The organism is Gardnerella vaginalis 1500E (assembly GCF_000263595.1).
In the GTDB taxonomy this organism is placed as follows: domain Bacteria; phylum Actinomycetota; class Actinomycetes; order Actinomycetales; family Bifidobacteriaceae; genus Bifidobacterium; species Bifidobacterium vaginale_E.
Window position 1 is genome coordinate 1 of sequence record NZ_ADES01000006.1, and the last position, 40,982, is coordinate 40,982.

Annotated in this window: 23 protein-coding genes, 1 tRNA gene, 2 pseudogenes and 1 riboswitch; of the genes and pseudogenes, 5 read left to right on the forward strand and 21 right to left on the reverse strand. The window is 43.8% G+C overall.

Features of this window, described 5'->3' with window-relative positions; translation table 11 throughout:
• The 10 genes and pseudogenes from CGSMWGV1500E_RS06480 to CGSMWGV1500E_RS04150 form a co-directional block, all read right to left on the reverse strand.
• A pseudogene (locus CGSMWGV1500E_RS06480) lies at positions 1-816 on the reverse strand (zinc ribbon domain-containing protein); the annotation flags it as partial.
• A 182-nt stretch (positions 817-998) separates the two neighbouring features.
• Positions 999-1,652, reverse strand: coding sequence for a peptide deformylase (locus CGSMWGV1500E_RS04190; RefSeq protein ID WP_004127356.1), 654 nt, complete (start codon positions 1,650-1,652; stop codon positions 999-1,001).
• Positions 1,653-1,829: 177 nt separating this feature from the next.
• Positions 1,830-3,272 (reverse strand): phosphoglucosamine mutase, encoded by a 1,443-nt coding sequence (gene glmM / locus CGSMWGV1500E_RS04185; RefSeq protein WP_004127359.1) that lies wholly within the window; start codon positions 3,270-3,272, stop codon positions 1,830-1,832.
• 288 nt (positions 3,273-3,560) lie between these two features.
• Positions 3,561-6,176 carry an aminopeptidase N gene (pepN, locus tag CGSMWGV1500E_RS04180; protein WP_004127362.1) on the reverse strand — a complete coding sequence of 872 codons (2,616 nt, stop codon included), beginning with the start codon at positions 6,174-6,176 and terminating at the stop codon, positions 3,561-3,563.
• A gap of 105 nt (positions 6,177-6,281) precedes the next feature.
• The gene (locus CGSMWGV1500E_RS04175) at positions 6,282-8,078 is read right to left on the reverse strand and encodes a ribonuclease J (protein ID WP_032843424.1); all 1,797 of its coding nucleotides are present in this window, start codon (positions 8,076-8,078) and stop codon (positions 6,282-6,284) included.
• 194 nt (positions 8,079-8,272) lie between these two features.
• Positions 8,273-9,718 (reverse strand): MFS transporter, encoded by a 1,446-nt coding sequence (locus tag CGSMWGV1500E_RS04170; protein WP_004127367.1) that lies wholly within the window; start codon positions 9,716-9,718, stop codon positions 8,273-8,275.
• 108 nt (positions 9,719-9,826) lie between these two features.
• Entirely contained in the window at positions 9,827-10,525 is a 699-nt protein-coding gene (locus tag CGSMWGV1500E_RS04165) for a GNAT family N-acetyltransferase (RefSeq protein WP_004127370.1), read from the reverse strand.
• A 187-nt stretch (positions 10,526-10,712) separates the two neighbouring features.
• On the reverse strand, positions 10,713-14,996 hold the full coding sequence (locus CGSMWGV1500E_RS04160; RefSeq protein ID WP_004127372.1) for an ATP-dependent DNA helicase: 4,284 nt from the start codon (positions 14,994-14,996) through the stop codon (positions 10,713-10,715).
• Positions 14,993-19,639 carry a PD-(D/E)XK nuclease family protein gene (locus tag CGSMWGV1500E_RS04155; protein WP_004127375.1) on the reverse strand — a complete coding sequence of 1,549 codons (4,647 nt, stop codon included), beginning with the start codon at positions 19,637-19,639 and terminating at the stop codon, positions 14,993-14,995. The genes CGSMWGV1500E_RS04160 and CGSMWGV1500E_RS04155 overlap by 4 nt, the downstream gene beginning before the upstream one ends.
• 45 nt (positions 19,640-19,684) lie before the next feature.
• On the reverse strand, positions 19,685-20,512 hold the full coding sequence (locus CGSMWGV1500E_RS04150; RefSeq protein WP_004127378.1) for a hypothetical protein: 828 nt from the start codon (positions 20,510-20,512) through the stop codon (positions 19,685-19,687).
• Between the two features lie 412 nt (positions 20,513-20,924).
• A riboswitch (TPP riboswitch) is annotated at positions 20,925-21,034 on the forward strand.
• Positions 21,035-21,167: 133 nt separating this feature from the next.
• On the opposite strand from CGSMWGV1500E_RS04150, the gene thiM reads away from it, so the two are divergent.
• Positions 21,168-22,634, forward strand: a complete 1,467-nt coding sequence (gene thiM, locus CGSMWGV1500E_RS04145) for a hydroxyethylthiazole kinase (protein WP_419185103.1) — start codon at positions 21,168-21,170, stop codon at positions 22,632-22,634.
• Between the two features lie 47 nt (positions 22,635-22,681).
• Here the strand turns inward: thiM and CGSMWGV1500E_RS04140 are convergent, their stop codons facing one another.
• The 7 genes from CGSMWGV1500E_RS04140 to CGSMWGV1500E_RS04115 form a co-directional block, all read right to left on the reverse strand.
• Positions 22,682-24,046: a PFL family protein gene (locus CGSMWGV1500E_RS04140; RefSeq protein WP_004127381.1), complete on the reverse strand. Its 1,365-nt coding sequence runs from the start codon at positions 24,044-24,046 to the stop codon at positions 22,682-22,684.
• 60 nt (positions 24,047-24,106) lie between these two features.
• On the reverse strand, positions 24,107-24,433 hold the full coding sequence (locus CGSMWGV1500E_RS0106035; RefSeq protein WP_004127382.1) for an ACT domain-containing protein: 327 nt from the start codon (positions 24,431-24,433) through the stop codon (positions 24,107-24,109).
• Between the two features lie 105 nt (positions 24,434-24,538).
• Positions 24,539-25,552, reverse strand: a complete 1,014-nt coding sequence (locus tag CGSMWGV1500E_RS04135) for a ribose-phosphate diphosphokinase (protein ID WP_004127383.1) — start codon at positions 25,550-25,552, stop codon at positions 24,539-24,541.
• Positions 25,553-25,698: 146 nt separating this feature from the next.
• Entirely contained in the window at positions 25,699-26,709 is a 1,011-nt protein-coding gene (locus tag CGSMWGV1500E_RS04130; RefSeq protein ID WP_004127384.1) for a ribokinase, read from the reverse strand.
• A gap of 42 nt (positions 26,710-26,751) precedes the next feature.
• On the reverse strand, positions 26,752-27,750 hold the full coding sequence (locus CGSMWGV1500E_RS04125) for a DMT family transporter (RefSeq protein ID WP_004127386.1): 999 nt from the start codon (positions 27,748-27,750) through the stop codon (positions 26,752-26,754).
• Positions 27,751-27,911: 161 nt separating this feature from the next.
• Positions 27,912-27,996, reverse strand: a tRNA-Ser gene (locus CGSMWGV1500E_RS04120).
• A gap of 109 nt (positions 27,997-28,105) precedes the next feature.
• Positions 28,106-29,353: a UDP-galactopyranose/dTDP-fucopyranose mutase family protein gene (locus CGSMWGV1500E_RS04115; RefSeq protein WP_004127387.1), complete on the reverse strand. Its 1,248-nt coding sequence runs from the start codon at positions 29,351-29,353 to the stop codon at positions 28,106-28,108.
• Between the two features lie 91 nt (positions 29,354-29,444).
• Here CGSMWGV1500E_RS04115 and CGSMWGV1500E_RS04110 point away from each other — a divergent pair, with 91 nt between their 5' ends.
• Entirely contained in the window at positions 29,445-31,580 is a 2,136-nt protein-coding gene (locus CGSMWGV1500E_RS04110; RefSeq protein WP_050543257.1) for a glycosyltransferase, read from the forward strand.
• Positions 31,581-31,646: 66 nt separating this feature from the next.
• Here the strand turns inward: CGSMWGV1500E_RS04110 and CGSMWGV1500E_RS04105 are convergent, their stop codons facing one another.
• Entirely contained in the window at positions 31,647-32,915 is a 1,269-nt protein-coding gene (locus CGSMWGV1500E_RS04105) for an ABC transporter ATP-binding protein (protein ID WP_004127390.1), read from the reverse strand.
• Positions 32,916-32,976: 61 nt separating this feature from the next.
• Positions 32,977-33,801, reverse strand: a complete 825-nt coding sequence (locus CGSMWGV1500E_RS04100) for an ABC transporter permease (protein ID WP_004127393.1) — start codon at positions 33,799-33,801, stop codon at positions 32,977-32,979.
• 164 nt (positions 33,802-33,965) lie between these two features.
• Between CGSMWGV1500E_RS04100 and CGSMWGV1500E_RS04095 the strand changes: the two genes are divergently transcribed.
• Positions 33,966-36,389: a glycosyltransferase family 2 protein gene (locus CGSMWGV1500E_RS04095; RefSeq protein WP_004127396.1), complete on the forward strand. Its 2,424-nt coding sequence runs from the start codon at positions 33,966-33,968 to the stop codon at positions 36,387-36,389.
• A 142-nt stretch (positions 36,390-36,531) separates the two neighbouring features.
• On the opposite strand, the gene CGSMWGV1500E_RS04090 is transcribed toward CGSMWGV1500E_RS04095, so the two are convergent.
• Positions 36,532-37,665 carry a LicD family protein gene (locus tag CGSMWGV1500E_RS04090; protein ID WP_004127397.1) on the reverse strand — a complete coding sequence of 378 codons (1,134 nt, stop codon included), beginning with the start codon at positions 37,663-37,665 and terminating at the stop codon, positions 36,532-36,534.
• 215 nt (positions 37,666-37,880) lie between these two features.
• Here CGSMWGV1500E_RS04090 and CGSMWGV1500E_RS04085 point away from each other — a divergent pair, with 215 nt between their 5' ends.
• On the forward strand, positions 37,881-39,671 hold the full coding sequence (locus CGSMWGV1500E_RS04085) for a phosphotransferase (protein ID WP_004127398.1): 1,791 nt from the start codon (positions 37,881-37,883) through the stop codon (positions 39,669-39,671).
• A gap of 19 nt (positions 39,672-39,690) precedes the next feature.
• Positions 39,691-40,689, forward strand: a complete 999-nt coding sequence (locus CGSMWGV1500E_RS04080; protein WP_004127399.1) for an EamA family transporter — start codon at positions 39,691-39,693, stop codon at positions 40,687-40,689.
• Here CGSMWGV1500E_RS04080 and CGSMWGV1500E_RS0106040 read toward each other — a convergent pair.
• Positions 40,624-40,982: pseudogene (locus tag CGSMWGV1500E_RS0106040) on the reverse strand (hypothetical protein); the annotation flags it as partial. The gene CGSMWGV1500E_RS04080 and the pseudogene CGSMWGV1500E_RS0106040 overlap by 66 nt on opposite strands.

Genomic DNA, 40,982 nt, shown 5'->3' on the forward strand with positions numbered 1-40,982 from the left:
GCCAGGCATTGGTTGGCCAGGCATTGGCTGGCCAGGCATAGGTTGACCAGGACGGCCCTGCATTGGCTGACCTTGCATAGGCTGACCTTGCATCTGGACTGGTCGACCCTGCATAGGATTGCCTGGCATAGGATTTCCAGGTGCAGGCTGACCGTGCATAGGCTGGCCATGCATAGTCTGACCATGCATAGGCTGATTAATTTGTTGTTCGTTCGTTGGCTTAACATCCGCCTTAGCAGGCTCGCTTTGCTTAGCAGAATCTTCCGGCTTAGCAGAAACTTCTGGCTTCACATCTTCAACAGGCTTAGTTTCTACTGACTTAACTTCCTCAACCGGCTTATCAAGCTTATTTTCCGAAGCTTCAACCAAATTTTGCAAGTTAGAAGCAGACTCACTATTAGGTTGATTAAACTTCTGTGTTTGATCAACACTCATTGGATTAGGCTGAGTCGAAGCATGCATCGGACGCTGCACCGGAAACTGAGTAGTGTACTGAGCCTGAGCCTGCGCTTGCATATTTCCCATTGGAGCCTGATTAGGATGCTGATTAGGAGCCTGCATTGGCACATTCATATTCGCTTGCATCGGCATATTATTTGGCATATTCATAGGTGCGCGCATTGGCTGATTAGTTGGACGCATACCTTGAGGCATCTGTGCACCTTGTGGCATCTGCATGCCTGCACCTTGTGGCATCTGCATGCCTGCACCTTGCTGAGCTGGCGCACCTTGCGATGCCTCTAATTTATTACCGCATCCTTTGCAGAATTTTGCAGCATCAATATTTTGAGTACCGCATTTATTACATACTTTCACTCTTCAATCCTTCTTTAATAACGTAACAATCACGCGCGCATACCTTAAAAAGTAAAAACGCATACAAATATTCTATTACACTATTGCAATGAACAAACTTAATATCGCAAATAATTTTCTAAAATATAAAAAACGATATTCTAGCTACGACTATTACAAAAGAATAAAAGAATAAAAAATATTCAGATTGCAAAACCGAGCGTACGAGCGGCAGCTACTGGAACTGCTTCATCTGCCCAATAATCTTCAAGGTTCTCGTCGGTAGAAAGCGAACGCATTTCCGCACGATCAATATAAAGTTCGCCGCGAAGATGATCAGTTTCATGCTGGAAAATACGCGCAGGCCAACCGTGCAAACGCTCGGAATGTTGTTTGCCGTCCTCATCCTGCCAAGTTGCCTGAACGTCAAGCCAACGCTGACGAACAGCCTGATAGCCGGAAACACTTAAGCAGCCTTCGTAAAAACTGCGAGTTTGAGTACCAATAGGCTCATAATGCGGGTTAATAATAGCTCTAAACGGAAGCTCTGCAATGTCTCGAGGATCGTCTTCATCGTCACGAACATGATCTTCAATAACGGCAATCGCAAGACCTAAACCAATCTGCGGAGCAGCCAAACCAACACCCGGAGCTTCCAACATTGTGCTGTGCATAAGAGAGATAAGCTTAGTAAGAGTTGCACGTGTAAGCTGGCCGTCATACGCAACAGTACGCTGACGAAGAACCGGCTCACCAGCTTGCACAATCGGCAAAATACCGTCCTCTGTAGCGGAATCAAGCAAGCGCTCAACAGCGCGACTGAGCTTAGTATCGACACTTGCGTGATGCGTAAACATAGGACTCCTTTTCACCGTTTTAAGTAACGCGCACAGTAACGCGAAAATCTACAAAATTTACATGCCGCGAGCAGAATTTGAAAGCAGCACTAAAGATATAAGTGTATCAAAATTATTTGCGCACTGCTAGAGCCGAGTGGAATGTGAGCAAATAGCAAACGCAAAAAATAAGCAAACTTATAACTTCAGATTATCAACCACAACTTGAGCAAGACGAGCACAAACCTCATCTGCCTGAGTCTGAGTTGCAGCCTCGCACATAACGCGCACAAGCGGCTCGGTGCCACTAGGACGAAGAAGAACGCGACCTGTATCTCCAAGAAGTTTCGATTCTTTCTCCACCGCTGCAAGAACAGCAGCGTTAGTTTTGGAAGCCATTTTGTCTACATTTGGAACGTTTACAAGAGCTTGCGGAAGCTGAGGGAAGTCTGCAGCCATTTGCGAAAGTTTCTTGCCTGAACGCACAACTTCACGGCACAAAGTCAAAGCAGTAAGAGTACCATCGCCGGTAGTTGCAAATTCGCGATTAATAACATGACCAGACTGCTCACCGCCGAGTGAATAATCATGCTTAAGCATTTCTTCCAAAACGTAGCGATCACCGACGTTTGTTTGAACGGTTGCAATACCCATATCTTTAAGAGCAAGCTTTAAGCCAAGATTGCTCATTACTGTTACAACAAGCGTATCGTGATTCAGCTTACCTTCAGCCTGCTTTGCGCGCGCAAGAATTCCCATAATCTGATCACCATTAACCATATTGCCGTTCTCGTCAACAGCTAAACAACGGTCGGCATCACCATCGAAAGCAACACCCAAATCAGCCTTTGAAGCTTTAACCATAGCCTGTAACTGCTCTGGATGAGTCGAACCTGCATGATCGTTAATATTGTAGCCGTCAGGAGATGCATTAATAACAACAACTTCTGCACCAGCGCGACGAAGAGCCTCAGGAGCTACAACAGAAGTAGCACCATTTGCACAATCTGCCACAACACGCAAACCTGCAAGCGGCTTTGGGCGCGTAGTAGAAGAGTCGCTCAGAGGTGCAACAGCAGAAACTAAATGATCAATATACAAGTTAGTAGCTGTAGTAGTGTCATGGCTGACTCGACCAACACCAGCACCTATTGGGCGCTCCCAATCTTGACCAAGAACAGCCTCAATCTCATCTTCCTTGCTATCTGGAAGCTTAAAACCGCCGCGCGCAAAGAATTTAATACCATTATCTGGCATAGGATTATGCGACGCGGAAATAACCGCACCCATTTCAACGTTTAGCACGGAAGTTAAGAACGCAACTCCAGGAGTTGGGATAATTCCTGCATCAATAACATCAAAACCGCCAGCGCTCATGCCAGCAGCGAGAGCAGAAGCTAGAAAATCTCCGGAAACGCGGGTATCTCTACCAATAAGAGCGCGACGACGAGCGTGAGTTGAGTGAGAACCGTTAACTAAGGATGCATCTTCCTCAGCAGACGAGGTAGATGCAGCAGATGAAGCAGCGCTTTTATCTCCCAAAACGCGCACTGCAGCGTCACCTAAATCCAACGCAAGTTGCGCTGTTAAATCGCGATTTGCCAATCCACGCACGCCATCCGTACCAAACATTCTTGGCATAATAAAGCCTCTTTCGCAAAAATCACTTCATCCTGCGCGCAAGCAAACAACATTGCATACTAGCGCGTCACACACTGCTTGCAATCTTACTCGTAGCATTACATGACGCGCTATAAAAAAATTTCACCGCGCATAGTTGGTAAACAAATGCCAGGAAATTACACGGCAAATGTTTCCCAAATCCGCCAAAACGACAACAAACGCCAGGAAAAATACACGGCATTTGTGGTCAAAAACAGACAAAGCTACAACATTTGCCGGAAAAATCTCCGGCAAATGTTTCAGAATTTAGCGCAAGGAAGCGTTGTAGTGCTGCACCTTAAGAGTACGGCGAGAAGAATCAAGGCTTCCGAGCACCATGCGACGCAAAGCCTGATCCGCATTCTTATGCTCCTCAAGCCACTTTTCACCATGGTCAACCAGCTCGTCTACATCTGCATAATTTGGATACAAGCCTTCAATCAAAGCCTCAGCCATATGGAATGTGCGGTTCTTCCAAATCCACTCAACTTCCGCAAAGTAGCGCTCAACATAAGGCTTAACCAAATCGCCTTTAGCTGTGCTTGCAAATCCAGCAACCACAGCGCCCATTTGCATATTAGTCAAATCGAGATTGCGCAAAGCCTGTTCAAAAGCCCAATCCTTAGCTTCTGCAGTTGAGCGAGCCGCACGAGCCTGATATGCATACTCGCGATTCTCAGTCGTGTCGCGCTTTTGAAGTTCCGCGTCAATTCCAGCTTCATCCAAGGCATTTACGCCTGCGAGCGCAATAAGAATGCTCCAACGCAAGTCGTTGTCGATTTCCAAGCCTTCTAGATTCACGGAACCGTCAAGCAATCCGTTAGCTACGCGCACGAACTCAGCATCTCCAACTTCGCCGTATCCAAGATAAGCCTTGAGTAACTGGAACTGTTCATCCGAGCCAGCATTAGCCGCCAAAGCCAACTGCCAGAGTTCGTGAGCAACATGCTTTGCAACTTGCGCTTGACGCTCTGGAACAACGTAGTGGCTTGCAGTAACCTTTACTTGACCAAGAGCATAGCGGAAAGTAGTTGATTCGCGCTCAGTTGCCAAAGCCTTAAGACTAAGTTCCACAAAGCGTTCTGCTGGGAATTGCGCGTCGCGAGTCATATCCCACAATGCGAGCCAAATAAGCGAGCGCGTCAAAGAATCCTTAAAACGATAAAGATTTTCTGCAGCAAACTCAAGAGACTTTGCGTCAAATCGCAGCTTTGTGTACGTTAAATCGTCGTCGTTTACAAGAATAAGCGCTGGCATTTGCAATCCGCGCGCTTCCGCAACTTCCGTCACTTCACCGTCAACGTCAAGTTCGATTCGCTTTGTGCGCTTAATTTCGCCAGTTGCTTCGTCTACATTGTAGAAACCAACAGCCAAACGATGCGCGCGAAGAACAGGGTGCTCAGCTGGTGCGCTCTGGCGCAAACGCAAAGAAGCAATAGTGCCGTCACCAGCTTCTTCAACTTCAGTAGAAATCGTGTTAATTCCAGCTTTTTCAAGCCACTGAGCACTCCAAGCCTTAAGATCGCGTCCGCTTGTAAGCTCTAACTCGTGCAACAAATCAGCCAAAGTTGCGTTGCTATAAGCGTGCTTGCTTAAATAATTGTGGATTCCTTCAAAGAACTTTTCGCGACCAACATACGCCACAAGCTGCTTTAATACAGAAGCACCCTTTGCGTAAGTAATGCCGTCAAAGTTGACGGAGGTGTCGTTCAAATCGTTGATTGGAGCCACGATTGGGTGCGTTGTTGGAAGCTGATCCTGATTAAGCGCCCAGCTTTTTTCGCCGGAATTAAACGTGCTCCAAGCGTCGTGCCATTCGGTTGCTTCAGCCGTTGCAAGCGTAGACGTAAACTCAGCAAAAGACTCGTTAAGCCAAAGATCGTTCCACCACTTCATAGTTACGTAATCGCCGAACCACATGTGTGCAAGCTCGTGTAAAACTGTTACAACGCGGCGCTCAGCATAAGCGTCCGTAACTTTGGATTCAAACACGTACTGGTCTCGAATGGTAACCATACCAATGTTTTCCATAGCTCCAGCGTTGTATTCTGGCACGTAAATCTGATCGTACTTTGCGTACGGATACGGCACGCCCCAAGTCTTAGCGTAGAAAGCAAAGCCTTTCTTCGTAATATCGAACAAGTAGTCAACGTCTTTTGCAAAAGCGTCTTTAAGTGCTTGACGGCAGTACATTGCCATTGGAACTACGCGGCCATCTTCATTGTTGTAAGATGTATGCCACTCGGCGTAAGGCCCTGCGCAAATAGCAGTTAAGTAAGAGCTCATTTTTGGAGTTAACTCAAACACCCAGCGCTTCATGCCTTCTACTGCACCGTTTTCCAAAGTACCGGCTTCGGTTTGGCGGCCTTCTAACGCTGCTTCGCTTTTAACTGGCATATTGGAAGTTACAATCCAGCTTTCTGGAGCATCCACACTAAAGTCAAAAACAGCCTTCAAATCTGGCTGATCAAACACTGCGTAAACGCGGCGAGCGTCTGGAACCTCAAACTGTGTGTAAAGGTAAACGTTTCCGTCGGAAGGATCAACGCTTCTGTGCAAACCCTCACCCGTGTTGGAATACTGGCAGTTTGCCACCACTTCTACGGTATTATGCTCAAGCAAATTTGCAAGCTCAATTCGACTGTCTGCAAAAACTTTAGAAACGTCAAGAGCAGTACCGTTTAACACCACGGATTCAACGCTGTTTGCAATCAAATCGAGGAAGCTTGTACTACCAGCTTTAGCATCAAACTCAATCTTTGTGTGCGACTTAAAATCGCGGCCACCCTTGCCTAAATCGAGCGCAACATCGTAATGAATTGGCATTTGGATTGCGTCGAAGCGTTCCGCAGCTTCTACACGAGTAAGATTTGCTCCTGGCATATTTTGTACCTTCCTTATATTTTTCTTATTTTTGATTATATTTACGATTATTTTCAGCTATTTACGAATAATTGCGAATATTTTCTTTATTTTTGATATTTTTGATTATATTTGATTATTTTCTGCAATATCCGCAACTACCGGCACAAGCATTGGCTTCCTGTGCAAAGCGCGAGCAACCCAACTACCCAAAGTGCGTCGCATAATCTGCTGCAACTTATGAGTATCATGCTCACCACGCATCATCGCATCCTGCAACTGCTCAACAATCTGGTGACGAACCTTCTCAAAATCAGCCTCGTCTTCAGCAACAGCGTTCAAGAAGATCTTCGGCCCAGAAACAACGTCAGCGTGCTCTGTATCAACTACAACAAAACTCGAAACAAAGCCTTCTGTGCCCAAAATCCTGCGCTTTTCAAGCTCTTCATCAGTAAGCTCACCAACAGAATCGCCATCAACATAAACGTATCCGCATGGAACAGAACCAACAACAGCTGCATTTCCGTGGTACAGGTCCACAACATCGCCATCTTCTGCCAAAACAACGTTCTTTGGATCAACGCCAGTTTTTACAGCAATCAATCCGTTTGCAACCAAGTGACGATGCTCACCGTGAATTGGCATAGCGCACTTTGGTTTCACAATGTTGTACAAGTACAAAAGTTCGCCTTCGTTGCAGTGACCAGACACGTGAATTGCAGCGTTATCTTTGTTAATTACGCGCGCACCCAGCTGCACAAGCTTGTTAATAACCTTATAAACTTCGTGCTCATTTCCCGGAATAAGCGAACTTGCAAGAATAACAGTGTCAAACTCATTAACAGTAATATCTCGGTGATTCCCGTCCGCAATACGCCCAAGAGCTGCCATTGGCTCTCCTTGAGAACCGGTGCACATGTAAACAAGCTTGTCGTCTTGAACATCCTTAGCCTGCTTTAAGTCCACAACCGTATTTTCAGGAATATGCAAGTAACCGAGGTCTGCTGCAATAGACATATTGCGAACCATAGAGCGGCCAACGAACACAACTTTTCTGCCAAACTTGTGAGCTGCATCAACCACTTGCTGCACGCGATGCACGTGACTTGAGAAGCTAGCAACAATAATCTTGCGCGCAGCTTCAGCAAAAGCACGATCCAAAGCCGGACCAATCGAAGTTTCAGGCTTCACAAATCCAGGAACTTCAGCGTTTGTAGAATCAGCCATAAGTAAATCTATGCCTTGCTCACCTAAACGCCCGAACTCAACTAAATCAGTAATGCGATGGTCAAGAGGAAGTTGATCAAGCTTAATATCACCAGTATCAATAAGCGTTCCGGCTGGAGTTTTTACACAAACAGCAAGAGCATCCGGAATGGAGTGAGTCACCGTAATAAACTCAAGATTAAACGGACCTACTTTCATCTTATCGCGGCCTTCAACGCGAGTAAGTTTCGGCTCAATATGATGCTCTTGGCACTTCGCTTCCACAAAGGCAAGAGTAAGCTTAGAGCCAATCAGCGGAATATCCGGTCGCATCTTAAGAAGATACGGTACGCCACCAATATGATCTTCGTGACCGTGCGTCAAAACTAAAGCTTCAACCTTATCAAGTCGATCTTGAATATAGTGGAAATCAGGCAAAATCAAATCAACGCCCGGCTGCTCTTCTTCAGGAAATAGCACACCGCAATCAATAAGAAGTATGTGGCCGTTGTATTCAACTACGTTCATATTTCGGCCGATTTCACCCAAACCGCCTAGCGGAACGATTCGCATTGAACCTTTGCGATATTTTGGTGGAGCAATAAGCGCTCCTTCACGCTGATCGTTCACTACAGGAGGCAGCGCATTTGCATTGCGACGCGAGGAATTACCCTTTTCTTTGCGGGTTTCTGTATTCTTTTTTAATTCAGTTGTCATATTCATCTCACTACATCTTGCGCTATTGCGCACTTCTTTCTAGTGTACCGTTAGGACTCAACTCAGATTTTGCTTCTAAAACGACCTAAACTACTCACAACTGAGTCGTTTAGGTCGAATTTTCTTGCGTAGGCGACATAAACTACTCACGAATGAGTCGTTTAGGTCGGAATTTGGCGTAAATGCGACATAAACTACTCACACTTGCGCAGTTTATGTCGTTTAAGCACAACCACAATAAACCAACCAAACGCGGCTATAGGAATTGCAACCAGCGTAGAAATCCACGGAACCATCATTCCGCCGTGCGAATCCCATGCGTCAATTGCAGTACCGGCCGCCATCGACCCAAGAGATGCTCCTACCGCAGAAGCTGTCGGCAGCCACGAAAGACCTTCCGTAAGCGATTCTTCAGGTACAGTCGCCTTCACAATAAGATTTCCAGTTGCAAAAATTGGCGATACGCAAAGCCCAGAAAGCACTTCAAAAACGCTCATAAGCATAAGCCTGTCAATATTCAAGCTCATAAGCACGTAACCAATAGTCAGCACCGTCAAAAATACAATAAGATGCGACCAGTTAGATCCGCGGAATTTGTGCGATCCAAAAATTATTGCACCCACAAGAGATCCGCACGCAAAAAGTGCAAGCTGCATGCCAATAAAATGCTCAAGACCTTGCGATTTCATTGCAGCCGTCACTGACACGTCAAACGCGCTAAAGCTCATGTTGAACACAATAAACATAAGCACAAGAGGAATAATTCCACGGTATAAAAGCACGTTTTTACCGCTCTTTTTTGCATGATGATTATGCAATTGTTTAAGACTGAATTTGTCAATAAACTTGCGCTTAGAATTTTGTTTTTGCGATTCTGATTCAGATGCAGAGATTTCGCTTTCTTTTTGAGATGCGATCATAACGTCTACATCTCCGGCTGCAGCCGTTGGCACTTCCACGATTTTAATTACTGCCGGCTGAGTATTTTTTAACGAAAAGAACCATGCTCCACCCAACCCGCTCGCTAAAACTGGCACAAATAATTGCGAAACCGGATGCACAGAAGTAGCCAGCCATGCGGCCAAAATAGGGCCTAGAATAAACACAATTTCATCAATTCCAGACTCAAGCGCATACGCAACATTTAGCAGCGAATCGTCATCTTCCGCACGCAGAGTGTAAGCCCAGCGCGTACGCACTAACGCTCCAAAAGCAAATTGCGTCACGCCCATCGCAATCGCAAGAACAAAAAGCAGCGCTAGCGGAACTCTAAACAATGCCGCAAACGCAAACGAAATCATTGCAATAACCTGTGCACTAAGCGCAATAACACCAACTTTTCGCTGACCAAATCTGTCAAAAAGTTTTGCATAAACTGGCGTTACTGCAGCCTGCGCAAGAACGTAGGATGCGGCCATTGCTCCAGCTACAGTCCAATTGTTATACAAATGGTTTAATGCCAAAACAATTCCCAAACCAATCATTGACATTGGCAAGCGCGCAATTGCCCCCGAAATGCAAAACGCTTTAGCGCCGCTCAATGAAAAAAGTCTAGAATATTTAGAAATTATTGAGGATTTCCCCATGTCTTCTTTAGACTTTGCTTTTTCTTTAGACTTTGCTGCCGCTTTAAACGACATAAATTTTATTACTCCTTTTTAATTACCCAACTGTTACTTTTACATTCACAAATAAATTCGCAAATAAACTTACAAATAAACTTACGAATAAGCTTCTCGAAGTTACGTTTACGCTCTAGTTTGAGATCTAGCGGTTGCCATTTTTGCACGCTTTGAACGAATCATTGGCTCACCAGAGTAAATGTACAAGTCATCTACCAAAGATTTCATATTCTTCGCCTCTAGCATATGATCCTCGCGCTTCCAAGAAGCATCTTTTCTAAGCCCGTGATAATCGTAAAAACTCACGTCACAAGCTGAATCTGTGTGCAAATAGTAGCGATTTACACCGTTATTTCTAAGCAAATGCATTGTATGCTTCCACAATCCTCCGCCAACACCGTGCCCGCGAGCATCTGGAGATACAAGGAAAAGCTCCAATTCTGCTTGAGTTAAATTATTAATATGCGATTTTGCTTCAAGTTTTGTTTCCAAAGCGCGCATGCCATGAGCTTCTTCTAAAGCGAGATGGTAATTTTTGTCTGCATTAGCTTTCATAGCAGAATCCTGCTCTAAAAGCATTTGGCTTACTTCTGGGAACAAAACTGGAGCGTCAAAAACGCGCGCCAAAAGCAATCCCATAAACTTTCCGTCGAGTTGTGCAATAGTACCGTGAGTTGAAGGCTTCAAATAGTGCAATACGCAGCGGCGAGAAAGACTTAATGAGGCATCTTCCCCAACTTGTTGCGAAATACCCCAGGTACGTTCGTATTCTTTTACGATTGCGTCAATATCGCTAAGTTTTACAGGACGGAACTCTACGTTCATAATTCTGATTCTTCCTTACTTCATACTCAAATCGATGTTGTGCGTATGCCCGCCCACACACACTGCACGAGGAATCTGCACGTTTTCGAAGTGATGCACGATGCGTTTCAATCGCGGCGCAAAATCTGGCACAGCAAACAAAAATTGCAGCAAATAAATTGCGGCAAAATGATTGCAATAGCAACATTTATGCGTCATCATCATCGAGGGAAATTAACGTGCCAGAGTGTAACTCGGCAAGGATTTCATCTTTTGTTTTTGCTTCGGCATGAATTTCACGTTGTTTTTCATCCGATACGTTCACATAATAAAGGGTGGCATCGATAGCCTCGAGTGGAGCGTTCGTCATAAGCGAAAGAAGCAGACGATACCAGTCAAGCTGACCGAGTTTTAACGCAATATCTTGCGGATCAGTTGGCTTACGACCAGTTTTCCAATCAACTACTGTATACAATTTACTTGAATCTTCTGGATCTAAACCACCTGCAAAGATTGCGTCAATTTTGCCATTAATAATTTGATCGCCTAATTCTGGCACGTGTGCAACAATCGGCTGCTCTGCTGCTATAGGTCGACGATAAGCCCATTTTGAAGTAGCTAAACGTTTTTCCCATATTAATAATTTGTGTTCAGCTGATTTTTCGACTTGCGCAGTTTTTTCGTCTTGCGCAGTTTTTTCGATTTTCGCAAGTTTTTCAGAAATATTTTCAACAACATCATATTGAGTGGAATTTTTATTCAAGCAACCCGCATTTACAAACTGTTCCGCCCAAGCATGGAATCTCGTACCCAAATCAGATGCAGGAGAAGCCGTCCGCGGAATAGGGCGAATAATTGCCATCCACTCGCTTCGCAAACGTTTAGCTTCCTTCGTTTCGAAAGAATTGTTATTTTCATCAGCATTTTTATTAAATATTGCCCTGCGCTGCACAGCCGTAACATTTACATTTTCAACTTTTGAAAGCTGATCCGCCCTATTTTTAAGCGCAACCGTATTGTGATACCAATCAATTTTCGGCATCAAATCTGCATCCTGCAACAAAGCTTTTGCCCTAGAAAGTAGCGAATTTTCGTCAGACTTGTCATTTTCGTAAGCCTTGTCAATTGCACTAATCTCAGCAATTTCAGAATATTCAGCAGACTTATTAAGCGCATTTCGCACATATTCACTCGACGCACTCGGCCAAGCTAATAGCTGTTTGTTGTTTTCGTTAGGGATTTCGCTAGGCTCACTAAATAATTCAGCAAACTTAGAAGCAGATTCGCCAACAGCATAGCCAACTTCATCTAAATCAACTTTTACTTCGGCAACAGATCCGCAAGATTCTTGCATTTCTTTAAATACTTCATTCCAAAAAACAGAAGGCTTTTTTGAGCGCGAAGATGAAGTATTGGAAGCAGAACCAGCAGCGTTTGCTGCACCATTTTCACTATCTTCCCCATTAACATCCGCCGTCATAGCACTAGACTGACTGCACGTAAGCAAAGCCGCAAATTTCGCTCGCGTCAACGCCACATACATAAGATGCCTCTCATCAACATGCAAAGCTCGCCCACGCTCCTCTACTTGCGAAAGAGGAAGAGTTCCGGTTTTCATTGCAGCATCGTAAATTTGACGCGCTTCTACAGGAATTGCTCCTTCTGGGACATCTTCACGCTCGTAGAATTTTTCGGCTAAATCAAGCATTGCTTGCGCGCGAGAACCGTAGATTTCCGCATCGATTTTTTCAACGGTTTCCATATTTCTCAAGGATTCTTGCGGATTCATACTAACGCTCAAATCTGCGTTGTGAGGAAATCGCGGCAAAATATCCGCATCGACTCTAATTGGCACAGGCACTTTTGATGCGATTTCAAGAGTTGCGTACGCGCTTTCAAAATACACGCCATCCTGATTGGTTTGCTTTACGCGCAAACCATCTCCCTGACTACTTGGGAAAGCACCTTCGCTAAGACCCACTATTGCAACAGCAGGCCATTCCAAACCCTTCGACTGGTGAATTGTCATCAAAACCACGTCTGCAGGCTCGTCAACTGAAGCAGGTTGATCGTCAATTTTGTCAATATTTTGAATCCAAGAAATAAATCCGCGCAAAGTAGGCTGCGTAAAATCACTCATTTCTTGCAAATATGCGTCAGCAAGCGAATAAATTGCGTCAAGTGTGCTGTGCATATCGTTAAGAAGCGTTGAATTACTTGAATTGTCGTTCATAAGCGCACGCGAAACAGCCACATCAATATCAATATTTAACGCTTCAACAGCAGTACGAACAACATCATGCAAACTTCCAGATTGAGCACGTTCCACAGCGTCAAGAACTTTGCCTGCGCGAAGAATTGCTGCATTTGCTTTACTACTCAGCTTATTTTTAAGATGATTAAGCGTGTCTTTCGTAGAATTTTTTGCAAATACAGTAGAGTTAAACGCTTCAAGCAGCACATCCGCAATAAACACTCCGCCGTGAACACTATTAGTTTGAGCGCCTTTAGACTGCTGTTCGCGCACAAGCTTCGCCCAAGATGCGCGCGGAGCTTTAGAATCCACTAAACCTGCTTGAGCCAAAGCGTTGAAAACATACTCAACGTTTTCATCGGTTGCAGCATTAGCTAAAGCCTCTAAATCGTCAGTACTAAGCGCAAATCGAGGTGTGGCAAGAAGTCGCATTAGCGCGGAAGTATTCGTGTGATCTGCAACAGCAGAAAGAAGAGCAAGAACGTCTTTTACTTCCGGTTTTTCAAGAAGAGCGGAATATCCAACAGTTAAAGTGCGCAAACCTGCTTTTTGCAAAGCTTCTTCATACATTGCAATATTGGTTTTGCTGCGAAATAGCACAGCTGCTCTCGCTTGTAAGCCAGAAGCTAGAATATTGTCGTTTTGCGCTAAAGCATTTTGTTTTACATATTTTACGAATCGCACAACTGCTTCAATTTCTTGATATTGCGTAGGCATATTTAGCACGCTAACGCTGCCTTGCGGAGCATTTTCAAGATATTGAAGATTTTTGACTTCTACTTCCGAAGCCAACGAACTGCTTTTGCGAAGAGACGGCACACGCAAAGGTTTTGTAATAGCGTTTGCCGCCTGCAAAATAAGCTTAGAATTTCGCCGCGTTTGAGTAAGAGAAAACTCGCTTGATTGGTCAATATTAAGCGCTTGCTGAAGTTTTCTAAAAGCACCCGAGCTTGCTCCTCTAAATGAGTAAATTGCTTGAAAAGGATCTCCAACTGCAGCAATATGTGTTTGCTGATGCGCTAAAGAATTGCCAGCAGAAGTATTCTCGCTATTCTCGCTCTCACTACTATCGCTACTATCCCTATTATCTTCGCTTGCGACTCTTGCATTATGGAACAGAGTTGCAATAAGCATTGCCTGCGTTGTGGAAGTATCTTGATACTCGTCTAACAAAACTTGACTGTACTGCCTTCGATATTGCGCTGCAATAGAAGGAAAATGCGTTACCAAACGGTATGCAGCAATCGTAAAATCGCTAAATTGCGCCATATTTGCGCTACGCTTTGCAGAATCAAAAGATAGAACTAAGTCGAGCAAAGCAGCACGCTTTTTAGCGGCTTCAAATAATTTATTACAAGAATCGTAACACGTATTTTTTAGCGTAATATTTAGGTATTCAACGTATTCTTTTCCGTAATTTTCGCATTTTTTGAAATATTTTTCGTCTGATTCTGTTTTTGCGCGACGCAATTTAACAGCGCTCGGCTTTTTTGCAACAATCGTAGTAGTTTCGGCCGCACTCAGCGCTTTTTGCAAATGTTCAATCCACGCATTATTCCACTTTTGAATTTTTAAAACAGCTGAAGAAGTACTGTCTAAAGACTCACCCCTACTATTTAGACCAATCATCGAGCAGGAAATATCTGCAGCGAGCGCAAGAACGTCGTCAACCAAAGCATCAAACTTATACAATTTAACAATTTCCGGATGCTTATCAACATACTCGTTTACTAGAGGCTTAATTAGTTCGCGCGCTCCAGCGTCGCTAAGAGGCTGAGTATTGTGATCAAAACCAACTAGCAAACCATATTGGCGCACAATTGACTGAAAGAATGCGTCGTAAGTCATTACTTCTGGCTTCAAAAATGCGTTTGAAGAACTTAAAGAATTTGAAGATGACGCACTCGTACCAAAGCTTTGTTTGCTTACGTTTGCATGTTGACTTACGGCTTGCGCAACTCTTGCCAACAATTCCGACGCAGCTTTATTCGTAAACGTAAGTCCTAAAATGCTTTCTGGAGCAACGCCGCGGTCAATAAGATCAATAACGCGACGCGTCATAGTATATGTTTTTCCACTGCCAGCTCCAGCAACAATAATCATATTCTTGTTTGCGGGCGCTGTAATTGCTACAGACTGTTCTGCACTATCCGTATTTTTGCGAGGAGATTTTGTGCGAACGGCATCTTCGCGAAGAGCTTTTTCGCACAAAGTTTTGTTATTAATTTCATCAATCATGATTTACGCACCTCGTATACGGTATCTATGCGGCCTGCGCAAGCTGGGCAGACTTGTTTTGCACGGCAATATTTCAAATGCTGCGAAGTTGGATGCGCAATAATTTGCTTAGATCGAACTGCAGCAGCCGCGTAGAAAACGCGCGAAATCATAGTAAGAGACCATTTTGCAGTTTCACTTAAACACCGGAATGACTGCCAAGCTTGATCGCTTACATTATTTGGGCATGTTTTCATAATTTCTTCCAACTGCGGGCAATCCAGCAATCTTGCCATATTTTTGAATCCAGCTCGACTTTCAAGCGGCTTATTGTTCAAAGCGTCAGCAATGCAAAGAGGCGGTTGATATAAGTTTTCTGCAACACTGTGGTCTTGAGCCGGATAATCGTTGTCAACTACATGGAATAGCACACTTCTTGCAATTGTTGGCGCATTAGAGGCGGAAATAAGTGGATTTTCGTCTGCAAAAAGCAAAGCAAGCTGATAGCAAACTAACTGCAAATCATTAAAAACTCCTGTTGAAGGAGGAACTTTTCCGGTTTTATAGTCAAGTAAGCGAATATTTTCTGAACCGTCCGCATTTTTTCGCTTTTCAAGTCGATCAATTCTGCCGTGAATATGCAATTGCAAATCTTCGCACGCACCATCCGGCCAACCGCCTACCAATGCTCCCATCAACTCGTAACAGTCGCGAACAGAAACGGTTTGCAAATTTGCAGCTTTAAAAGTATTGTTCAACACGCGCGCAATGTCATCAAAACCAAAATGAGCGCTTGTTGGCATCTCACAGCAGGCTTCTAAAAGACTTCCAATGCTACTTTCTAAAGATTTTTCGCTTGGCGTAAGAGATTCAACAACGCCATCATCTGACTTTTTTGCGTCAAAATCGTAAGTTTCCTGACTAAAAGATGTAACGAAATATTGTGCAATCGTATGAAGAGCACGACTTATATTAGATTGCCTAGAAAGCGCAGAATACCGCTCTTTTGCATCTCGAATATCAGCAAGTTCAGGAGCAATACTTTCGTAATACTCCTCCATGCGATTTGCGATTTCGTTTATTCGGCTCACTTGAGCGCAATACTGAGAATACTGGGAATACTGGGAATCATCTACAGAAACTTCTTTAGATTCAACTTCCTTAACAGGCGATTCTTCAAGCACAGTGTCCATAAAATCGTAGTGCTTATTTTCACTAGCCCACCTTGCAGTTTCGTGAATTAACGTACCAAAATACGTTGCAGCACTTCCTGGCTGAGGACCTGCAAGTTGACGATTCAGTAATCCACACACTGGGCAAGCCCATAAACTGTCTACAGCAGAAGGAGACAAGCTCACCACAGTACTGTTAGTTTTAGTAGAAATATTTTCCGCAGAAGAATTTTCTGTAATTTCGCTCATAAAATCCCATTGACTACAATCAGCGCAATCAACTCCAGAGTCTCGCAATAATCGCAATGCTTTAGCAGCGTCTAAAACTCCGCTATTTTCATTCGCATTATCGCAATTATTCTTACCGGCAGCATCTCGCACAAGTTTTGCACGCGCGGCACAAACCAATCCGCGAACATCCATATCTAAGCCTGCGAAAGGAATTTTAAAATCGGTAAAAGGCGTGCGTGAATTTTCGTTATTGTAGTAGCGTTCAGGCAAATAATAGTAAAGAAAATCGCTTGGTACAGCACTATCGCTGTACTGCGCGCTAATATACAAACTTTCAGTGGCACGAGTAAGAGATAGCAAAAAGCTACGCTGCTCACCAGCAAAAACCGCGGATTTATCGTTTGCTGCAAGAAGATTTGCAGATACAAATAAATGTGAATTAGATAATTTATTAGCGTCATTCACATTAAACTGCTGACTCATAGCTCTCTGCTTGGAATCCAACATAATACTTGCCAAACTTTCCGCACCAAACATTGTGCTGCGCGAAGCAAGATTTGGCCACACGCGCTGCTGTAAAGTTGGCATCCAAACAAGCGACCAATGCTTTCCTGCAGCACCTGCAGGAGTTGTAAGCGTTACAGCATCTGGCACAGGAGCTACTCGAGCTAGAGAATCTGCCTCAATTTCCATGCCACGAACCTGCGCTATAAAATCGCTAATATCAGCTGGAAGTGCAGAATTTTCGTCGTCAAAATCTAATGAAACGCTGCTATTTTGCAAATCTGCTTCAAAACCGTAACTTTTCTCATCGCTGTACGAAGAAACGTAGTCAAAAAGACGCATTGCAGCATCAAGTCGATCGTTTGCCCTATAGCCTTCACGATTGTGCTGCAAAGCCATGCGCTGCCAACGTTCAGCAACATTGCAAACATTCCACGCTTCACCAAGAGCATATTTAGCGTTGAGCAAATCTGGGCGAGACACAAACCGCAAAGCCAAAGTCTGCACATTTTTCCAGATTTTTACAAAGGCTGCAACATGAGGATTTCGAGGAGCCATATTTTGCAAAATACTTAGCACTGTTGAATCAGACTGCTGGGAATCAGTATTGCATGCTACATCTGCAAAACAAAGAATATAGCACGCCTCTAGCGAAAGAGCACTCATATCTTCATTAATATCGTCATCTAAATTGATAACTAAATTAACATTAGAATCACCATTGGTGTTGTTATTAGAGGCGTTATTTAGATTACTCCTAAATTCATCCCACGAATCCTTAAGCTTTCTCAAAGGAATATTTTGATTACTAAGCGAATTATTTTCGTCTTTTTGCTCATCTAAAACCGCGGAAAGAGAAGCCAAAGATCGCATAAGCGACTCAACATTTTTAAGCTGCGAAGGAGTTTCAAACTCTAAATCACCATAAGAATGATTGTTATAGTCGCGAGTGGCATAGTCTCGAGTGGAATAGTCGCGAGTGTTACGAACTATTGATGCAAGAGGACTTTCCATAATGCACTTAACGCGAGATTGCATCCAAAATGCTATATTTTTTAAACTTTTGCCGCGCTGAATTTTATACGAAATACAAGATACAAGATTCCCAGAAATGCAACGTTGAGCAAACTGAGCAAGCTCAATAAGCGCAAACAATCCTTGCACGAATGGCTCGTCCTTTAACGGTCGAGTTACCAGCGAGTAACGCACTGGAACACCATCCGCGCGAAGCTGCTCACCAAAAAGACGAACAGTGGAATTATCGTGCGCAATAAGCGCCATATCACTCCACTTGCGACGATTTTTTACATGAGCGTGCTTCATTTGCCAAATAACAGAATCTAATTCTTCACGCTGTGAACGATATAATGCTGTGCGAACAGTGTCGTCTGAGTTGAGATTAGAATTTTTAGGTGGTTCTATAGGCTCAATCGGTAAAGCCCCTGCAAATTTTGGCATTTTCCAAGGGCGATTTGGAAGCGCAACAGCAGTACTTAACTGTGAAGTCAAGGAAAGAGAAACGCGAGCAGCAAGCAAATCACGCATTGAAGGCGCTGGAATCTGATTTGAAGAAGAATCGGAAGTTACCGCAGAAGAAACAGAAAAATCGGAAGAAATCGCATATTCCAGAGTTTGCTCAGCTGCATTAAACACACGCAAAGCAACCGAAATCGCATAATCAGGGTACGCTCCTCTAAATGTCTGCACCGACTCGTCAGGATTGGCAATCAAAACCAAACGCGTACCGAGATTACTCAAAGTTTCCACAAAACTCAAACCGGCAAGAGTAATATCCTGATAATCATCAACAACAAGAAGATCTGGGATTTCTGAAGAATTCGAATTAGACGATTCACCAAGCAAGCGAGCAGCTTTCGAACCTTCAACCAAAAGCTCAGAAGCATCCAAACGGAACGACCCTTTATAAGTGTCTGCAAGCATTTTGCGATACTCAGATCTAAGCGCAAAAACAAGACGCCACTGCGTACTGCGACGGTTAACCAGCAAAGAAGTTGGCAAAATATTTTCAGATTCTGCGGTAGATTTTGCAAAATCAAGCGAATCTAAAACAGACTGTTCGTCGGAAGAATCGTTGATTCCAAGCTCATCCAAACGCGCAAGCATATCTCTAAGCTGATGCATAAATGCGTTGCTAGTTTCAACACTACTATCTTCGTCGTTTCCTGTTTCCACATTGCTATTTTCAACGCTGCTAGTTTCAACACTGACGCTTGAGTCTTTAGAATTTAGCGAAGCATCATAATCATTTCCAACGCCAGTTAAAGGAGAAACCCAAAGCGGAGTCTCGAAATAATCCTGAAAAAGCTGGCAAACATCGCAATCACCATTGTCTCCCCTAAAAACATGCTCAATATGCTCGCGAACAACTTTGCGAAGAAGAGCATCCTGCTCAGCGCCATTAAGAAGCTTAGGATTAGGCTTATGCTGCAACTTACAATTAGCTGAAATAATACGAAAAGCAAGCGATTCCAACGTTCCAACCGGACGCGACTGCTCACTTACTCCAATAGAACGAATAATAATATTGTCAATACTTGCAGCCAAATTTCTGTTTTGCACTGCCATTGCTGTTATGCTATGAGGCCAACGCTGGCATCCCGCAATTGTTGCACGCACAGCAAACTGCGTTTTTCCAGTATTTGGAGCGCCATAAACCAGCAGCGTACTGGTCAAATTCCCAGCACAATTGCGTAACGTGCCATCAAATAGCGCTTGTAATGCAGAATCCTCACACATACGCTCAATTCTACCAATTGGGCAATAGTGGTGCGCAAGTTTTAACTAATTTTGCAAAACAGCTCGAGCGCGCGCATCTTTCAACGCAAGAAATACGCGACCTACACCAATAAAAATAAGCGTAAACACAATAAGCAAATAAGCAACTCCAACACCTAAAGTAGTGGCGTTAAAAGTCTGAGGAGCAAAACCAAACCAGCCTGCAGGAGCACCATAATTAAGGAAATTGTAAGGCGCACGCATTGCGTGAACGCCCCAACGCACACCCGCAAACTCACTAAGAATTGCAGCATAAGCAACATAAGACAAAGGCGGAATCGTAGCAAAATAAATGTGTGCACTGGTTGAACGGAAACGATAGTCAAAAAGTATAAAATCTACGATTGCAAGAAGCGGCGCAATTGCGTGGACACAAAGACTGCTGCAACCGTTGCTCATATACGCACCAACAAAACCTAGCTTATTCGTAGGAGCTAAGAAGCAAAGATAAAGCGTAAATGTGACCGCAATGGCGATTGTCATCATGAATTTAAAAACGTACCAAGCATTGGATTTTGAATCAAACCAAACCGCTAATGACGCTTGAGAATCGGAAGAAGTGTCATATTCTGCAGAATTAGTAGCGCAACTGCGAGCGCGCATAAAAGCTGTAGTATCTAGCACAAGAGAGCCAGCCAAAGCTACACAAATCATAAGATTAGAAAGATTTGTAAAGTAAGTAAAAGTCATAAGACCTTGCAACGAAGCTGCCATTCCGTAAACGGACGCGATTATTGCGATTGCTCGAATTGCTGTGCGCGTGGCGTATTCACGCACATCGAGAGGATTTGCAGCGGCTGTGGTTTGCTGCTCTAGAATGGAATTGTTTGCCATGTTAACTCGCTTTCGTAACGTATGTCGATTAGGTAATGCTTATAAACTACTTACTTACCATATTTATGTTTACACTACCGGAAGGCGAAAATCTGTAGAAAAAGTTGCAAAAATACGGCGCGATTTTTGTAGATACGTGCAATCACTACGCGAACGCAGCGCGACGACTGCGCCAATAACAAAAAACGCGTCTATCCGTTACTAATGCAGCGCGCCAACTGCACCAGTAACGAAAAAACGACGTTATACGTTACTAACGCAGCGCGCCAACTGCAGGAGTAACGAAAAAACGACGTTATACGTTACTAATGCAGAACGCCAACTGCAGGAGTAACGAAAAAACGGTATTGAGCATTACTAATGCAGAACGCCAACTGCGACGTCACTAAGTAGTATGCGAACGATATAGTCGAACTATGGTTCGGAGTGCGCAATCGCCGCAAAATCGCGGGCGGCGCTGAGATTACATCCGTAGGACCTGATCTAGATAGTGCTAGCGAAGGGAAACATTATGACAATAAATAACACTGCAGAAGCAAACAACAGCTCGCAATCAAACTGCGCAAACGAAACAAAAAACTGCGCATCTACTACTAATCCAGCTGCAACATCTGCAAAAGTAGACACACTATTTTCCGTGCGTGCGCGACGCCGAATGTTCCTTAACGACGTTCGCCAATGCATCGAACGCGTACGCGCACAGCAGCCTCTTACACACTGCATAACGAACGTAATCGTACAAGACATAACCGCAAACGCACTGCTTGCCGCAGGCGCCTCGCCAATTATGGTCACAGATCCGGAAGAAGCTCACGCACTCGCACAAATCGCCTCCGGCGTGCTAATAAACGTAGGCACGTTCCATCAGCCAGAAACTTCCGAGTACATGCGCGCAGCTGTTGAAGGATGCGAAAAAGCCGATACCCCATGGGTGCTTGATCCGGTTGGCATTGGCGTGCCAGCACTTGCTCCACGCACGCGCTTTATTCACGAAATTATCAAGCACCACCCTACTGTAATTCGCGCAAACGCTTCCGAAATCATGGCACTTGCAGGCAAAGAAAGTAACGGAAAAGGCGTAGATTCTCACGATAACGTAAACGATGCGCTTCAAGCCGCTCGCGAGATAGCTAAAAAATACGGATCAGTAGTGGCTATTTCCGGCGAAAAAGATGCGATTTACGGCCACGGATGTTTAGCCCGCGTAACAGGCGGTAACAAAGCTATGACCAAAGTTGTTGGCACGGGGTGCGCTTTAGGAGCGCTTGTTGCAGCGTACGTTGGTGCAAATCCGGAACGTCCGCTCGCAGCAACTGTTGCAGCGCACGTGCATGCAGCAGCTGCTGGAACTTGGGCAGCTCGCCAAACCACAGCTCCCGGAACTTTCCGCACGCTGTGGATGGACGCGCTTTCCACTCTTAGCGTAAACGACATGTTTAGTTTGACAAATATTGAGTTCACTGTTGAGCCTGTGGATTGGACACTGTATTTGGTAACGGATCCACGCATGGGAAATCGTCCGGAAGAAGAAGTGGCTGTGGAGTCGGTTGAAGGCGGAGTTACAGTTGTGCAATTGCGCGATAAATATTCCGACGATGATGAGATTTCAGCAAAGGCGAAAAAGTTGCGTCATGCGCTTATTGATTCCGGTCACGGAGACGTGCCTGTTTTTATTGATGATCATGTTGATTGCGCGGCTCATCTTGGTTTCAACTTGCACGTTGGGCAAAAAGATACTCCGTTCGTTGAGGCGCGAAAGTCGATGCCGGCTGAGTGGATGGTTGGTCTTTCTTGCGCTAGACCGGATTTGATGGAGAAAGCTTACCTAGAGTGCAAAGAAAACGACGTTCCACTGCCAGATGTGATTGGAATTGGTGCCGCTTTTGAAACACATACGAAAGCTCATGACGTGCCTCCACTGGGAGTTGATGGAGTGAACGAAGTTGCGAAAGTTGCGCACTCTATGGGCGTAAAAACATTAGCAATTGGCGGAATACACGAGAACACAGTGTTCCCTATTCGCGGTCTTGAGCTTGACGGAGTTTGCACTGTATCGGCGCTTATGTGCGCTGAGGATGCTGGAAAAGTAGCGCGCGAGCTTAAAAGCGTGATTACTAAATAATTACTTAGTTATTACTTAGTGATTACTCAGTGACTACTGAGTAATCACTAATTCTTAAAGCTGTGCACTGGAGCCGGAATACGCCCGCCTCGCGTTACGAAAGCTTCGCAACTGGTCTGATTCACCGGAATAATAGGCGCATACCCCATTAAACCGCCGAAGTTCGCCATCTCGCCCACGCCCTTACCAACTACCGGAATAATGCGCACTGCAGTAGTTTTCTGATTAATCATTCCGATTGCGGATTCGTCAGCAATCATTCCAGAAATAGTAGCTGCGGACGTTTCTCCCGGAATAGCAATCATGTCAAGACCAACCGAGCACACGCAAGTCATTGCCTCAAGCTTTTCAATAGTCAAGCAGCCAGACTTTGCAGCAGCAATCATATTCGCATCTTCTGAAACAGGTATAAACGCTCCAGAAAGACCACCAACGTAGCTGCTGGCCATAATTCCGCCCTTCTTCACCTGATCGTTCAGCATTGCAAGCGCAGCAGTTGTGCCAGGAGCCCCAACCTGATCCAAACCAATCTTTTCAAGCACTTCACCAACTGAATCTCCAACTGCAGGCGTTGGTGCAAGCGACAAATCAATAATTCCAAACGGCACTCCAAGCCTACGAGAAGCCTCTTGTGCAACCAATTGCCCCACTCGCGTAATCTTAAAGGCAGTACGCTTAATCGTTTCGCACAAGAAAGCAAAGTCTTTTCCTCTAGCAGCATCGAGTGCACTAGAAACAACGCCAGGGCCAGACACACCAACGTTAATCACAGCATCACCTTCAGTAACACCGTGGAAGCCTCCTGCCATAAACGGATTATCGTCAGGAGCGTTGCAAAAAGCCACAAATTTAACACATCCGTAAGAATCTTTGTTAGCAGTCGCCTCGGCAATCTTTTTAATCGTGCGACCAAGCAACTCTACGCAATCCATGTCGATTCCAGTGCGCGTTGAGCCAACATTCACAGACGAGCACACAATTTCCGTCTCGCTTAAGGCTTGCGGAAGAGACTCAATAAGCATGCGGTCAGCTGCGGTCATCGACTTAGCAGGAAGAGCGGAATATCCGCCGATTAAATCAACTCCAACTGCGTGCGCTGCCCTGTCTAGCGCGTGCGCAATTTGCACAAAATCTTCAGGCTTTTTGCAAGACGACGCTCCAACAAGCGAAATCGGAGTTACGGTAATTCTCTTATTTACGATTGGAATGCCGTAATCGTGCGAAATATCGTTGCCAGTTTTTACGAGATTTTTTGCAAGACGCGTGATTTTTTCTTCAACATTGCGGCACACATCTTGCAAATTTTCGCAAGCGCAATCAAGCAGGTTAATTCCCATTGTGATTGTACGAACATCGAGCTGTTCTTGCTCAATCATCGAATTAGTTTCGCTTACTTCCATCAGGTTGAGCATGGCGTACTTCCTTACATTTACTTAGATTGCTACGAGTTTGCTACGAGTTTGCTACGAATTTTAGATTCTGTGCATTGCGGTGAAAATATTGCTACGCTGGCAGCGAATACGCACGCCGATTTCGTTACCGAGCGCTTCCAATCCGTCCGCAAACTCACCAAATTCACAGTCCATAGTCGCCACATCAACAATCATCATCATATTGAAGAATCCGTCAACAATAGTCTGAGAAATATTCAAAATATTGACGTTATGATTAGCCGCATGCGAAGTTACTTTTGCAATAATACCAACGGTATCGCAGCCAACAACTGTAATAATCGCCTTAGAAGCGTCGCATTTAGAAAGCGATTCCTGATTTTGTGCAATTGTAGTATTGGCGACCATATTTGCCTCCTGCTGTATTGCTGTGTGTATTTATTGCTGTGTTAATTTATTGCTGTGTTAATTTATTACTGTGTTAATTTTGCATTAGCTTTTCACTAATTATTTTCATGCGTAAATATTATGCTGCTTCATATCTTCCGGCAGCGCATTTCTAAGTGACACAAGCGATCCGGAACGGAATACGGAACGAATGCCAGCAGCAAGAAGAGGAGCAATCGAAAGAACCGTCATATTTTTAAGACGCTTTTCTTCCGGCACAGGAACGGTATCCGTCACAATAATTTCGCGCGCGCCCGCATCTTTCAAACGCTCAACAGCAGGACCGGAAAGCAAAGCATGAGTTGCAACCAACGTCACAGACTTAGCGCCCTCCTCGCGCAAAGTGCGTACAGCTTCACAAATCGTGCCAGCAGTATCAATCATGTCGTCAACAACAATGCAGTCACGCCCCTGAATATCACCGATAATTCCATGAGCTTCAGCATGATTTGGACGAGTAATATCGCGCGTTTTATGAATAAAAGCAAGAGGCAAATTGCCAAGTTTTGCAGCCCACTGTTCAGAAACTTTAATTCGCCCAGCATCAGGAGAAACAATAGTTGCGTTGTCGAGCTTCATAGAATTACGCACATAATCAATAAGCACAGGCATAGCAGTCAAATGATCAACCGGACCGTCAAAGAAACCCTGCTCCTGAGTTGCATGCATGTCAACCGTCAAAATTCTAGTAGCGCCGGCAGCACGGAATAAATCAAACATAAGTCGCGCTGTAATAGGCTCACGACCCTGATGCTTTTTATCCTGACGTGAATATCCAAAGAATGGCGCAACCACGTTAATACTGCGAGCAGAAGCGCGACGCAAGGAATCAACCATAAGCAGCTGTTCCATAATCCAATTGTTAATAGGATTCGTATGCGCTTGAAGCACAAACACATCCGCTCCACGAACAGGCTGAGTAAAACGCACATACATTTCGCCGTTCGCAAAATCGTAGGCAGTAGTCTCAAGCACATCAATACCAAGATATTTTGCAGTTTCCTCAGCAAGTTCCGGATACGCACGACCGGTAACAAGCATCATCTGCTTTTTTGGATTGCCTTCAAGAATTGTTGACATGATTGCCTTCCCGTTTGCAAACTTGCATGTACAGTGACAGAGTCGCTTTTTATTTTAGCAGGTAACGCGCCGGATTAGACACAGCCGGTGATTTACACATAAATTACGCAAATAATTATTTAATAATTACTTAATAATTACTTAAATTACTTAGAAAAATACGCGCGAATTTCGTCTGCAGTTCCGTAAGAAGCCTGAGCGCCAAAGCGAGTTGCAGCATACGCAGAAACATAGGATGCTAAAGCTGCCGCGTCTGGCAATGACATTGAAGCAGCCAAACCAGCCAAAATTGTACCCATAAACGCATCTCCGCAACCGGTAGTGTCTTGAGCATTAACACGCTGTGCAGCAATACGGCAAACAGGATCTTCCTCAGCATACTGCAAAACAACAGAACCATCGCCGCCTAAAGTCACAACAGCCTCATCAAAACCAAAGTTGTGCATAACTTCAGCAGCATGATTCCAATCAAAACCATCCCAATTGCCATCTTCTGGCTCGTCAATATTAAGCAATTGAGCCATCTCATGCTCGTTTACAAGCAAAATGTCGGCAGCATCAATCAAATCCTTCGGCAAAGTAGGCACAAAAGGAGAATTATTGAGCAAAACTTTTACACCAGCATCATGCGCAATTTTCGCCGCCGCTGTAACAGTTTCCATCGGGCTTTCCAAGCAGAGACCAAGCACCCGAGCGCTAGTCAAAGCACTTTTAACAGACTCAATATACGCAACCGTAACGTGCGCATTAGAACCAGGCGCGTAAACAATCGTATTTTCGCCGCCCTGAGCATCAACTGTAATAACCGTTGCACCGCTAGGAGTGTTGTCGACGCGCAAAATATTAGTGGTGTCAACACCAGCATTGTTCAAAGAATTAAGCAAAAAGTCGGCGTTTTGGTCGCTGCCAACAGCACCAAACATGCGCACGTGCGCGCCAATTTTTGCCGCCGAAACAGCCTGATTTCCAGACTTTCCTCCAGGAAGAACCTTCAATTCGCCACCATTAACTGTTTCGCCTGGTTTTGGAAGACGGTCGGCAACAATCGTGTAGTCGGCGTTCATTGAGCCAACCACTGCAATAGCAGAGTTGGCACAGTCAGCAGCCTTCACTTTTTCTAATACATCCAGCGAGTCTAAAGTATCGTGGTAGCGCATCAAAATTCCTTTCTTTGTTTGATTTTTATTTTATAACCTAAGTCAGTCAGTACGCTTGCACAGAAGAATCATCATTATGAAGATAAGCCCGAAGCCCACAAAATCCGCCCACGAAAAAACAGCGCCCGTAAACATAACGGCCGTAATCGCAGCAGTAACCGGCTCGCTCGCGCCAAGAAGCGTTCCTTTCACAGAACCTACGCGCATAATACCCTCAAGAAACAGCCAGTAAGCGCCAAAAGTGCCTGCAACAACCGTAAAAGTAAACAGCAAAAGCGCGCGCCAATCAAGCGGCGGCATAGTTTCCCACGGACGCACAAACGGAAGCATAATCAGCCCCGAAATAATAAAAGTAATGCCGTTTACAGTAAGATTTCCCCATTTTGCAATCAACTTCACCGGCATAATCGCGAGCGCCGCCGTACTTGCAGCATCTGCCAATCCCCAAAGCAAACCCATAATCGGCAGGGAAAGCGAAGAAAGATTGCCACCCGTTGCCATTAAAGCAGTTCCTGCAAAAGCTAGAACAACGCCAATTGTTTCGCGAATAGTTGGCACGCGGCGAGTATGCAAGCACGCATAAACCAACACGAATAGAAGATTAAGGCTTTGAAGCACAGTTGCGGTTCCGGAATTAGTCCAGTCGATTGTGCACAAGTACGAAACTTGCGTAAGCAACACGCAAACTACGCCAGTAACAGCCATCGAGATCCACGTGCGGCCAGATTTTACTGCTCCTGTAAGCTTTTTCGGCGTGCAAGCTGCTGCAGTAATAGTAAACAATATGCCGGCTGCAATTTGACGAACGCAAGCGATTTGCAAAGGAGATACGCGATACGTTGACATGAGGATTTTTGAAACTGTTGCGTTTGCGCCCCAGAATGCGCCGCCTAAAAGAGTTAGCAAAATGCCAATAAGTATTGCGTTCGTTGAATGGTTGAATGCAGGATTAGGGCGATCAGGCGTACTCGCTATTGCTTTTGCAGCGGATTTTGAAGTGTCGAAAGTTTTAGAGCCAGTTTGTAACTTAAGCTTAGACATATCAGATTCACCTCGCATCCCCAAAACAAGCGATTATGCAGCAATTATTGCACGCGCGCCCAACTAATACTCGGAGCGTATTACGTAAAGTAGGTGCACGCAGCGCAACAACCGGAAAACAAAAAGCTCCCGACGCTAAATCAGCGTCAGAAGCTTAAGCGCGGAGAATACGAGATTCGAACTCGTGAGGCTGTTACACCAACACGCTTTCCAAGCGTGCGCCATAGACCACTAGGCGAATTCTCCAAACTGCTAACTTAGCAAGCAAATCACCCGCTAAGCAAACAACTTAAACAGAATACCACGAATTTGAGATATTGCAAACTCGCGCGCGCCGCGACAACGAAAGTTGAGATTACTTAAGCAAAGGCGCTACTTGCGTTTCGTAAGCGCGCAAAGCCATGTCGATTACGTTGTGCATGTCGTAGTAGCTGTAAGTACCAAGCCTACCGCCGAAAACAGTGTTCGGCTCAGCTGCTGCAAGCTCCGCATAGCGCGCATACAAGGCTTTATCTTCCTCAGTATTCACAGGATAGTAAGGCTCATCCTCACGAGTTGCAGCGCGCGAATACTCCTGCCACACAACAGTCTCCCCAGCTTTCACGCTTTTACCCGGCACGAAATCAGCTTCACCACTAGCCTCACCACTAGCCTCCGTAGAAACCTCTGCGCGCTCTGGATTAAAGTTCTTAAACTCAATCGCGCGCGTAAACGGAACGTCCGCATCCGAATAATTCATAACTGGGCAACCAAAGTGGTCACTCTCCTCGTAACGCACTTCTTTAAAGTCCACGGTACGCCACTTTAACTCGCCAAGCTTATAGTCAAAATACCTATCAACCGGACCGGTATAAACTACCGGCACTCCAGCCTCCGCCAGCGCACGCTTATTAAACGGCTGCGACTCGTCGAAAAAGTCTACTCCAAGCGAAACATGAATGCGCGGATCGTCAATCATGCGCTGCATCCAAGCTGTGTAGCCATCCGTTGGCAAACCTTCCCAAGTGTCTTTAAAGTAGCGATTATTGTAGTTAAATCTCACAGGCAAGCGCTTAATAATTCCAGCAGGAAGCTCGGAAGGATCCGTTTGCCACTGCTTTGCTGTGTAGTTTTTAATAAACGCCTCGTACAAAGGTCGCCCGATTAAACTAATGCCCTTATCGTTCAAATTTTGCGGATCTTTACCAGCCAACTCCCCCGCTTGGCTTGCAATCAAAGCCTTCGCTTCTTCTGGCGTGTAGTGCGCGTGGAAGAATTGGTTAATTGTACCCAAGTTGATTGGCAGCGGATAAACTTCGCCGTCATGCGTTGCATAAACGCGATGCACGTAGTTAGTAAAAGACGTAAAACGATTCACATAATCCCATACGCGCTTGTTGCTTGTGTGGAAAAGATGCGCACCGTACTTGTGAATTTCAATTCCCGTGCTCTCGTCAAAATACGAATAAGCGTTTCCACCAATGTGATTACGAACGTCAATAATTTCAACGCGAGCGCCAGTATGCTCCACTGCTTGCTGAGCTACAGTTAAACCAAACAAGCCCGCTCCAACAACTACTAAATCTGGGTAAGTTGCGTTTTGGGAGGTTGCTGCTTGCGTCATATTATTTACCTTTCGTACTTTCGGTTGTTTTACGCACAATACATTTTAAGAATAGGCTTAAGCGTATATATACGTATATATAATGTCTAATATGACTAAGGCAATGAGTGCAGAAACCAAAGAAACGCAAGACAAGCAGGATATTAGTAACGCAAATAGCAGCAACGAAAGCTGGGAAGTTGTAAATCGCGTTGTTTACCCGCTAAAAGACGCGGAAATTACTATGCCACTTTATGTAATTCCGTGGCATCGCTCCTACTTGCAGCGCACTGTGCTCGATCCTCGCATGAACACGCGCGCAATCGATATAAATAATCTAAATCTCACTGATTTTAAGAAGCTTCTTGCAGATACTAGCAGCCACTTGCCAAACGTTGAAACTCAAGGCGTTTGCACTGTTCTTTCGCGCAACTCGCTTTGCATTGCCGCCGGAAAGCACGTGTCGCTTTGCACTTTCTTTAACGCTTTTCCTGCGAGTTATTGGCAGCATTGGACGCGCGTAAAAACTGTTAAGTTTACAGCGCAAGTTGATGGAGCAGGTGCGTTGCAACTTATGCGCTCGACCGGCCGCGGACTTACGTATCCGGTTCAAAAGTTTGAGTTTGATTCCACTAATAAGCAGCCAACTCAAGGCAATCCGTCAACGCAAGATAAGCAAACACAATCTGCTCAAATTATTAGCTACGAAATACCTATGACAGGTCTTGCAGACGGTGGATATTTTTGGTTTGAAGCTAAAGCAAGCGATTCTAGCTGCCTAACTGTTAGCAGTGCCGAGTGGAGCGTACCATGCGAAAATAAAGTGCAATCAGGAAAACAGAAGCAACCAAATAGTACTTTTTCTATTGCTATTACTACGTTTAATCGCCCTTCGTACTGCCACAATCAGCTAAAGGCAATAGCAGAAAACAAAGCACTTCGCGAGCGCCTTGACACAATTTATTGCACAGATCAGGGTACGGATTTAGTTAAGAATCAGCCTGGATTTAATGAAACAAGCGCAAATCTTGGCAGCCAGCTTACGTATATTCAGCAGGCTAATTTAGGCGGTTCCGGCGGATTCTCTCGCGGCATGTTTGAAACGCTTAAAGCAGGAAAAAGCAGCTACACTATGCTTCTCGACGACGACGCAATCAGCGAAACCGAGTGCATTCTTCGCGCGCTTCAGTTTGCTGATTACACAATTAAGCCTGCTATTATTGGCGGCGGGATGCTTCATCTTGACAATCGCACTGTGCTTTACACTCAAGGCGAACGATTCACTCGCAACAATGTGTGGATGAAGCCTTCACAGAATCTTGATTACAATCATGATTTTGCAGCTATTACTTTGCAAGATTGCCCTGAGCGCCACCAGCGAATAGACACTGATTACAACGGTTGGTGGATGAGTCTTATTCCAACTGCGATTATGAAAGAAATCGGCCTTTCACTTCCTGTGTTTATTAAGTTTGACGACACTGAGTATTCGATTAGAGCACTTGAGCACGGATACCACACGATTTGCCTGCCTGGAGTGGCGGTTTGGCATCAGGCTTGGCACGATAAAGATCCTTCGCGCACTTGGGAAGAGTATTTCTTCCAGCGTAATCGTTGGATTTGCGGACTGCTTCATTGCACTAAACCAAGTTTACGTTTTGCGATTGAGATGCTTCGAAGCGACTTAGCTTCCGGCTTAAAACTTGCGTATTCTGCTATGCATTTGCATCATATGGGATTACAGGATATTTTGCGCGGACCACAATATATTGTTGATTCAATGCCGCAAAAGCTTGGCGAGGTTCGTAAAGCGCGTCAAGCATTTAGTGACACGCAGCCTGTAAGCGACGAAGCGCTTATTAGTGAGGTTTCACGCGAGCACGTAAGTCCGTTTACTGCGCACGATGCTAAGGCTTTGCGTAAGGCGCAGAAGCACGCAACGATTAAAGCTTTGTTTGCTCACGAAAAGCATGTGAAGAATCCTAAAGCAGAAGTTGCTATTCCAGCGCAAGACGTTTCTTGGCCTTCGTTTGTTGGCGTGAATACTGCAATTGTTACGGCTCCAGATGGCACTACTCTGAATCTTTTCCAGCGAGATAGCAGGTTATTCCGTAAAATGTTGCGCGCGGACGTACTTTTGGCGTTAAAAATGTTTAGTAAGTGGAAGAAGCTGTCTAGAGAGTATCGCAGCTACGATATGGCAAGTTTCGAAAGTTGGGATAAAATCTTCCGAACTGCTAATAAGTAGCAACGTAAACTCGCGAGGAGAGAAATCCCCGCGAATGTTTCACACAAATGTTTCACGAAACCTGCTTCACGAAACCTGCTTAATCGTCATCGCACGATCGCTTAGCAAAGCATAATCGCGATTACGACTATCTCTAATCACAAACGTGCAAGCGTTCGCATCCACTGCCACAGCTAGCAAATCCGTGTAGTCGTCCTCAGTTAGGCTAGGAGTGCGCAAAGAAGTAAAAAGCGTAAACTCGCCATTGTTAAACAAATTCAATGGCATTTCAAAATACACTGTTTGGTGTCCGCGCTTCTGCATTTTCAGCACTTTAGAACCAGTGTCGTAAGTAATTCCTCCGCGACGAATGTCGTGTAAAGCAATCGCTAAATAGAAGTCACCCGGCTCGTCGTACTGATATTCCACAGCAAAACGGAAAGTATCGCTGCTCTTATAAATCTTGTCTTCCAAAGCATATGTTCTAAGCAGCGGACATTTTGCATTCAAGCCCTGCGCATACTGTCCCTTTCCTAGCTTCTCACCAAGCTTATTCTGCTTTTCACGCTCTGCCTCAATATTTGCCAAAGTGTACTGATCTGCCACGGACTCAGTGTTTCCAATCGCCGCAACTTCACCGTCGCTAATCATCATCGCACGCGTGCAATAGCGTTTCACGGCGTTCATATCGTGCGTAACAAGAATAACGGTTTTAGTTGGATCTTTACGAATATCTGTAAAGAACGCGTCGCACTTGCGCTGGAAAGCTTCGTCGCCAACAGCCAAAACTTCGTCAAGAACTAGAATATCTCCCTGCGCTTTAATTGCCACAGAAAACGCCAAGCGAACTTGCATGCCCGAAGAGTAATTCTTTAACTTTTGATCCATAAAGTCTTCAAGCTCGGCAAATTCCACAATATCGTCGTACATTGCGTCAATTTCTGCGCGCGTGAAGCCGAGTAGTGCTCCGTTAAGATACACGTTTTCTCGGCCGGTAAGTTCCGGATTAAAGCCAACGCCAAGTTCAATAAACGGCACAAGCTTGCCTTTTACTTTTACACTTCCGGTATTTGGATAGTAGATTTGCGAAATAATTTTTAAGAGGGTTGATTTACCGCCACCATTTCGCCCGACTATTCCGAAGAATTCACCGCGATGCACGTCGAAACTTATGTCTTTAAGAACGTTCTGGATTTTGTAGCCTTTAATACCTTTAGTAAGATTTATAAACGCTTGCTTTAAGCCAGTTGCCTGCTCGGTTGGTAGTTTAAAATACTTACCTACATGATTGACTGATAGAACAATATCGTCGTTGCGCACTTCCGCTTCTTGCGCTTCTTCCTGCAACTTACTCATAAATTCCACTTCCACATCATAACTGTCATAAATATCGTAAAATTTTCATAAATTTAGCACGCTACATAATTTCTACGAAAGTGCGACTATTTTTTCGGAATATATACACTCCAAGCCACACTATTAGCACTGTAAGCAAAAGCGGCACGCAAGACATCCACGAGAATCCAAATTCACTCCACACGGTTGGTTGCGTTTCGGGAGCCAGCATATTGTGTCGAATATCCTGAATACATTGCGCTATAGGATTAAGCAGTTCAAGCTTTGCCAACACCGCAAAAATACCACCCTTATTAATCACGTAACTGAGCGGGTAAATAATCGGCATTCCATAAAACAGCAGCTGCTGAGCAACTTCCCAAATATGCAAAATATCGCGGAAGAACACGTACATAGTAGACATTATTAGTGCCATTCCGATTGCAATTGCATAAAGCTGAATCAAACTTATTGGGAGAAGAATAACTCTCCACGTAAAATGCACTCCGCCAATAATCGCAAAAATAAGCACGACTACTAAATTAATCAAAAAGCTTATTAAAGATCCAACCGTTGCCGAAACCACCACAATGTAGTTTGGAAAATGGATTTTGCGCAGCAAATCGCCGCGATCAACAAGCGAACGCAGGCCAATCGAAGTGGATTCTTGCACAAACTGCCATGCGCTAATTCCCATCAAAAGAACCACAGGGTATGTTGGTGTGCCGTCTGTCATTCGCAAAAACTTGCCAAAAATAAGATACATAACGCAAAACATCATCAACGGCTTCAACGCCGACCACGCTACACCCAAGAAAGAGCCTTGGTAGCGCAACTTAAAATCGGTTTTTACTAAACCGCGAAGCACGATATTTGCATACGCGTACTTTTTACGACAACAAGCCATGAGATTTTTCACGCTCTTAATAATATCAGTTATGTTGTAATTGAAATGATACTTTAGACGAAATGAGCTTATAGTTGAAAATAGGCTTTAGTCATAACAATTGAGCACTGCATTTGAATACGCTGAATCAACATTCATAAACCACTTATGCTAACATCGTACGTATGCCGAAAGTATCGATTATTGTTCCAATTTATAACGTTGAAGCTTTTCTACCAGAATGTTTAGAGTCTATTCAAAATCAAACTTTTAAAGATTGGGAATGTTTGATGTTTTCGGATGGAAGTAAAGATGGTTCCATCGATATTATGAAGTCTTTTGCAAAAAAAGATAGTCGCTTTGTGGTAATTGAAAAGGAAAACGAGGGCTACGGAGCTACTTGCAATCGCGGTTTGGAACGCGCTAAAGGCGAGTGGATTAGCATTATTGAGCCTGATGATTTTATTGATCCGCATATGTATGAGCGTTTGCTAAGTAATATTGAGATTGCTGGAAAAAATCCGAACGAAAACGGAAAAACTGGCGAAACCCTCGATATTATCAAAGGCGGATACTGGCTTTTTTATGACGGCAAAGATGGTTATAAGTCGGCTGTAGAAACGCCAAACTTGTGCTATTTCATGCCTGAGCATCGCACTATTTTTAATCTTAGCGAATTTGCTGAGCCTTTCTACCATCATCCTTCTATTTGGTCGGCTATTTACCGCAAAGATTTTCTTAACGGAGATAACCGCAATCACGAAATCATACGTTTTAAGCCAATTCCTGGAGCCGGATGGACCGATAATCCTTTCTTTGCACAAACAATGGTTTTAGCAAATAAAATCTGCTGGAATCCTGGAAAGTACTACTATTATCGTCAAACTAATCCGGGCGCATCTAGCTTATTGAAGGATTTCCATCTTCCTTTCGACCGTTTGCGAGATATGCGCGAGTTTCTTAGTAAGCAGAATATTTCTCGCGAAATTTTGCACGCTTTTTATTCTCGCGAATTTGATTACGTAAACTCCTTGATTACAGAGTTTGGTTTTGACGATAAGAATCCGGAAATCCGCAAACTTATTTATGAAGTTTTTAGTTCCATGGATTCAAAAGAAGTTTTCCTTATGGCATCACGCCTTAAGCCAGAATTTATGGATTATTACATGGATTTCCTCGGCTCGTCATACGAAGTTAAGCCACAAAAAGCGGAGGCAAATCCTAAGCTTTCGCTCGTAATATTTACGCATAATGCTCATTCTTGGATTGTTGATTCGCTTAAAGCTTGCAGCTCAATAAGCAGTATTCCTTGCGAATTTATTATTGTTGACTCGCATTCAAACGACAGTACGATTGCAATTGCCAAAAAATTTACTAGCAAAGATAAGCGTTTTACAATTCAGTCGCATGAAGATACCGCAAGTATTAAAGATATGCTTTCTAAAGCAATTTCTTACGCTCACGGCACATACACAATATTTATGCCTTCAAGCTACATAATTAACGAAAAAGTGCTATCTGAAGCGCTAAATCAGGTGCAGTATTATAACGAAATTTGTGCAAAAAATGGAGAAGACGCGGCTAAATATGCAGCCAAAAACGCTGCCCAAGTCACGACTAAAAATGCTAGTAAAACAGCCAGCGTCGACCTCGCTTTCTTCAACAATAAAAGCAAACACAGCGATTATTTGATTGATTGTGCATTAAAAAATAGAGAAAAAACTAAAGAATCTAATATTTTGCGTCAGCAGTTTATTATGCCAACAAATTCGGAAGATGCTAATAAAGACGTAAGTTACGGTCTTTATAAAGCTAGCGATATTCCGGAACTTTTGTTAGACAGCTGCTACAGTTACGGTTGGCAAAAAATTTGGCGAACCGACTTTTTGAAAGCTTCTAAAGCTGAAGCTGGAGAACACGACCTGCCTTCAACTTTAATGACTTTTACAACTCGCGCAGCATTAAAAGCACAGAAAATACTGTATTGCGATTTGTCTAAAACTTACGAAGATGCTTATGGAAGATTCAGTGTTGGAGCTGACGAAGGATTCGAAAACCTTCACCACACTAATATTCCAGACAACTTCTGGCTTTCTATTGAACGTCACGCAGTTCAAGATGAAGCTCCTCTTGAAGTTGATTCCGTAATTGAAACCGGAGAATGGCTTAAAAGCGAAGGCTTGCTTGATCAATACAATCGCGGATACGTAAATTCGCTTGTGAACAGTTTTGTTCACGACTGCCATACGCGAGTAACGTCTGAATCTTTGGCAGATATTATTCACGATAAGCTTCAAGAAGTAATGCAAATTATGGATTATGATAAAGTTTCTAAGAATTTGCCAAGCTACTTCTACGATGAGCTTTCGTATAACGAATTCCAAAAGTTGCAGCTAAATACAGCTTCACGCACTTTGTGGCTTAAAGAGCGTATGCTTAAATTTGAGAGCAAAACTCTAAACTATGCGCAAGAAATTAGCAGTATTCGCACTTCTGCACGCTACGTTATTGGCGAGAAAATCGTGACGGCAGCAAAAAAGATAACTCTTCCTATGTTTATTGCAAAATTGCAGAAAAAGTTCCGTCTTATGAGGCGAAATAGCAAATAATTTACTAAAGCTAAGCGTAAGCTCGAACGTACTTACGTATTTGCCTACTTGCGCGCGTAGGTACGCACCTACGTAACTACGTAACTACGTACCTACCGTACCTACTGTACTTACGTACCTACTTACTTACACATGCGAGAGTTTACTTAGTCGCGTAAGGATTTGTTGCTATATCTTCCTCAATCGCATTTATAGTGCACTGATTTTCGAGGCAATCGCGACTAACATGCTGGAAGTGCGAGAACATGTCTGCTGGAAGCTGATAAATATTCCCGTAATAACTGTACAGAACTTTTTGCGCATCATTTGGCACGCATACTGAAAAATCTTCAAATTGATCTTGATTTAGCGGGAACATGTTTTTGCAGCTAACCATATATATGGATTCTGCATCAACATTATCAATACCGTAAATAACACCATAAGTTTCATTAGTTGAAGATTTAGAAATAATATTTTCGTCTTGCGCAATTTTGCGATACTTTGTAAAAATACTTTCGATTTCTCTAGTAAACTTAGCACCGTCTTCACGATACCCACCTTTAAGCCACTCATCATAGAATGGCTGCGAGCGCAAATCATCTTGCAAAGTTTTACGAATCTCAATAAATCTTCGTCTAATCTGCTCATTGTACTCAGGCAAATAATCGTAGAAGAAAATATCAATAAAGCTAGGATCGTCCGGATTTTTGTAGCGCAAACGCAACTGCCTGCAGCATACGTAAGGATCAAAAACAAGAACTGCACGGTAGCGTTTCGACAATTTCTCATCATTTTGAAGAAGATTTAGTAAGGTATCAATATCTTCTCTAATCATTCCAAGATCAACATCATCATCCCACGGAATAAATCCGCGATGACGAACAACACCAAGCAAAGTTCCAAAATCAGCCCAATATTGAAGATTATGCTCGCGCGCAATTTCAGCAAACTCACTTAAAAGACTAGCGCAGCCGCGTTGAATAAGTCGCACAGAACCTGTTGCTTTAGGAAGCGAATAGTAAAAACGCTTACGCGCGTCCAAATCACTTTCATTGTCACGCCTGTAATTAGACCAACCTAAAAGTGACGAATGCTCACGATTCGTAAGCATATCGACGTGAATATTGCGTTGGTTTTCAAGAATTTGCGGCAATTGCTCGTCTAACACACGTTGCATACAATCTATGCTGTTCTGCAAATCGCTAACTTGTTCGCGAAGATTTCTTATTGAACGTTTAGATGAGGGGCAACGGTCAATAAGCCCACGGAATAATCTACGAAATACTGACGCCATAATTCACACCTTCTGTATGTTTCTCCACTTTTACTCTCGATAAGTCATATGGTTATTCATTATATACGTTTTGTTGCTTGCGGGCGACCTATTCTTTACATAGCTGAGTCGTTTTGGTCGGATTTATACTCTCACTGTTCAAAATAAAGATTCAATAGCTATTTTTGAACGCTTGTTATATAATGAGCAAAACACCAATCACAATCGAGACGCGCATGGCTATTAATCACAACGAATTTATGCTACTTACTGCCCTACTAAATAACACCAACAACTCGCAGCAAATAAGTCAGCGAGATATTGCCGCTCGCGCAGGAATTTCGCTCGGAACAGTCAATTCTTCAATCAAAAGCGCAGAAAATAAGCATCTTATTGAAGCGTCAGAAACATTGAAAATTACACCTAAAGGTCTTGCTGAACTTGAACCGCACAAAGTTAAAAACGCTATTATTATGGCCGCAGGATTTTCGTCAAGATTCTCACCAGTTTCGTACGAAACTCCAAAAGGCTTGCTTACAGTAAAAGGCGAAGTTCTTATTGAGCGCCAAATAAAGCAGCTTCGCGAAGCTGGGATTAACGATATAACTGTTGTTGTTGGCTACAAACAAGAGCAGTTTTTCTACTTAGAAGACGCTTTTAACGTAAAAATCGTGCCAAATAGCGAATACAACACTCGCAATAATAACAGTTCAATTATGGCAGTAGCAAACCAGTTATCGAACACTTATATTTGCTCATCTGACAATTATTTCGACGAAAATCCTTTTGAAAAATACGTTTGGAAAGCTTACTATTCCGCGCAATTCCAGCAGGGTTACACTAAAGAATGGTGTATGACTTGCGGAGCACATAATCGCATTACAAAAGTTACGATTGGCGGAAGTGACGCTTGGTACATGATTGGTCACGTGTATTTCGACACCGAATTTTCTAAGCGATTTGTGCAAATTCTTCGGGAAGAATACGATTTGCCGCAAACTGCAGGAAAACTTTGGGAAGATATTTTTATTGAACATATTGACGAGCTAGATATGCAAATGCGCAAATACGATCCGCCAATTATTCACGAATTTGATTCCATTGACGAGTTGCGCGAATTTGATCCGCTTTTCCTAGAAAATATTGATAGCGCAATTTTTGATCATATTACTCAAACGCTTAACTGCAAGAAATCCGATATTTATAACGTTTATCCGCTTAAAAAAGGTCTTACTAATTTATCTTGCCATTTTTCGGTTGACAATAGCGAATACGTTTATAGGCATCCTGGCGTTGGCACAGACGTGCTTATTAACAGACAAGCCGAAGCTGAAGCTTTAAGGTTGGCTCAAAAACTTGGTTTAGATGGCACCTTTATTACAGCAGACGCTAAAGAAGGTTGGAAGATTTCACGATTTTTGCCAGATTGCAATATTGCAAATATGCACAATCCTAGCCAATTACAAGAAAGCTTGAAATTAGTTCGTTCTTTGCATGAAAGTAACGAAAGTGTGCATCGCAACTTTGATTTTTACGCAGAATCTCAGCGCTATATGAAAGAACTTAATGATAGAAATGTAGAAATACCGCAAAAAATCATCGACCTAAGTGTTCTAGCTGACGAGCTTCATAACTTTGTAATTACTAAAGACGGCTCACATACCTGCCTTTGCCATAATGACATATTAGGTGCAAATATTCTAATAGATCAAAACAATCGATACCATCTTATTGACTGGGAATATGCCGGAATGTCTGATTATGCGCAAGATTTTGGCACGTTATGCGTTTCGGACGAATTTAGCGATACTGAAATAAACGAAGCTATGCCTATTTATTTAGCACACACTCCGTCAACTCAAGAAAAGCGTCATTTACTGGCTTTTGTGGGATTTGCAGGATGGTGTTGGCATTTGTGGTCACTTGTTAAAGAAGCGGAAGGCGAGAACATAGGAACTTGCATGTATACATACTACCGGTACGCAAAACGCTATATTAATGAATCTCTTAAAATGTACGACAATTAAAACACGAAATTAGGTACTTATGAAATACGCGTTTTTAAGCGGATTCCTTTGGGGAATTGACACTGCCCTACTTGCAGTTTTAACCACATTTCTTAGCTATAACAGCAGCACTAATTCAGTAATATTCGTTGGTATTCTTGGAGCTCTACTCCACGACGCTGTATGCGCAATTTTTATGTGGATTTACATAAGTACTCGAAAAAAATGGCATAAAACGCTTGAAATACTAAATAAACCACGGATTCTGGCACTTATTATCGTAGGATCTTTACTTGGCGGACCTATTGGAATGAGCGGATACGTTTTAGCAGCAAGCAATATAGGAGCTGGATACGCTGCTGCAATTTCCGCCTTCTACCCTGCAGTTGGAACCGTACTTTCTGCGCTAATACTTCGCGAGCGCTTAAGTGCGGCAAAATATGCAGCTTTTGCGTTAGCTCTTATTGCGGTTTCTGCTTTAGGATACTTTTCTTGCGCTCAAGATGCTCAATCTTACGTAAATTCAAACACAATACTTGGTTTAGCTGGAGCAATTTTAAGCGTAGTCGGTTGGGGAAGCGAAGCAGTTGTGTGCGCTTGGGCTACGCGCCAAAAAAGCATAGACGACGAAATAATACTTCATATTCGCCAAACTACATCCGCATTTGCTTACGTTATTATTGCGATTATTGCCATTGTTTCTAGTATATTTGTCTCTTCTACAGGCACTTCTACAGGCGCTTCTGCAGGTACTTCCACAGGATTAGAATCATATATTTCACTAAGCACAAGCTCGCTTCAAGCTTTCAAAATAGCAGGAATGGCGATTATTGTCGGCCTTCTTGGAGTGAGCTCGTACCTTTGCTATTACCGCGGTATTGCGAAAGTTGGAGCATCGCGCGCAATGGCTGCAAACGTTACTTACGCAGCTTGGAGCATGATAGTAACAGCAATAATCTCATGCACAATGCCGTCAGTCTTGGCTTGGATTTGCTGCATTACTATTATGTGCAGCACGGTTTTCGTAGCACGTCAGTAACATGTCAAAGCCACGAGCTGCAAACGGAATCATAAGCAAATACGCAGGAAGAATGTACTGAGACTGCGCTTCCCAAACAATGTATAACACGGCCATTCCTAGCACTATAACAAGCGGAGTCAAAAGCGTAGTCAAGTATTCGTAAGAAAATTCGCAAGAAATCTTAGGCAAAGAAGAAGGAGACTTTCTTTTACGCAACAATACGAACAAAAATACTGCCGTAAACGCAACAAGCATAAATTGAAGAGCATCTAGGAAAGTAAAAACAACCATATTTAACTTTCCTGAATAAA

Bases quoted from the DNA above. Each gene is read 5' to 3' on its own strand.
- CGSMWGV1500E_RS04085 (WP_004127398.1), top strand. From the start codon at position 37,881: ATGGCTATTAATCACAACGAATTTATGCTACTTACTGCCCTACTAAAT.
- CGSMWGV1500E_RS04140 (WP_004127381.1), bottom strand. From the start codon at position 24,046: ATGCTCAACCTGATGGAAGTAAGCGAAACTAATTCGATGATTGAGCAA.
- CGSMWGV1500E_RS04190 (WP_004127356.1), bottom strand. From the start codon at position 1,652: ATGTTTACGCATCACGCAAGTGTCGATACTAAGCTCAGTCGCGCTGTT.
- CGSMWGV1500E_RS04115 (WP_004127387.1), bottom strand. From the start codon at position 29,353: ATGACGCAAGCAGCAACCTCCCAAAACGCAACTTACCCAGATTTAGTA.
- CGSMWGV1500E_RS04090 (WP_004127397.1), bottom strand. From the start codon at position 37,665: ATGGCGTCAGTATTTCGTAGATTATTCCGTGGGCTTATTGACCGTTGC.
- CGSMWGV1500E_RS04105 (WP_004127390.1), bottom strand. From the start codon at position 32,915: ATGAGTAAGTTGCAGGAAGAAGCGCAAGAAGCGGAAGTGCGCAACGAC.
- CGSMWGV1500E_RS04125 (WP_004127386.1), bottom strand. From the start codon at position 27,750: ATGTCTAAGCTTAAGTTACAAACTGGCTCTAAAACTTTCGACACTTCA.
- CGSMWGV1500E_RS04175 (WP_032843424.1), bottom strand. From the start codon at position 8,078: ATGACAACTGAATTAAAAAAGAATACAGAAACCCGCAAAGAAAAGGGT.
- CGSMWGV1500E_RS04155 (WP_004127375.1), bottom strand. From the start codon at position 19,639: ATGTGTGAGGATTCTGCATTACAAGCGCTATTTGATGGCACGTTACGC.
- CGSMWGV1500E_RS04160 (WP_004127372.1), bottom strand. From the start codon at position 14,996: ATGATTGATGAAATTAATAACAAAACTTTGTGCGAAAAAGCTCTTCGC.
- CGSMWGV1500E_RS04135 (WP_004127383.1), bottom strand. From the start codon at position 25,552: ATGTCAACAATTCTTGAAGGCAATCCAAAAAAGCAGATGATGCTTGTT.
- CGSMWGV1500E_RS04165 (WP_004127370.1), bottom strand. From the start codon at position 10,525: ATGAACGTAGAGTTCCGTCCTGTAAAACTTAGCGATATTGACGCAATC.
- pepN (WP_004127362.1), bottom strand. From the start codon at position 6,176: ATGCCAGGAGCAAATCTTACTCGTGTAGAAGCTGCGGAACGCTTCGAC.
- CGSMWGV1500E_RS04130 (WP_004127384.1), bottom strand. From the start codon at position 26,709: ATGCGCTACCACGATACTTTAGACTCGCTGGATGTATTAGAAAAAGTG.
- CGSMWGV1500E_RS04100 (WP_004127393.1), bottom strand. From the start codon at position 33,801: ATGGCTTGTTGTCGTAAAAAGTACGCGTATGCAAATATCGTGCTTCGC.
- CGSMWGV1500E_RS04150 (WP_004127378.1), bottom strand. From the start codon at position 20,512: ATGGCAAACAATTCCATTCTAGAGCAGCAAACCACAGCCGCTGCAAAT.
- CGSMWGV1500E_RS04170 (WP_004127367.1), bottom strand. From the start codon at position 9,718: ATGTCGTTTAAAGCGGCAGCAAAGTCTAAAGAAAAAGCAAAGTCTAAA.
- CGSMWGV1500E_RS04095 (WP_004127396.1), top strand. From the start codon at position 33,966: ATGCCGAAAGTATCGATTATTGTTCCAATTTATAACGTTGAAGCTTTT.
- CGSMWGV1500E_RS0106035 (WP_004127382.1), bottom strand. From the start codon at position 24,433: ATGGTCGCCAATACTACAATTGCACAAAATCAGGAATCGCTTTCTAAA.
- CGSMWGV1500E_RS04080 (WP_004127399.1), top strand. From the start codon at position 39,691: ATGAAATACGCGTTTTTAAGCGGATTCCTTTGGGGAATTGACACTGCC.
- thiM (WP_419185103.1), top strand. From the start codon at position 21,168: ATGTTCCTTAACGACGTTCGCCAATGCATCGAACGCGTACGCGCACAG.
- CGSMWGV1500E_RS04110 (WP_050543257.1), top strand. From the start codon at position 29,445: ATGACTAAGGCAATGAGTGCAGAAACCAAAGAAACGCAAGACAAGCAG.
- glmM (WP_004127359.1), bottom strand. From the start codon at position 3,272: ATGCCAAGAATGTTTGGTACGGATGGCGTGCGTGGATTGGCAAATCGC.